Genomic DNA, 57671 nt, shown 5'->3' on the forward strand with positions numbered 1-57671 from the left:
GCGGATAATCTGGCTCACGGACGGCTCCTGTGAATGGGTGTGTGACAACCTCATTCTGGCACACCTGATGCCGTAGGGGGCCGTCCACACCATCACCCCCAGGAAGTGATTGTGGGCGCGAGGTGGTAACCACGAGTCTTCGTCAAACTGGATCCTGTGGCTATGGGTCCCGGATCAGCGCTCCGCCCTGGACAACGCTACGCGTTGCCAAGAGCTGCGCTTGTCCGGGACGACACCGATTGTGTGGTACGCCCTTCATACTAACGACCAACATGCAACGGATGGGCATGCGCGGGGTTCTTCACTACTATCCGCGCGATTTCAAAACAGAAAACTGCTGGGAGCTAACAGAATGAAATCACCCCTTTTGGCCGCCGTCGCAACCTCGGCTCTGCTGCTTGCAGCACCGGCCTCTGCGCAGGGCGTCAAGATCGGCATCCTCAATGACCAGTCCGGCGTCTACGCCGATTACGGCGGCAAATGGTCGGTCGAAGCGGCCAGGATGGCGATCGAGGACTTTGGTGGCGAGGTGCTCGGCCAGAAGATCGAGCTCGTCACCGCCGACCACCAGAACAAGCCGGATCTTGCGACTTCGATCGCGCGGCGCTGGTACGACGTCGAGAACGTCGACATGATCACGGAGCTGACGACCTCGTCTGTCGCGCTCGCGATCCACGAGCTCTCCAAGGAAAAGAAGAAGATCGACATCGTCGTAGGCGCCGCGACCTCGCGCCTCACCGGCGATGCCTGCCAGCCTTACGGCTTCCACTGGGCCTATGATACGCATGCGCTCGGTGTCGGCACCGGCGGTGCGCTGACCAAGGCCGGCGGCGACACCTGGTTCTTCCTCACCGCGGACTACGCCTTCGGCTACGCGCTGGAGAAGGACACCGCCGAGATCGTCACCGCCAATGGCGGCAAGGTGCTCGGCTCGGTGCGCGTGCCGCTCAACTCCTCGGATTTCTCCTCCTTCCTGCTGCAGGCGCAGAGCTCGAAGGCGAAGATCGTCGGCCTTGCCAATGCCGGCCTCGACACCACCAACTCGATAAAGCAGGCGTCCGAATTCGGCATCGTCGCCAGCGGCCAGAAGCTCGCCGGCCTCTTGATGACGCTCGCCGAGGTGAACGGCCTCGGCCTGCAGGCCGCGCAAGGCCTGGTGCTGACCGAAGGCTATTACTGGGATCTCAACGACAAGACCCGCCATCTCGGCGAACGCTTCCTCAAGAGCACCGGCCGGATGCCGAGCATGATCCACGCCGGCACCTATTCGTCGACGCTGAACTATCTCAAGGCCGTCAAGGCCGCCGGCACCAAGGATCCGGATGCCGTCGCCAGGAAGCTGAAGGAGCTGCCGGTCGACGACGATTTCGCGCAGGGCGGCAAGGTGCTCGAGAACGGCCGCATGGTCCACGACATGTACCTGTTCGAGGTCAAGAAGCCCTCGGAGTCGAAAAAGCCCTGGGACTATTACAAGCTGCTCGCCACCGTCCCCGGCGACAAGGCCTTCTTCACAGCCAAGGAAAGCGGGTGTCCGCTGACGAAGTGAGGGAAGAAGCACAGCGAGCACCACACCCTCACTGTCGTCCCGGACAAGCGCAGCCCTTGGCAACGCGTAGCGTTGTCGAGGGCGGAGTGCAGATCCGGGACCCATAGCCACAGGCAGACGTGGTTACAGGGACTCGGAGTTACCATCTTGCGCCACAACTTCTCTCTGTGGTTATGGGTCCCGGATCTGCGCTTACGCTTGTCCGGGACGACGGCGGAATGTGTGGTGGCAGCAGCCCGCCTCACACCAACCGCAACACCACCGCGCCCAGCGCCCCCGCCCACAGCGCGATTGCGGCGATGCCCTGGATCGCAAAGCCGGGGCCGCGCTTTGCCGCGGCCTGCGAATAGCCGATGAAATAGACGATGCGGCCGATGATCCAGACCGCACCGAGTCCCGCTGCAATCGCGTCGCTGATATAGATCGCGAACAGCCAGAGCGCAGGAAGGACAATCGGCATCCATTCCAGCGTGTTCATCTGGATACGGAAGGCGCGCTCGAAATCCGGGTGGCCCGACGTCGCCGGCACCTTGACACCGGTCTTGGTGCGCGAGCGCGATACGTTGATGCAGGTGAAGAAATAAAACGCGATCGCCAGCAGCGTGACGAGGACGGTGAGATGATACATTGCGAATTTCCCAAGAGCGTTTTCCAGCGAAGTGGATACCGGTTGGCGTAAAGAAAACGCGTCGAAACTGGAATCCAGGCGGACCGCGCTTCAATACCCGGTCAGCTCGAGATAGCCAACGCCGTCATGCGTGCCGGCAAAGCTGATCGGCCCTTCCCAATAGGAGAAGCCGGTCCCCATCCAGGCGTTCGGATTGAGCGGCTTGCACAGAATCGAGAACGAGCGCGAGGGAATCGCGATCTGCCATTCCACCGGCAGCTTGCGTCCCGCAATCTCAGCCGTTGCCTTCGGAAGCATCTGGATGTCGCTGCCCGCGATCATCTGCGTCTCGCCTGAGGCGCTGATCCAGTTACCGAACGGATAGTCCTTGCCGTCCTTCTGCCGCAGCCGGTACAGCATCAGCTTGTCGCCGGATGCAAGATGCAGCGACAGCCAGTCCCAGCCGGTCTGATCGGCGTCGAGCGGCTGGCTGCTCCATTCCCGGTCCATCCAGGCCTGGCCGATCACATCGACCGGCTTGTCGTCGATGCTGAGCGTGCCGCGCGCGCGGTAGAACGGCTGGCTGTAGTAGTACGACGCCTGTCCGCGTTCCGACTTGCGGCTGAAGCCGCGATCGCCCTGCAGCACCATCGGACGATCGGCCTCCAGCGTCAGCGCGTAGCTGAAGTCTGTGCCCGAGGCTTTCAGCGTCAGCGGCGCCAGCGTGCGATCGTCGGTGCGCTCAAAACCTTTCATCTCCCAATCGTCGATCCACGCTGCAAACGGCTTTGCCGTGACGCCGGCCTGCCCGATGCCGCCGCGTGAAAACAGCTCGTTGAAGCGGTGGGTGCCGGCGCGCGTCGCCGCGGCATGCGCCATCCAGATCTGCTGATTGGCCCAGCCTTCGCCTTGGGGGCCCGGCTGCGCCGCCTGGCGGAACAGCGTCCATTGCAGGCCGCAGGCCGCGCCGCTGCTGTCGACGAGGTTTGCCGTGAGATACCACCACTCGATGCGAAACTCCGGATGCGGCCCGTGATCGGCTGGGAAGGCGAATGTCTTTCCCGGCGTGACCCTGGCAAAGCCGTCGGCGGTCTCGCCGAGCCCGGCATAGCCCTGCGCACTCGCGCGACGCGCGAGCGCGAGTGCGGCGATGCCGCCGGCGAACGCGCGCCGCGAGATTTTGTCAGCGCTCATTGGCAAACACCTTGACGAGGTTCGCCGGCTGCATCCGCGCCAGCCGCAGCATCGGCAGCAGCGCGGCAAGCAGCGAGGCCAGCAGTGCGACCGCGACCAGCTCGATCAGCTGCAGCGGAAACACATGGAACGGCAGCCGCCAGCCGAACGCTTTCACGTTGACGATCGCAATCAGGCACCACGCCACCACCAGTCCGAGCGGCACGGCCAGCAGCGCCGTGAACAGCGCGACCGACAGCGTCTTGGTCAATTCGATCGCGGCAAGGCGCGGCCGCGTCAGGCCGATCGCCCACAGCGGCGCAAGCTGCGGCAGCCGGGAATTCGCCAGCGTCAGCAGGCTGGTCAGCAGCGCGATGCCGGCGACGCCGAGCGTGAACGCATTCAGGGCCGAGGTGACTGCAAAGGTGCGGTTGAAGATGCGAATCGATTCCGCCTTCACCGTCGCCTGGTCCGCGACGCTGCGGTCGTCGAGCGCAAACTGCTTCTGCAGCGCCGCGATCAAACCCGGGATCTTGTCATGGGCGACGATCAGGCCGATCCGCGTCTGCGGCGTTTGCGGAAAGTGCCGGATCAGCGCCGCGACATTGACGGCGAGCTGCCCCTTGGGGTTGCCGTAATCGGCATAGATGCCGACGATGTCGAGCTCCCAGCTCCCGCCCGGCGCCGGCACCTCGATGACGTCGCCGACGCGTACGTTGAGGCGGCGGCTCAGCTGCTCGCTGATGAAGGCGGCATTGCCGGGGACGAGCTGCGTCCATGCGCGCGGTGCAGTCTCGAGCAGTGGCCAGCGCTCGCGATAGAGCGCGTGATCGGGCAGGCCGAGCAGCTCGACCGGCTGGCCCTGAATCTGCGCCTCCGCGCGCCCGCCCGACAGGATCGCCTGCACCTCGCTGCGCTCCTTCAGCCAGTTGCGGATCGCCGTCCCTTGCGCATTGTCGGAGGCGCTGATGTAGACATCGGCCGCGAGCCGCCCGTTGAGCCAGCCGACGAAGGTGCGGCTGAACGTTTCCACCATGGTGGAGACCCCGACATTGACGGCGAGCGCGAGCAGCAGCGCCATCAGCGCGAGCGACAGCCCGGAGAGCTGTTGCCGGCTGTCGGCCCAGAACCAGCTCGCAAGCGGCCCCCGCGCGAGGCGCTGGCCCGTGAGCAGGAGGATGTCGAGGAACGCCGGCAGCATCAGCGCCGCACCGAGCATCAGCGCTGCGAGCACGCCAAAACCCGCGATCAGCGATTGACCATAGTGGAGCAGCAGCAGTGCGACCGCGAACACCATGCACGCCGCAGCGCTTTGCAGGATCAGCCAGCGGCGCTGCCGCTGCTGCCAGGCGCGAGGCTGCGCTGTGGCCAGCACCGGCATCCGGATCGCCTTGATCAGGCTGGTCGCCGCCGCAACAAGCGCGCCCGCAACGCTGATGCCGATGCCCGCGAGCCACCATTCGCCTTGCAAGCTAAGCTGTCCCGGGATCTGCGCGCCATAGAGCCCGCGCAGCGACGCCGCGACATCGGGGAGCAGCGCAGCCGCGATGAAATAGCCGCAGACGAGCCCGATCAGGCCCGCGACCAGCGCCAGTGCCACCAGCTCGACCACCAGCACCGTATTGACCAGCCGCGCCGAGGCGCCGCAGGCCCGCAACGTGCGCAGCATCGGCAGCCGCTGCTCGAAGGCAAGACCTACGGCCGAATTGACGATGAAGAGGCCGACGAAGAAGGACAGCAGGCCGAAGGCGGTGAGGTTGAGATGGAAGCTGTCGGTGAGACGCTCCAGCTCCGTCTCCGCGGTCGGCTCCACCCGCTGCAATTGCTCGCCGACGACGCTCGCGAGCGGCGCCGGCTTGCCCTTCGGCTTGCCGATCAGCAGCCGCGAGACCTGGTCCGGCTTGTTGAGCAGGCGCTGCGCCACACCGATGTCGACCACCAGCACGTCGGGCACCAGTTGCGGCTGCACGCGCAGCGGCGGCAGCTTTGCGCCGCTGCTGATCGGCGGTGCCGCGCCTTCCGTTTCCTGCAGGTCGCTCAGCGTCTCCCGCGCCACCAATGTCTGGCCTGGCGGAGCGACAAAGCTGTTCAGATCCGAGGCACCCAAGCGCGGCGCATTGCCGACATCGACCGGCAGCGTCACCGGCTCGATGCCGAGCAGCCGCACCGAATGCCCGTTGATCTGGACGCGGCCCTCCAGCACCGGCGATACCGGCCAGCCCGCGCGGCGAAGTTTTACGAACAGCTCCTGCGGGAACGTCGCTGCGTTGGGCGCGACCAGCATCGCCGTGCGCACGCCGCCAAAGGTCGCCGCGGCACGGTCATAGGCGTTGCGGGCCTGCTGGTTGATGGCCTGCACGCCGCTCCATAGCGCGGTCGCAGCGATCAGCCCGATCAGCAGCGTCGCGAACTGCATCCTGTGTCGCCGCCAATGGCTCAGGAGCACCGCGAGCACCCACAGCGCGCGTCTCATGCGATTCGTCCCGCGTGCAAGGTGAGGTGCCGGTCGAGCGTGCCGGCCAGATGCAGGCTGTGCGTCACCATCAGGAAGCCGCAGCCGGTGCGCGCCACGAGGTCGCGCGTCAGCGCCAGCACGTCCTCGGCGGTGTCTTCATCCAGATTGCCGGTCGGCTCGTCCGCGAGCAGCAGCGACGGTTTCGTCGCCAGCGCCCGGCCGATCGCAACGCGCTGCTGCTGGCCGCCCGACAACTGCTCGGGATAACGCTTCAGAAGGCCGCCGAGCCCGAGCCGCTCGACCAGCTCCTTGCTCCAGGCCGCATCGTGCCGGCCGGCGATCCGCGCCTGGAAGGCCAGATTGTCTGCCACCGACAGGCTCGGGATCAGGTTGAACTGCTGGAAAACCAGGCCGATCCGGTCGCGGCGCAACTCTGCGCGTCCCGCGTCCGACAGCTTGGTGACCTCGGTATCCCCCAGCCGGATCGAGCCGTCATCGGCGGCGTCTAACCCTGCAATCAGGTGCAGCAGCGTGCTCTTGCCGCTGCCGGATTCCCCGGTCAGCGCGACGCGCTCGCCGGCCGCGAGGTCAAGGTCGACGCCGCGCAGCACGTGGACCGGCTCGCCGGCCGAGGAGAAGGTCTTTGAGAGATTTCGGATGCTGAGCAAGATTGATGCGCCGGACGGAATTTAACTCAATGTTGCGTAGCACACCTGCTGCGGAAATGCCGGGGTTGCGTTGGCTTTCAAGCCGTTGTTAGCTCCCAGGACGGCCAAATCAAAAAGTGCCGACAATAAAGACATATGGGGAGAATGATGAGCGCTCAAGGAACGCCCGAAATGGGCAGGACGGCAGGGGACTCCAGGGGTTTGGCAAAGCCAACGCCAAAGGGCGCCTGGACCGTTACATTTCTCCTCTTTCTCTTCATGGTCGTGAATTTCGCGGACAAGATCGTCGTCGGTCTCGCCGGCGTGCCGATCATGACCGACATGAAGCTCAACGCCGAGCAATTCGGCCTGCTCGGCTCCTCGTTCTTCTTCCTGTTCTCGATCTCGGCCATCGTGGTCGGCTTCATCGTCAACAAGGTGCCGACGCGCTGGGTGCTGCTGACGCTGGCCGTGATCTGGGCGCTAGCGCAGTTCCCGATGGTCGGCACCGTCTCCTTCACTACGCTCCTGATCTGCCGCATCGTGCTGGGCGCCGGCGAAGGTCCGGCCTTCTCGGTCGCCGCGCATGCGATCTACAAATGGTTCCCCGACGAGAAGCGCACGCTGCCGACCGCGATCCTGTCGCAGGGCTCTGCCTTCGGCGTCATCCTGGCGGTGCCGGCGCTGAACTGGGTCATCGTCAACCACTCCTGGCACTATGCTTTCGGCGCGCTCGGCGTCGTCGGCCTGATCTGGGTCGCGGCCTGGCTCGCGCTCGGCAAGGAAGGCCCGCTGGAGGACACCCAGGTCCTCGCCGTCACCGAGCCGAAGATTCCGTATGTGCAGCTCCTGACCTCGCGCACCTTCCTCGGCTGCGTGATCGCGACCTTCGGCGCCTATTGGGCGCTGTCGCTCGGCCTCACCTGGTTCACGCCCTTCATCGTCAAGGGGCTCGGCTTCTCGCAGAGCCAGGCCGGCTTCATCTCGATCCTGCCCTGGGTGTTCGGCGCCACGATCGTCATCCTCACGGGGTGGATCTCGCAGGTGATGATGGCGCGCGGCTACACCACGCGCATCTCGCGCGGCGTGCTCGGCTCGGTGCCGCTGATCATCGGCGGCCTGATCCTTGCGATGATGGCGCATGTGCAGGGCGCCGGCCTGCAGATCGCTGCGCTCGTCGTCGGCTCCGGCCTGTGCGGCGCGATCTATGTGGTCTGCCCGCCGATGCTCGGCGAGTTCACCCCGGCCTCGCAGCGCGGCGCGGTCATCGCGATCTACGGCGCGCTCTACACGCTCTCGGGCATCATCGCGCCCAGCGTGATGGGCACCGTGATCCAGCGCGCCGGCAGCATGCTCGACGGCTACATGACCGGCTTCACCATCAATGCGGTGGTGATGGTCGGCTCCGGCGTCATCGGCCTGCTGCTGCTGTGGCCGAATACGGAGAAGGCCAGGCTGACGCGTGGTGCGGCTCCGCAAGGAGCGGCGCTGAAGGGCGCGGTCTCGCCGACGTAAGGGGGGCGCTGCCAGCCCCAACCACACCTGTCGTCCCGGACAAGCGCGCCAAAAAGCGCGCGCAGATCCGGGACCCATAACCACAGGGAGTGGTTTGGAGCGAAGCCGGTAACTCCGAGTCTTCGCAAAACGATTGCTGCGGCGTATGGGTCCCGGCCCCCCGTGCGCAATTGCGCACTAGGCCGGGACGACACTGAATGTGTGGACGCCCCTAGTTCACCCCCTGCGCCCCCCGAATCAGTTTCCCCGGCCTGCGCCCGGTCGCCTCGCCCTGCCGCCGCGTCACCACGCCCGACACGATCGTCGCATCATAGCCGTCGACATCCTGCAACAGCCGCCGCCCGCCGACCGGCAGGTCGTAATGCACCTTCGGCGGATGCAGGTGCAGGCGGTCGTAGTCGATCACGTTGACGTCGGCCTTGTAGCCGGGCGCGATCAGGCCGCGATCGGTGAGGCCGACCGAGAGCGCGGTCTTGCGCGACTGCGCCGCGACCACGAACGGGATCGTCAGCTTCTCGCCGCGGGTGCGGTCGCGCGTCCAGTGCGTCAGCAGATAGGTCGGGAAACTCGCATCGCAGATGATGCCGCAATGCGCGCCGCCGTCGGAGAGGCCCGGCACCGATTGCGGATCGAGCAGCATCTCGCGCGTCGCATCGAGATTGCCGTCGGAATAGTTGAGGAACGGCACGTAGAGCATGCCGCGCCCCTCGTCCGACAGCATAGCGTCATAGGCGAGCTCTTCCGGCTGGCGGCCTTGCCTGAGCGCCTGCGGCCCCAGCGCGTTCTCCGGCGGCTGCTCGTAATCGGGGGGATCGCCGAGCAGGAACATCTTGTCGTAGTTGGGCCGGAAGAACAGCGGATCGTCGGTCGCCGTCGCCGTCTCGCTGAGAATCGCCTTGCGCACGTCGGCTTGGCGCAGCCGCGCCAGCCGCTCCCCAAGCGGCAGATGTGCGATCGCCTTGTAGCTCGGATGGGTCTGGAACGGATTGCGCGACAGCTCGAGCCCGAGCAAGAGGCCGACGGGCCGTGCCGCAATCTGCGCGGTGATGGAAAGGCCGCGCCTGGCGGCCGCGTTGATCTCGTCCAGCGTCTGGCGCCAGCGGTTTGGCGATTTGTCGTTCTGCGTGATCGAGAACGAGATCGGGCACTTTGTGCTGTCGGCGACCCGCAGCATCATCGGCAGGTCTTCGTGGATCGTCGAGAGGTCGAGCACGAATTGCAGCACGCTGCGCCCCTGCCGATGCATCGCGCCGGCAATCGCGGTGAGCTCGTCCTCGCCGGCCTTCAGGGTCGGCGTGAAATCGCCGGTCGAGGTGCGGTGGTTGAGCGTGCGCGAGGTCGAGAAGCCGAGCGCGCCGGACCGCACGGCCTCGCCCGCGAGCTTCGCCATCGCCGCATTGTCTTCCGCCGTCGAGGGATCGCGGCGCGCGCCGCGCTCGCCCATGACGTACACCCGGAGCGCCGCATGCGGCAGCTGCGCGCCGACATCGATGTCGAAATCGCGTTTGGAGAGCCAGTCCATGTAATCCGGAAAGCTCTCCCACGCCCAGGGAATGCCGGCGCTCAGCACCGGCTCGGGAATGTCCTCGACGCCCTCCATCAGCTGGATCAGGCGGGTGTGGTCGGAAGGCTTGCACGGCGCAAAGCCGACACCGCAATTGCCCATGATCGCGGTGGTGACGCCGTTCTGCGAGGACGGCGTGATGTCCTGGCTCCAGGTCACCTGGCCGTCGTAATGGGTGTGCACGTCGACGAAGCCCGGCGTCACCAGTTTTCCGCGCGCGTCGATTTCTTCGCTGCCCTTGGCCGAGATCTTGCCGACCTCGCTGATTCTGCCGCCGGTGATTGCGACGTCGGCCTCGAACAGCTCGCCGCCGCTTCCATCCGCGACGGTGCCGCCGCGGATCACGAGATCAGGATTGCTCATGTGCTTCTTCCCGTTTTGTTGTTCTTACCCGTTTTGTTTTGCCTGTCGTCCCGGACAAGCGCGCCAAAAGCGCGCGCAGATCCGGGACCCATAACCACAGAGAGATGTTTGGCGAAGACTCGGAGTGATCAGCTTCGCACCACAACTCCTCCCTGTGGTTATGGGTCCTGGCCCCCGTGCGCAATTGCGCACTAGGCCAGGACGACAATTGAATCCTTGGCTACGCCTTGGCCGGCTTCCGTTCCGTGAACGGCGACAGCACCACCGTCGCCAGCATGAAGATCACGGACGCCCCGAACACCCAATGCGGCGCGCTCTGGTCCATGATCCAGCCGAACAGCAGCGGTGAGACGATGCCGCCGAGATTGAAGCCGGTGGAGACGATGCCGAAGGCGCGCCCCGCAGCGCCCGCAGGCGCGGCATTGCGCACCAGCATGTCGCGCGACGGCGCGATCACGCCGGAGAGGAAGCCCGCGATCGCCATCGTGGCAGTCAGAGCCCAGCCCGGCAGCGTCACCAGCGCGATCAGCAGCACGATGGCCGCATTCGCGGCAAAGCAGGCCGCGGCGACATAGCCGTGGCGCGCGGTGTGGTCGGCGAGGAAGCCGCCGGCGAGCACGCCCGCAGCGCTGGCGCCGAGGAACGCGGTGAGCGCGACATTGGCGATCGAATAGGAGGTGCCGTAGCCGCTCATCAGCGCCACCACGCCGAAATTGTTGATGCCGGCGACCGACAGGCTGAGCAGCATGAACAGTGCGGTCAGCGTGATCAGCGCCGGGGTGATGACGGCCTGTTTCGGTGCGCTCTCGTTGCCCGGTTTCTTCTTGTGTGCGCCGGCCTCGGGAATGCCCATGGCCACCAGCAGCAGCGCCACCAGGATGGCGATCGCGCCTGACGCGATCAGCGCGCCGACGCCGCCCCACATCGTGACGAGCGCGGCGACGATCGCCGGCGTCACGGCGCCGCCGAGATAACCGGCAAAAGTGTGGACCGAGAAGGCGCGGCCCATCCGCGCCTCGTCCATGTGCTCCGCCAGGATCGCGTAATCGGCGGGGTGATAGACGCTGTTGGCGAGCCCGAGCAGCACGGCGCAGGCGATCAGCGCGGCATAGCTCAGGTGCAGGCCGAGCAGGATCAGCGCGCAGCCCCCGAGCGTCAGCCCGATCAGCAGGATTTTGCGCGCGCCAAAATGGTCGACGAGATAGCCGATGGGCGCCTGCGTGAGGCCCGAAACGACGGCGAGCGTGGTCAGCGCGAAACCGAGCTCGACATAGCCGACGCCGAGCCTGTCCTTCAGGAACGGGAACAGCATCGGCAGGACCAGCAGATGGAAATGGCTAACCCAGTGCGCGATCGAGATACCCGTCAGCGTGCGCAGCGCACTGTCTGCCTTGCCTTGCTGCGGTGCGGCGAGAACGTCGACCATTGCAGTTCCGTTTCACTCCCGATGGACGGGCAAACTATCGGGGAGGGCGGTTATTTGTCCATGAACGTAGGCGCATGGCAGGTAGCGCGGGCGGGGACGTGATGGGCGCTGCGATGCCTCCACATCGTCGTCCCGGCCCCCCGTGCGCAATTGCGCACCAGGCCGGGACGACAGCGGAATTTGAAGCGCTCGCCGTCTCTACAACGGCTCGTCGTCCGGCCCATATCGATCACGCTTCGGCGTCGCGATGTCGCCGTCCTCGTAATCGTCGTCGTCGATGTCGCGCGGCGGCGGTGGTTTCTTCGCCTTGTCGTCCGCCGATTTGGGCGGTTCGCTCGGCTTGGCAGTCTTGTTGGCAGTTTTGGCCATGGCTGGTCCCGGATGGTGATGCTGCATCCGAATCTACCCGCCAAATATGTGCGGGGCCTGATTTATCTCAAGGGGCGACGAGACCGTCAGTGCACGACCGGCCCGCCCGCCTTCTTCCAGGCATCGATGCCGCCGGCGATATGGGCGGTGTTGAGAAGGCCCGCTTGCTTCGCAGCTGCAACCGCCATCGCCGAGCGCTCGCCGAAGGCACAGAAGAACACCACGCGGCGCCCCGTGGCGGCCACGACCTCGCGCAGCATGCCGCCGGGCTTGAGGCTCTCCTCGACGGAGGGATAGGGCGTGTGCAGCGCGCCTTCGAGCATGCCGTGCTTCATCCGCTCATTGGTCTCGCGCAGATCCACCAGCAGGATGTCGGGCCGACCGAGGGAGCGGATCGCCTCGATCGCGCTCAGCGCGCGGCCCTCTTTCTCCAGCTCTTCCTGATGCAGGCCGACATGCATGTTGGCGGGCACCGCGACGTCCATCATCTTCGGATTGGGCAGCTTCAGATTGCCCATCAGCTCGATATATTCGTCGACCGAGCGCACCTGGAGCCGCGGGTTGTAGCGCTTCTCCTCGCCGATGGTGGAGACGGTGTCGCCCTTGTAGTCATGCGCGGGGAACACCATCGTCTCGTCCGGCAGCTTCAAGAGGCGGTTGAAGATCGAATCGTATTGCGCGCGCGCCGAGCCGTTCTGGAAATCGGTGCGGCCGGTGCCGCGGATCAGCAGCGTGTCGCCGGTGAAGACGCGGTCGCCCATCAAATAGGAATAGGAATCGTCGGTGTGGCCCGGCGTGTACATCACGTCGAGCGACAGGCCCTCGATCGTCACCTTGTCGCCGTCCGCGACCCGCATCGCCACCACGTCGGCCTTTGTCTGGTCGCCCATCACGGTCATGCAATGGGTGCGGTCGCGCAGCTCGCCGAGGCCGGTGACGTGGTCGGCATGCAGATGCGTATCGACCGCCTTGACCAGCTTGAGGTCGAGCTCGCGCAGCAATTGGCAATAGCGGTCGACCTTCTCCAGCACGGGATCGAGGATCAGCGCCTCGCCGCCGGGGCGGCTGGCGAGGACGTAGCTGTAGGTACCCGAAACACTGTCGAAGAGCTGGCGGAAGATCATGGCAGGACCCGGCTTGGAACTGACCTCTAAGATTCTACTACGGTACGGGTCGGAAAGAGAAGCAATTCACTGTGTAGAAGGTAAAATTTGGAAGATTTTTATTTCGGGTGAGGGCGCCCCACCCCCTCTGTCATCGCCCGCGAAGGCGGGCGATCCAGTATTCCAGAGACAGCGAGGTGTACAGAGAAGCCGCGGCGTACTGGATTCCCCGCCTGCGCGGGGAATGACACCGAGTGTGGCGCGGCGGAGTGCCGCAACTCGGGACAGCGCCCCTACGGCCGCACCACCGTGTACCCATTCTCCGCCAGGAACAGGATCTGCCCGACTCCGACCTGCACAGGTGTCGCGCCCGAAATGAACTCCGGCCGCTTGCCGGTCTCGCGCTCGAGCGTGTCGATCGTGTTGAGGCAGATGTCGAAGCGCACGCCCTGGGCGATCAGGCTCTCGACCTGCTTGCGGCGCTCGCTGCCTGACAGCAGCAGGTCGATGCCGGGACCGAAGGCCACCACCTCGATCGCGACCTTGTCGGGGTCGTATGCCCTCAGCAAATTGTTGGCGACGCTCAGCACCAGCGCCTGCTTCTTCGCATCGCCGTCGGAGAGCTGCAGCACGATCCTGTGCTCGGCGAACGGCTTGTCCTGGAGCGGCACCTGCTGCGCCAACGTCTGTGGCATCGTGGCCCAGGCGAGCAGCGCCAGCAGCATCGCGCGAAACGCCTGCAACCGCATCATCCCTATCCCGCAATGCCCGGGTTGCCGTCGACGCCTTTCAGCGCGATGCCGGTGCCGAGCCGCTCCTGGAGCATCCGGCCCGACCGCAGATATCTTCCGACGACGTCCCACGCCGGTGCGCCCTGCTGGCCGTTGACCGAGGCCCAGCCCGCGACCTTGTATCGATGGCTGGCGCTGATTGCCTTGCCGTTATTGAGCGTCAGCTCGGAGATGCGGCTGCCGATCGCATCCGCCGGCGTGCAGGTGTAGCTGAGCCCGCCCGCGCGCACCATGTCGCCGCCCTGCTGGTAGTAGGGATCGGGGTTGAAGAGATTGTCGCAGACGTCCTCTAGCACGTTCTTGATCTCTGCGCCGGTCATCTCCTGCACATAGGTCTCGGGATAGGTGATCGCGGTTTCCGCGAGCAGATCCTCCATGGTCAGCGCCTGGCCCGACAGCGCGGTGACGCCCCAGCGGAAGCCCGGCGAGAGCGCGATCTCGGCATCGAGCTCGGTGCGCAGCGCGGTGCAGATCAGTTCGTCCATGGGCCCGGTGAAATTGCCGCGGCGATAGAGCAGGCGATCGGGTGTTGCGATCTTCTCCGACCAGTCGGCGACATGCGGCGCACGGACCCGCCCGATCAGCTCGGCCATCGCCGGATCGGGCTTCAGGAGCTCCGAATAGACCGGCAACAGGCGATATCTGACGTCGCTGACCTTGCCCTTGTCGAGCGCGAGATCGAGCACGCCCAAAAATTTGCCGTTGGAGCCGGCATTGGTGACGAGCGTGGTGCCGCCCGCGTTCTTCACTGGGATAGGCTGCGGCACGGCATCATGGGTGTGGCCGCCGAGGATGACATCGATGCCGGTGACGCGGCTGGCGAGCTTGAGGTCGACATCCATGCCGTTGTGCGACAGCAGGATGACGGCATCGACCTTGTCGGTGCCGCGCAATGCATCGACATGCTTCTGCAGCTCCTCCTCGCGGATGCCGAAGGTCCAGTCCGGCGTGAAGCGCTTGGGATGCGCGATCGGCACGTAGGGGAAGGCCTGGCCGACGATCGCGACGCGATGACCGCCGAGCTCCTTGATGAACGAGGGCTTGAACACGCGCCCGGTTGCGGGATCGAAGGCGCGGGCGTCGTTGAACGCGGCTTCCTCGGTCAGGAACACGTTCTGGGCCAGAAACTCGCCCTTGAAGCGCTCGAGATTGTCGCGCAGCACCTGCTCGCCATAGGTGAATTCCCAATGCCCGGTCATCGCCTCGATGCCGAGCAGATTGGCGACCTCGACCATATCGCGGCCCTGCATGACGTTGGCGAGCCCGGTGCCCTGCCAGAGATCGCCGCCGTCGACGAGCACGGAATCTTTCTCGCCGACATCGGCGCGCAGGCGGTCGACCAGGGTCTTCAGATGGGCAAAGCCGCCGAGCTTGCCGAAGCGACCGGCGGACTTCTCGAACTCGAAGCAGGTGAAGGCATAGGCATCGGCACTGTCGGGCCGGATGCCGAACCGCTCCAAAAAGGCGCGTCCGACCAGATGCGGCGGGCGTCCCGCCATCTCGCCGATGCCGATATTGACGCTCGGCTCGCGGAAATAGACCGGATTGAGCTGCGCATGCGCGTCGGTGATGTGCAGGATCCGCGCATTGCCGAACCGTTCCAGCTCGTAGATGCTCGCGGTGTCGGTGCCGCGTGCAAGCCGGGGCAGGCTGAGCGATGCGGCGGCAAGGCCTGCGGCCTTCAGGAAATCGCGGCGGCGGATGGCCATCTCGAATCTCGAATTCTCCGCGCCCCTTCAACGACGGTCCGACAGTTCCAACAGGTCCAGTCTAGCGGATTTCCATCGCCTTCCAGGCTTCTTTTTCGGACGTCGCCTGGAAGATCGACGCCTTCGCCAGCGCTTCGGCCTCCTTGGCTGCGGCCAGCGCGCGGTCGAAATCGCCACCGTCGGCGGCTTTCTTCGCAGCCGCCAGCGCCGACACGGTCACGGTCCACTGGTTGCGCATGCCGGCTGCCTCCTTGGAGGCGGCTTCGGCAGCGGCATAGGCCGCCTTGTAGTCCGCCTCATTGGCCGCGCGCGCGGATGGCGCAAGGCTGAGAGCGAGCAGCATGGCGAGGGGAAGTGACCGCTTCATGGCCGCGCTCCCGGGCCCGAGATCGGCAGGCCGTTGGCGACATAGGAGAGGAAATATTCGACGTCGCGATATTCATCCGCCTGCGGCTCCAGCGGAACCGCGCGGGTCTGGCTGTTGCAGGTGACGAAGCGGCGGCTGGTCGTGCCCATGCCGCTCCATTCGGAGCGGTAGATCGGCATCGCGTTCAGAATGCCGAGCGCCGGCGCCAGGATCTCGGCGCGGATGCGCTCGCCCGGGCTCTGCACATGGCAGCTCGCGCAGGAGAAGTTCATCTGGCCGCGTCGCGTGTAGAAATAGCGCTTGCCGTTCTCGAACGCCGCGAGCGCGCGCGGATCATCGGGGATCTTGATGTCCATCGGCTTGCCGCGCGAGGTGTAGGCCATATAGGCGGTCAGCGAAGCCATCTCGTCCTTGACGTAGGAATAGGGCGCTTCGCCATTGGCCTCGCGGCAGCGGTTGAGCGCGAGCTCCAGCGTGACGACCTTGCCTTCCTTCGTGTCAAAGTAAGGATAGTTCTGGCGGATGCCGATGCCGCCGTTCGGGAAACAGTCGGCGTAGGTCTTGCCGTTCTTGAACGGGGTCGCAAACATCTCCTTGCCGGCATCGAGCGCGAACTCGTAAGGCGGGAATTCCTCCTTCTCCTGCCACTGCCGCTTCATGTCCTCGTTCATGGAATAAGGACCGTTGACGAAATCCTCGTGCTTCACGTTCGGGAATTTCTGGAAGAAGAAGTTCTGGAACGCCTTGGCGTCAGTAACAGGATCGACCTTGTCGGCCGCGATCACGCGCGGAGAGGTCAGGGTGAACGCGATCAGCGCGGCGCTGAGCGAGCCAAGCAGGAGGTGGATGCGGGCCTTCATCACGCGATCTTCGCGGTGGTCGTGTCGGAGCCACCCTTGTTGTCGGTCCAGGAGATCTTGAGCTCGTCGCCCTTCTTGGCGCCCTTGAAGCTGAACTTGACATAGGGGTCCTTGGAGACCGCGGTGCCCCAATCGGCGATGAACACGTCCTTGCCGTTACATTCGAACTTCAGCTGCTGGATGAAGTGCGCGGGGATCACTTCGCCCTTGGAATCCTTGACGAGGCCGGTATCCATGGGGTGCTGGATCAGCGCCTGCACCTCGGTGATGTCGCCGTTGGATGTTGCGCGCACGCGAATGCTGGATGCCATGTCGAACTGCCTCGCTTAACCGCCGCAACCGCCGACGGTGACCTTGACCTCTTTGGTCGCGCTGTAGAGCTTGCCGTCGGCTTCCACGATCGCGGTCACATTGGTGGTCTTGGCCATCTTCAGCCGGTTGGCGATGCTCGGCAACGTACCGTCAGGAATTTTGTAGGACGCGGCCAGCGCGAACGGGTTCTCGGCGACGAAGAACGAGATCGAGGTCACCTTGTCGAGCGTCGTCGTCACCGAGATCGGCACCACGCCGCCATTCTCGGCGATCTCCGGTGCATCCAGCTTGACCTTGTCGGACGGCTCGACGGTCTTGCCGTAAAGCGCCTTGATCGCGTCGGCCTCGTTCTTCAGCTTGAACGCCTCGTCGGGATATTTGTCGTTCGCCGCCGCGAGCGCAGAAATGGCACCGAACGGCAGATTGCCGAGGCCGAGCAGCGCGACGGAGGCCGCGCCCTGAAGAATCAGGCGCCGCGTCGGATGAGGGCCGGTCGTCGTGGTCATCTCAAATCTCCTGGGCGGCCGCCCGTTACAGAGTCTGAAGGAAATCAACGATCGCGCTGATCTCCTGTTCGGTCAAAATCCGGTTCCGGCCGAACGGCGGCATCATGGTCTGGGGATTGCGCTTGGTCTCGTCGAAGATGATCGCCACCAGCTCGTTGCGATCAGGGTATTTTGACTTGATGTCCTTCAGTTCCGGTCCGATCGTTCCCGGCAGATCGCCGCCTTTGATCACATGGCAGGTCAGGCAATTGCCCTTGCCGCGGTCGAAGGCGAGCTTCTGGCCCTCGGCGACAGTGGATTGTGCCCGTGCCGGGCTGGCGAGGCCGGCGGCGATGGCCAGCAGGAGGAACAGGGCGGGCGTCCGGAAAAGGGCGGTCAAGGCGTCATTCCGAGGCGTTATGGCGATGGTCTCGATCGCGGAAATAGCAGCGTTCAAAAGCACAAAGGGCTGCCCCTGACAATCAAGACTATGCACGCGGCAAAATGGAGTTAATATCTTCCGCATTGCAACTGAAGAGATTATCTGTTCGGTCGATTTGGCCCCAAGAGTCCCAAGAGTTAAGGGCAATGGGCACGGGCCGCCTGTTTCCAGGGCGTTTGGACGCTCATCCTGTTTTCATCGCGTTCTCGTTTTTTCAAGGGGACCTCACTTGGCGGAATATGTCGTCGAATTTGGCAGGGACGGCGGACGGGTCGAGCCTGACGGGCGGCTCGATGCGCCGGCCTTCCATCGCAATCACGAGCCGATCTGGGCGGCGCTGGAGAAGCATCTGGCTGGGCTGACCGGCAACGTGGTCGAGGTCGGTAGCGGAACCGGCCAGCACGTGGTTTATTTCGCCCGGCATACCCCCGGCCTGATCTGGTGGCCGAGCGATCTCAACCAGCGGCACGTGAAGAGCATCGAGGCCTGGCGCGTCCATTCGGGCCTGCCAAACATCCGCTCGCCGTTGCGGATCGATCTCACCGATCCCGACTGGTGCCCGGAGATGAAAAGCGGGCAGGGGCCGACCAGCCTTGCCGCCGTGTTCTGCGCCAATGTCATCCACATCGCGCCGTGGACCGTGGCCGAAGGCCTGTTCGCCGGCGCCGGGCGATATCTGCGCGCCGATGGCAAGCTGTTCCTCTATGGCCCGTTCAAGCGCGACGGCAAGCACACCGCGCTCAGCAATGCCGTGTTCGACACGTCGTTGCGCGAAGGCAATCCCGACTGGGGCGTCCGCGACGTCGTCGATGTCGAGAAGCTGGCGAAGGCGGTCGGCCTCGGCCTCGTCGACACGATCGAGATGCCCGCGAACAATCTGACGCTGGTGTTTGCGCGCTAAGCCAAGACGGTGGTGCGCTCCCTCTCCGCCTGCGCAGGGCAATCGCATTCTGAGAGTGGTTGCCCGCTACGCATCCTTCGAGACGCCCGCTTTTTGCGGGCCCTCAGGATGAGGGCGGAGCGCGTGGCACCCGTTCCGGCGGACGCCGCTGCCGTTTAGCCTCATCCTGAGGGGCCGCGAAGCGGCCGTCTCGAAGGACGAGGCGCGCGCTCAGGCGCTGCTACGCCTCGCCGTCCTTCCAGCCGATCTTGTCCTTCAAGAAGCGGAAGCCGAGCACCTCAAAACCGGCGCGCTCCTTGTTGTCCTTGCCGTAGCCATGGCCACCTGCGGGCGGCTCGTAGAACCAGGCCTCATAGCCCATCGCCTGGAGCTTTGCCGCCATCTTGCGGGCGTGGCCGGGGTGGACGCGGTCGTCGCGCCGCGTCGTCGCGATCAGGATCGGCGGATAGGCCTGACCGGCTTTCACGTTGTGATAGGCGGAGTAGGTCTTCAGCCACTCCCACTCTTCCACCTTGTCAGGATCGCCATATTCCGCGATCCAGCTCGCGCCCGCGAGCAGCTTTGTGTAGCGGCGCATGTCGATCAGCGGGATGGTGCAGAACAGCGCGCCGAAACGTTCGGGATAGCGCACCAGCATGTTGGTGATGAGGATGCCGCCGTTCGATCCGCCTTGTGCGGCGATGCGCTTGGCGCTCGTCACGCCGCGGCGGACGAGGTCGGCGGCGACGGCCGCGAAATCGTCGTGCGAGAGCTTCTTGCCGGCAAGCCGGCCGGCATCGTGCCAGCGCGTGCCGAACTCGCCGCCGCCGCGCAAATTCGCCTGCACCGTGGTGCCGCCGCGCTCCAGCCAGAGCTTGCCGAGCGAGGGATTGTAATACGGCTTCACCGAAGCTCCGAAGCCGCCATAGGCGCTCATATAGACCGGCGCATCGCCGGTCTCCTTTGCGGGGCCGGTCTGCACATAGGGAATGCGCTCGCCGTCAACAGAGATCGCCTCGTGCTGCGTCACCACGAGGCCGTTGGCGGTGAACGTCTTCGGCGCCTGCTTCAGCACGGTCGGGCTTGCGACGCCGCGCTCGATCAGCAGCAGCGAAGGCGGCGTGAGCGGGTCCTGCACATTGGCGAGCAGGTCGCCATTGCTTTCGGACGGATGGCGATCGAGCGGCCAGACGTCGACGACGCCGATCTGCGGCAGGCCGGAAAGCGTCTCGCGGCTCCAGCCGGTGGCGGATGGCGTACAGATCTCGAATTGCGGTTTGAGCTCGTCGAGGATCGACAGCACCAGCTTTCCTGCGGCCCAGAACAGGCCTTGCAGCGCGCGCCGCGGCGCTGGCTCGAACAAGACCGCAAAATCGCGGCTGCCGGCGAGGAAGGCGGAGAGCGACATGCCGAGCACGGTGTCGGTGGCATAGGTCCGGCCTTCGACCTGCCAGTCCTTGCGCAGCTTCATCGCGAACCAGTCGCCATGCGCCTGCATCCAGATGCCGGTCGGAAGGTCGAGCTTCGTCGTCGTGCCGGCCGCATCGCGCAGCCAGATGGCGTGATTGAAGAAGTCGATCTGGTCGACGATCCAGACCCGCGGCTCAGATCCGGTGTCGTCGCTCATGCCGTAGATCATCATGTGATCGGCGGTGGTCTCGATGATCGCCTCTGCGTGGTCGACAGGCTGGCCGCGCCGCCACAGGCGAACCGTTCGCGCATAGCCCGAGCTCGTCGCCATGCCCTCGCCATGGGCGCTCGACAGCAGCAGCGTGTCGGCATCGAGCCAGTCGACGCCGCCCTTGGCCTCCGGCAGCGTAAAGCCGTCCGCAACGAAGCTCCTGGTGTCGAGGTCGAACTCGCGCAGGGTGACGGCGTCGCTGCCGCCGCGTGACAGGCTCAGAATGGTGCGCGAGCTGCCCGGCATCGTGGCGATCTGGCTCAGCAGCCAGTCCTCGCCTTCCTTTGCCGCGAGCTGGTCGATGTCCAGCATGGTCTCCCACGCCGGATCGGGTTTGCGAAACTCCGCGAGTGTGGTCCGCCGCCACAGGCCGCGCGGGTTGGCGGCGTCTTTCCAGAGATTATGCAGGTCGGTGCCGCGGCGGCTGATATAGGGAATGTTGTCGGGACGATCGTAGATTCCAGCGAGAATGTCGCGGTCGCGTTCGAACACTGCCCCGCCGAACGCCTGGAGCGTCAGGCTGTTCTGCCGCTCCACGAAATCGAGCGCCTGCCTGCCCTCGATCTCCTCCAGCCACAGCCAGGGATCGTCGTCGGGAGCGCTGAGCGTGGGCCGGTCGTCGACGGACATGAACGAAACTCCCAAGAAATGGCGGCGGATAGGATTTGATCGAGCGCAAGCCGTCAAGGGCGCGCTCCGCTATCATCGCAGCAATTGCGTCAGAGGCATGGCCTGCGTCCGTTTGCGCCGGTTGTCCGTCCTTCCGCGCCCCTCCATAGTGCCGGGAATCAACAGGCCCCTTGAAAGCCTAAAAAGCCCCTTGGGGCGGAAGTGCCGATGCTGGACGTAACTGCTGTCAATGAGATCGCCGACGATGCCCGCGTGCGTGCCAATGTGGTGCGCCTTGCCGCCGCGCAGGCGCTGACCGGCGCCAATTCGGCTGTCATTTTCGCCACCGGAGCGATCGTCGGTGCCACGCTCGCGCCGGATATGTCGTTCGCGACCGTGCCGATCTCGATGTATGTGGTGGGGCTCGCTGCCGGCACGCTGCCGACCGGCGCGATCTCGCGCCGCTTCGGCCGCCGCGCGGCCTTCATCACCGGCACGGGTCTCGGTACGCTCACCGGCTTGCTCGGCTCGTTCGCGATCCTGCACGGCTCGTTCGCGCTGTTTTGTCTGGCGACCTTCCTCGGCGGCCTCTACGGCGCGGTGGCGCAGTCCTATCGTTTCGCCGCCGCCGATGGCGCCAGCGCAGCCTACCGGCCCAAGGCGGTGTCCTGGGTGATGGCCGGCGGCGTGTTCGCAGGCGTGCTCGGTCCGCAGCTCGTGCAATGGACCATGGATGTCTGGCAGCCTTATCTGTTTGCCTTCAGCTTCCTGGTGCAGGCCGCAGTCGCGCTGGTCGCGATGGGCATCGTCGCCGGCGTCGACATGCCGAGGCCCGCGCCGGCCGATCTGCATGGCGGCCGGCCGCTGCTCACCATCGTGACCCAGCCGCGCTTCATCGCAGCGGCGCTGTGCGGCGTCATCGCCTATCCCATGATGAACCTGGTGATGACCTCGGCGCCGCTTGCCATGAAGCTGTGCGGCCTGTCCGTGTCGGATTCCAATTTCGGCCTGCAATGGCACATCGTCGCCATGTATGGGCCGAGCTTCTTCACGGGCACGCTGATCGCCCGCTTCGGCGCCCCGAAGATCGTCGCCGCCGGATTGCTGCTGGAAGCCGGCGCCGCCACCATCGGTCTGTCCGGCCTCACGGCGATGCACTTCTGGGCCACGCTGATGGTGCTCGGCGTCGGCTGGAATTTCTCCTTCATCGGCGCCTCCGCGCTGGTGCTGGAGACGCACCGCCCGCAGGAGCGCAACAAGGTACAGGCCTTCAATGATTTCCTGGTGTTCGGCATGATGGCGATCGGCTCGTTCTCTTCGGGCCAGCTGCTCGCCAATTACGGCTGGTCCGCGGTGAACATGGTGGTGTATCCGCCGGTCGTGCTCGGCCTTGCCGTGCTGTCCCTGGTCTCCTGGGCCCGCCGTCGCAAGGCTCGGCTCGAGGCGGCCATGGGCGAGTTCCCGGACGGGATCTGAATTGGCGGGAGGCTGTCAGCAGCATTGATGCTTCGATCCAGCTCGAAGTGATTTTCGAGGCTGGCGTTGTTACATGATGCCCGTCATCAACAGACGGGCGTGACGCACACGGCGCTCGCGGGGGAACCAAGGAAAGCGCGAATGCTCGACAATCCCCGCCATACGGTCGCAAACGAAGAATCCTCGCTCCGCTACGAAGGCTGGCGCATCGTCGCGGTCTGCTTCCTGCTCGCGACCTTCGGCTGGGGGCTCGGCTTCTACGGCCAGAGCGTCTATGTCGCCGAACTGCAGCGCGCGCGGGGCTGGCCGGCCTCGCTGATCTCCTCCGGCACGACGTTCTTCTACCTGTTCGGTGCGCTGCTGGTCGTCTTCGTCGGCGAAGCCGTGCGAAAGTATGGTCCGCGCCTCAGCCTGATCGCCGGCACGCTGGCGATGGCGACTGCTGCGGTCGCGATCGGCGCGGTGCGCGAGCCCTGGCAGCTCTATCTCGCCGACGCCGTGCTCGCCTTCGGCTGGGCCGGCACCAGTCTCGCCATGATCACCAACACGATCAGCCTGTGGTTCGATCAGAGGCGCGGTATGGCGATCAGCCTCGCGCTAAATGGCGCGAGCTTCGGCGGCATCGTCGGCGTGCCGCTGCTGGTGACGCTGATCGGCCAGGTCGGTTTCGCCAGTGCGATGTACGCCGCCGCCGGTGCCATGCTGGTGCTGCTCGTGCCGGTGATCCTGCTTCTCGTCGGCCGCCCGCCCGATCTTCACGGCTGGCATGCGGCGGCGAAGGCAAAACCGCAATCGTCGACAGAGATCCGCGCCTGGGCGCTGCGCGACGTCGGCTTCCTCACGGTGACGATCGCATTCTCGCTGGTGCTGTTCGCCCAGGTCGGCTTCATCGTGCACCTGATCTCGTTCCTCGATCCCGTGATCGGTCGCGAGCGCGCCGCGGTGGCGGTCGCGGTGTTGACCGCGATGGCGGTGGTCGGCCGCGTGCTGTTCTCGCTGGTGATCGACCGCCTCAACCAGCGGCTGGCCTCCGCGATCTCGTTCCTCAGTCAGGCTGCCGCGCTTCTGGTCGTCATCAACCTGCACAACGACTATGTGCTGATCGCTGCCTGCGCCGTGTTCGGCTTCTCGGTCGGCAATCTCATCACGCTGCCGTCGCTGATCGTGCAGCAGGAGTTCGACAGTGCCTCGTTTGGCGTGCTGATCAGCCTCAACACCGCGATCAACCAGGTGACCTACGCGTTCGGCCCCGGCGTCGTCGGGGCCTTGCGCGATTGGTCCGGCGGCTACACGCTGCCGTTCTATCTCTGCATCGCGCTGGAGGTGATGGCGGCAGTGTTGATCATGGTGCGGGGGAAGCCGCAGGCGAAGCTCTCGTAGGGTGGGCAAAGGCGCAAAGCGCCGTGCCCACCAGATTTTTCGGCGTGCCTCGCGAGATTTGGTGGGCACGCTACGCTTTGCCCACGGCATCCCGCCTGACGCTATCGCGACGGCGCCTCAACATACTCCGTCATTGCGAGCGCAGCGAAGCAATCCAGACTGCCTCCGCGGAAAGATTCTGGATTGCTTCGCTGCGCTCGCAATGACGGGGAGAGAGCGGAGCTCACTCCTCCCGCTGCCTCAGCAGCGCCTCAACATCCAGCCGCTTCGTGAACATCGCCAGCTTGCCGTCCGGCCCGAACGGCCATTGTTCGCGCGGCTTGTCCCAATACAGCTCCACGCCGTTCTCATCGGGATCGCGTAAGTACAGCGCCTCGCTCACGCCGTGATCGCTCGCGCCGTCCAGCGCAATGCCGGCCGAGAGCACCCGGTGCAGCGCATCCGCCAGCGCGGGCCGCGTCGGATAGAGGATCGCGGTGTGGAACAGCCCGGTCGTGCCCGGTGGTGGTGGTGAGCCGCCCTTGCTCTCCCAGGTGTTGAGCCCGATGTGGTGATGATAGCCGCCGGCCGAGATGAAGGCCGCGCCCGAGCCCATCCGCTGCATCAGCTCGAAGCCGAGCACGCCGCAATAGAAGCCGAGCGCGCGATCGAGATCGGCGACCTTGAGGTGGACGTGGCCGATCCTGGTGCCGGCGGCGACGGCTTGGCTTTGCGACATGGGAATGCTCCGTTGAAAACGTCCACATGGGGTGGGCGCCGGGACAGCGCTATGGGCCGATCCCGAAACCCATCGTTTCCGAACGGGAAACTAAGTCAGCTCCGACACCTCGCCCTCGGGCAGGCCGAACTCGAACGTGTTCAGCGTCATCGACACCAGCGTGTAATAGCCGCACAGCCCGATCACCTCGACGACGCCGCGTTCGCTGAGCAGCTTCACCGCCTCCTCATAGAGCCCCTTCTCGACGCCGTGTCCCTCATGCAGCGACTTCGCGACGTCGTAGATCATCTTCCCCTTGGGATCGTCGAACTCAGGTGTACGCCGGTCGCGGATCGCGTCGATGATCTCAGGCTTCATGCCGCCGGCGAGCGCCAGGCGCTTGTGCGCATACCATTCGTAATGCGCGGTCCAGTGCCGCGCCGTCACCAGGATCGCGATCTCCGAGAGCTTTGCGGGAAATATCGTGTCGAAGCGCAGCACCTCGCCGAGCCGCGTCGCATGGCGCGCCATCTCCGGGCTGCTCAGCCAGGCCATCATCGGCGCCGGCGGCTTGCCGCGCTTGCCGGCAATCGACTCGTCATAGGTCTGCCGCTGGCTCTCGTTCATTTCGCCAGGCGAAAGAAGTTTCAGGCGCATTGTCGTTTCCTCTTTGTCTTCAAGCACCGTCGTGACAGCGACTATAACCGAATGCGGCTCGCGGAAGTGGTTGAATTCCGCAGGAGCTTGGCCCAGAGTCGCCGCCAACAAGTCGATTTTGATTGATGGAAACGACCAATGACTGACTCTAGAACCAGCGATCTTGAAACCGCCGATCTCGAAACATTCCGCAACGAGACACGCGCCTGGCTGGAAGCCAACTGCCCGCTGGAGATGCGCAAGCCCGCAACGTCGGATGCCGACGTGTTCTGGGGCGGGCGCAACGCAAAATTCTCCTCCGAGCCGCAGCGCATCTGGTTCGAGCGCATGCGCGACAAGGGCTGGACCGTGCCGGATTGGCCGAAGGAGTATGGCGGCGGGGGCCTCAGCGCCGCCGAGCACAAGGTGCTGCGCGCGGAGATGGCGAAGATCGGCGCGCGTCCGCCGCTGTCGAGCTTCGGCATCTGGATGCTCGGGCCCGCGCTCTTGAAATACGGCAACGACGCCCAGAAGAAGGAGCACCTGCCGAAGATCGCCGCGGGCGAGATCCGCTGGTGCCAGGGCTATTCCGAGCCGAACGCCGGCTCCGATCTCGCTTCGCTGCAGACCCGCGCCGAGAGCGACGGTGACGATTTCGTCATCACCGGCCAGAAGATCTGGACGTCCTACGCCAATTACGCCGACTGGATCTTCTGCCTCGTCCGCACCGATCCCGCCGCCAAGAAGCACGACGGCATCAGCTTCATCCTGTTCGACATGACATCGAAGGGCGTCTCGACCAAGCCGATCCTGCTGATCTCCGGCTACTCGCCGTTCTGCGAGACCTTCTTCGACGGCGTGCGCGTGCCGAAGTCGCATGTGGTCGGCACCGTCAACCGCGGCTGGGACGTCGCAAAGTATCTGCTGCAGCACGAGCGCGCGATGATCTCAGGCATGGGCGAACGCGGCGTCGGCCGTCCGCTCGGCCAGATCGCGGCAGATTCCGTCGGCTCCGATGCGCTGGGGCGGCTCGATGATGCGATGCTGCGCGGTCAGATCGCAAGCTTCGACGTGGACGAGGCCGCGCTTGCGGCCTGCGCCGAGCGTGCGGTCGATCTCGCCAAGGCGGGGCAGGCGCATCCGGCGTTCTCGTCGGCGATGAAATATTACGGCACCGAGCTCAACAAGCGCCGCTACGAGATCCTGATGTCGGCCGGCGGCGTCGATGCGCTGGAATGGGAGAGCGAGCGCTCGAAGCAAGGAGCGCGCCCGCGCGCCTGGCTGCGCACCAAGGCCAATTCGATCGAGGGCGGCACGTCCGAGGTGATGCTCGGCATCGTCGCCAAGCGCATCCTGGATCTGCCGGGAGCGTGAGCCACGCACTCACCACCCGTCATTCCGGGGCGCGCGTAGCGCGAGCCCGGAATCCATCTCACCGCGGAAATGCCGCCTGATGGATTCCGGGCCTGACCCTTCGGGTCATCCCGGAATGACGAACCAAGATAGATTTCGAATCGGAAAGACACACATGGCCCTCGTCCTCACCGAAGAACAATCGATGCTCCGCGACAGCGCGCGCGGGCTGATCAGCGACAAGGCGCCGGTGTCGCACCTGCGCCATCTGCGCGACTCCAAGGATCCCACCGGCTTCTCCAAGGAGTTTTGGCAGTCCTTCGCCGAGATGGGCTTTGCCGGCCTCTTGGTGCCGGAAGAGTTCGGCGGCAGCGGCCTCGGCTATGTCGAGGCCGGCGTCGTCATGGAGGAGATCGGCCGCACCTTGATGCCGTCGCCGTTCCTCGCCACCAGCGTGGTCGCGGCCTCGGCGCTGAACCGTGGCGGCAATGCCGCGCAGAAGTCGGAATATCTGCCGAAGATCGCGAGCGGCTCGCTGCTTGCGACGCTCGCGATCGACGAGGGCGCAAAACATCGCCCGCTGCAGACCAGCCTGCAGGCCTTACGCGCCGGCAACGGCTTCAAGCTTTCCGGTGCCAAGGCACTGGTGGTCGACGGCCACGTCGCCGACCTCTTCATCGTCGCCGCGCGCACCGCGGGCTCGGCCGGCGAGCGTGACGGCTTGACCCTGTTCCTGGTGAACCCCAAGGCCAAGGGCGTTGCGATCGAGCGCACCATCATGGTCGATGCGCACAATGCGGCGCGGATCGAATTCGCAAATGTCGAGGTTACCGCCGACAGCGTGCTCGGCGAGGTCGATCAGGCAGCAAGCCTGCTCGATGGTGTGCTCGATATCGGCGGCGGCGCCGTGGCTGCCGAGATGGTCGGCCTCAGCGACGAGGTGTTTGGCCGCACCGTCGAGTATCTCAAGAGCAGAAAGCAGTTCGGCAAGCTGATCGGCGAATTCCAGGCGCTGCAGCACCGCGCCGCCGAGCTCTATGTCGACATCGAGATCACGCGCGCCGCGGTGATGAAGGCTCTGCAGGCGCTGGATGCCGACGTCGTCAAGGCGGCCTCAGCCGTGGCCGTGGCGAAAGCCCGCGCCGGCACCACCGCCACGCGCGCGGTGCAGGAAGGCGTGCAGATGCATGGCGGCATGGGTATGACCGACCAGTTCGACATCGGCTTCTTCATGAAGCGCGCAAGGGTGTGCGAGGAGCTGTTCGGCGACGCCAACTACCACACCGAGCAGCTGGCGCGGGCGCGGGGGTATTGACCTCGGGCTGAAGGGAGTCGCACGCCTCACACACGGTGTCATCGCCCGCGAAGGCGGGCGATCCAGTACGCCGCGGCCCCTCCGTATACGACTGACGTCTCGGAATACTGGATCGCCCGGTCAAGCGGGCGATGACAGTGGAGAGTGTGGAGAGATCGTAGCCCGGATGAGCGAAGCGACATCCGGGAATACCGCGGGCGGTGGTCCCGCATATCGCTTCGCTCATGCGGGCTACGGCATCGAGTGAGTCGAAACCGCCTGCCCCAAGCTCGTCATTGCGAGGAGCTCTTGCGACGAAGCAATCCAGTCTGTTCACCGCGGAAAGACTCTGGATTGCTTCGCTTCGCTCGCAATGACGGCGGAGAGACCTGTTACCTCATCGGCGGCGCGTACTGCACGCCGCCGGCATTCCACAGCTGGTTCATGCCGCGCGGGATCTTCAGCTTGGACTTCTCGCCGATGTTGCGCTCGTACATCTCGCCGTAATTGCCGACTTGGCGGATGATGCGTACGACCCAGTCCTTGGTGAGGCCCAGCTGCTCGCCGTAATTGCCCTCGGTGCCGACGAGGCGCATCACTTCCGGCTTCTTCGACTTCAGGGCCTCGTCGATGTTCTCCGAGGAGACGCCGAGCTCTTCGGCGTTGATCATGGCGTAGAGCGTCCACTTCACGATCATCATCCAGTCGTCGTCGCGCTGGCGCACGACGGGGGCGAGCGGCTCCTTGGAGATCATGTCCGGCAGTATCATGTGATCGCCGGGCTTCGACAGGTTCAGTCTGAGCGCATAGAGCTGCGAGACGTCGGCGGAGAGCGTGTCGCACTTGCCGGTGTCGTAGGCCTTCACCACGTCGTCGAGCTTGTCGAACTTCACCTCTTCGTACTTCATGTTGTTGGCGCGGAAGTAGTCGGAGACGTTGAGCAGCGTCGTGGTGCCGGCCTGCACGCAGACCTTGCTGCCGGTCAGGTCCAGCGAGGTCTCCTTGTTGCGCGCGCGCGGCAGCATGAAGCCTGCGCCGTCGTAATAGGCGACTGCCGGGAAATAGAGATCGTAGTCGAGCTCGCGCGCCATGCTCCAGGTCGAGTTGCGGGAGAGGATGTCGACCTTCCGGCTCTGCAATTCCTTGAAGCGCTCGCTGGCGTCCAGCGGAACGAACTTCGCCTTGCTCGGGTCGTTGAAGATCGCAGCCGCTACAGCGCGGCAGAAATCGACGTCGAAGCCGGTCCAGTTGCCCTTGTCGTCGGGGATCGAGAAGCCCGGCAGGCCCTTGTTGACGCCGCACAGCACTTCGCCGCGGCGAACCGTGCGCTTCAGCGTGCGGGTGTCGTAGAACTCGTAGATGACGGCGAGAACGCCGACCAGCACGGCGACCGCGAGCCCGATCAGCAGGCCGCCTCGAAAACTGCGCATGATGTCTCTCTCTCGAAAAAATCGGGAAAAGGAGTTTGGAGGAGGGGGCAGAGCATGATCGGTGCGATCATGCTCGAACCATAGCCCTTAGAGTTCGGGCTTCTGACGGATGACGACTTTGGTCCCGACAGGGACGCGATCGTAGAGATCGGCGACGTCGTTGTTGACGAGACGGAAGCAGCCCGAGGACACCTTGGTGCCGATCGTGTCGGGCCGGTTGGTGCCGTGGATGCGGTAGACGGTAGTGCCCAGATACATCGCGCGGGCCCCCAGCGGGTTGCCGGGGCCGCCGGCCATGAAGCGCGGCAGATAGGGCTGGCGCTGGATCATCTCCGCCGGAGGCGTCCAGTCCGGCCACTCCTTCTTGTTGGTGATGGTCACCAGCCCCTGCCATTGAAAACCGTCGCGGCCGACGCCGATACCGTAGCGGATCGCGCGCCCGCCGGGCTGGACCAGATAGAGGTGCCGTTCGGCGGTCGAGACGATGATCGTGCCCGGCGCTTCCGTGGTGCGGAAGTACACGACCTGCTTCTGCCATTCCGGATCAAGCTCGTAGGCATCGTCGGCGATCAGGCCCGGCTCGTCGCCGCGGTCCGGCTGCTGGGCGGAGGCGTATGAGGTGGTCAGAACCAAGCTCAGGGCCGTGATCAACGCCCCCGTCAGGCGACGATAGTCCGTCATTTCAAGCTCTCCCCGCTGCCACAGCGCAAATCATTCAAAGCCATCAAATCTCAGGGGCATGTTCATGGCAAGTTGATGGCGCGCGCGGCTGATATGTCACGAGAATGCTTTGGTTTTTTGACGGGCCCTTCGCAATGCCACAAACGGGGGATGGCGCGAAAAGCTTAGATCGGTACCGCGGTGGTAGTGGGCTCCCTCCCCCGCCTGCGGGGAGGGCGATCGCGCAGGACTCCTGGCGGCGGCCTGAGCGCGCCCGATCCTTCGAGACGCGCGCAACGGCGCGCGCCTCAGGATGAGGCTAAGACGCATCGGTGCCCGTCGAAATTGGCGCCGCGCCCTCCGTCCTCATCCTGAGGGCCCGCCGCAGGCGGGCGTCTCGAAGGATGGCCGCAGGCGACGTTGTCAGCTCTCTTTCAAGTGCGCCCGCAGCGCTGCAAGCGGGAGAGCTAGATCTTGTTGCTCTCCGGCGCGATCCCGAGCCGCCGCACGATCTCGGTGCCCACCGCGCGGGCCTCGATCCGCGAACCGACTCGGGGGCTGCGAAACCGCTTTCCCGAGCGAAGGCGGATCGTGACGATGCAGTGCTCGTCCTCCGACCGGCCGCGGCGGTCGACGGTGATCGTCTTCACCTCGTGTCCCCTGATGCTGTCCGTGCGCGGCGTGCCGTCGCCCCACAGCCGCTCGACGCGGATATCGCCCTGCCGGATGACCCAGAACGCGCCGGTCGCGAGGTTGGCGTATCTGTAGACCGCGAACGCCGCGAGCGCGCCCAGCGGCAGCAGCAGGATATCGACATGGCTGGGCGGCCATCCGCGCCAGAGCTTGTAGGCGTAGGGCACGGCGGACAACGCCACGGCGATCAACGCGACGATGCGGATGTCCCGCGCGGAAAACGCCTCGAGAGGCTCGCCGAGATGCATCTCGGAGTTGCTGGCATCGAGCGGATTGCTGGGGGCCTCGACATTGGGAACGTCGAACTGCTTGGCGACCCGCGCCACGGTGTCGTGAACATGCGTGACGTCGGAGATCGGTGGCGACGTCAGGCGCTCGCCCGAGACAAGCGTGAAGACGAGTTGAAAGCGGGCCTTCACCCTCTTGCTGCCGGGAACTTGCAGTCCGCTGATCTCGTCCTTCGCGACGATCCGCGTCTGCAGTTTCCCGAACGGCCGCTGATGGCCGATCAGGATCTCATCAGGCGTGATGATCCACACCACCGCCGGCGCCATCATGATGCCGACGACGAACCCGGCTCCCACCAGCAGCGCCACCACCGAGATGACGATCTCCAGGGTGTCGTGCGTGAACAGGCCCGGCGTGAAGCAGAGCGCAACGGCGGCCGCGGAGCCGGCCACGACCAGCCGCTGTGCGATCGAGGAACCTTCACGAAGGCGGATGTCGGTGCTAGTGGTCGCGTCGTCCATTGCGGGCGGCTGATTGCGTCGCCCGCGAAACTCCACGGACGGGTCCGTGGAGTCAAGCAACAAGGGTGTTAGGCGAAACCAGCCGCGTGGTGCTCGCCAGGTACTATAGCCAGGTACTAGCTGCTCACGTTCAGCAGCTTGGCCACCGTGCGGTCGATCTCGTCGTAGCGGCCTTCGCCGGCGTGCTGGAACACGATCTTGCCGGTCTGGTCGATGATGTATTGCGCCGGCCAATACTGGTTGCTGTAGGCGTTCCAGGTCCTGGAATCATTGTCCTGCGCCACCGGATAGGTGATGCCGTGCCGCTTCAGCGCGGCCTGCACGTTCGAGGCCGAGCGCTCGAACGGGAATTCCGGCGTGTGCACGCCGACCACGACGAGACCCCGGTCCTTGTACTTCGCATAGAGGTCGGTGACGTGCGGCAGCGTGTTGACGCAGTTGACGCAGCCATAGGTCCAGAAGTCGACCAGCACGACCTTGCCGCGCAGGTCGGAAAGGCTGAGCGGCTTCGAGTTGAACCAGTTGGTGATGCCGGTGAAATCAGGCGCGGTCTGCTGGCTTGCGGCGGCGACGGTGATCGGCGTGGCGCGCGCAGCCTCGTCGCAGATGCCGGGGATGACGGCGCCGGTGACAGTGATGCCGATCAGTGCAGCAGACATTGCGAGCAGTTTGAGAGTCATGGAAGCGTCCTCCGGTGAAGTTTTGGGATGATCACAGGCCGATCTGGCCGGTGGGATAGAATCCGGTGAGCCACGCCACGATCAGCGTGTCGTATTGGAAATAGGCGGCGACGGCGAAGGCGATCACGACGACGCCAAAGCCCTGCTGGAGCCGCGGTGAGATGCGCGCGAGGCTGCGCACGCGCGTGGTTGCGGCCTGTCCGCCATAGGCGATCGCGAGCATCGGGATCGCCGCACCAATGGCGTAGGCGACCAGCAGCGTGCCGGCCCAGGCCAGGTTCTTCGAGGTCGCCACCAGCGTCAGGATCGAGCCGAGCACGGGCCCTGCGCAGGGCGTCCAGACCAGGCCCAGCGTGGTGCCGAGCACGAGCCCGCCAAGCGCGCCCTCGCGTTGCACGCCGCTCGAGCTGCCGAGGTCGAGCCAGCCATTGAGCCGGATCGACAGCCACTCGAACGGCGCCGGCCACAGCATCAACAGGCCGAAGCCGAGCAGCAGGATCGACGCCGCCTCGCGCAGCACGTTTGGATCGAAATTGAACAGATGTGTGAGCGCGCCGAGCAGCAGCGCGGCCGCGGAGAAGGAGACGACGAAGCCGAGCGCGATCATCGCGGGACGCAAGTGCCCCGCGCGCCCGATCGAGGCGCCAAGCAGGATCGGCAGCATCGGCAGCGTGCAGGGCGCGGCGATGGTGAGGATGCCGGCGAGGACGGCGAAGAGCAGTTCGAGCATGGCGCACTCGTGATGGAGGTCACGAGGGCAGTTCGGAACGAATGCGTCAGGCGTTACGCGACGTCACACGTTCGTGACTTGCCGCGAGGCCGGTGCGTTCCCTCCCCACAAGGTCGGGCTATCGCAGATGGCGTGTTGGTGGCGGCCTGAGCAAGCGCCTCGTCCTTCGAGACGACCGCTTCCAGCGGTCTCCTCAGGATGAGGCTAGGCAGCGTTGGTCCCGTTGAAATTGCTGCCGCGCACTCCGCCCTCATCCTGAGGGCCCGCCATCGGCGGGCGTCTCGAAGGATGCGTTGCGGGCGAGCTCAGGCGCGGCCACCAAACATGAGTAGAGTGGGGCCCCTAACGCCAAATAGAAAACGACCCGGACGGGGGCATCGTCCGGGTCGCTGGAGGTCTTGGGAGGTTTAACGAAACCGTATGGGAGCTTTATAGGGAGGAAGTTTTTCCGCCTGATGTTGTCGTTTGTTTCAATTGTTTCGTGGGCGGTAACGCTTCCGTGTCCGGGGAGAGGGTCGCAAGTTCAGTCCTATCCCCTTGAAATCATTGTCCTTACGCGGCGAAACGGTCGACGCCGGCGCCCTTAAGCAAATCGGCCAGTTGCTTGCGGGCATAGAACATCCTCGTCTTCACCGTGCTTTGGGGGATGCCGATGATCTGCCCGACCTCCTCCACCGACTTCTCGTGGTAGTAGATGAGGTTGATGATCTCGCGGTGCGCGGGCGACAATTTTGCCACGCAGGCGCGCAGGATGGCGCTGGTGTCGCTGCGGTCGAGCGAGGTCTCCGGCGTGTCGCAATCGTCGGGAATCTGGCGCACGTCTTCCTGGTCGATGTCCTCGAAGCGGCGCTGGCGCATCGCGGTCAGCGCCTTGAAGCGAGCGATCGAGAGCAGCCAGGTCGAGACCTGCGAACGGCCCTGGAATTGGCCGGCGGTGCGCCACACGTCGAGGAACACCTGGCTGACCAGGTCTTCCGCCGTGGTGGCGTCGCGCACGATGCGCAGGATGAAACGGTAGACCCGCACATTGTGCCGGCAATAGAGGATGTGCATGGCGGTCCGGTTGCCGTCGGCAATGCTCTCGAGGAGCATGTCGTCCGAAGTCGCCTGAGCGGCGATGATGCTCTGGCTGGCCTGGGCGTTGATGGCGATGACGTTCGGCATGGACTTGGCTCCCCGTAGCGCCGCAACCGAGCGGCGTTTCCTTGGACCAAAGTGTTAATCAGCCACCGTTTCGGGACGTCTGCGCGAAAAGCGGAAAATGGTTTCGTGCGCTGCCAAATTGTTTCGTCAGTTTGGGCGCGACGAAACATTCGGGGCAAAAAGTCGTGGAATTTCAATGTACGGAAAATACGGGGGTGGGGATCTGGGGCCGCGCGGAGGCGCCGGGAACGTATTTCGGTGGATTGCGTTTGGTGGCGCGGCACCCAGCGCCGTGGTCGCGGGGGGCGAAGCGGCGGTTCAGGGCGTTTGATCGAGTCAAAGGGCATCTTGCGGGCGGGGTCTGCGGCCTGAAATGCCTGATGGAGAGTGGCGCCGATGCCACTTGCTCCGTCATTGCGAGCGCAGCGAAGCAATCCAGAGTCTTTCCGCGGAGGGATTCTGGATTGCTTCGCTGCGCTCGCAATGACGATGCGGAGGCGGCGGTGCCGCCCTTACGCCTTATCGCCCCCCGGCGAGAACAGATAGCCGCCGCCGCGGATGGTGCGAATCACGGCGGGCTTTGCCGGATCGGGCTCGATCTTGCGGCGGATGCGCATGATGCGGAGGTCGACCGCGCGGTCGAAGGCTTCGGCGTCGCGCGCATTGGCGAGCTCCAGCAGACGCTCGCGCGAGAGCACGCGCTTCGGGTTGGCCGCGAACACTTTCAAGAGCCCGAACTCGGATGCGGTCAGCGGATGCTCGTTGCCCTCGTCGTCGCGCAGTGCCTGGGCTTCGAGATCGAGCCATTTGGTACCGAAGCGCACCAGCTGATCCTTGCCCGATTTCGCAGCCGCCGCCTCTGCCGCCGCGGCCTTTGCCGGCGTGCTCCGCCGCAGCACCGAGCGGATGCGCGCCATCAGCTCGCGCAGCTCGCAGGGTTTGGCCACGTAATCGTCCGCGCCGAGCTCGAGGCCGACGACGCGGTCGATCGGGCTCGCGGTCGCCGTCAGCATGATGACGGGCACGTTGTTGCGGCTCTTGAGGTCGCGGATGATCGAGAGCCCGTCTTCCTCGGGCATGTTGAGGTCGAGCACGACGAGATCGGGCACGCCGCCCTCGATCGCGGCGCGCAAGCTCTTGCCGCCGTCGCACAGCGTCACGGTGAAGCCGTGCATCTTGAGGTAATCGCCGACCATCTCCCGGGCTGGAGCTTCGTCGTCGACGATCATGATGTGCTGGCTTTGGGTCATGGTCTCTAGATCGGCATCTCGGTCGCAGGGAGGACGATGGTGAAGGTCGAGCCCTTGCCGGGGCCGTCGCTGTCGGCGGTCACCTCGCCGCCGTGCATGTCGATGATACGCTTCACGATGGATAACCCAAGCCCCGTCGAGCTCTCGCCGGCGGTCGGTTTGGCGGACAGCCGCTGGAACCGGCCGAACAGGCGGCCGAGATCCTCCGGCGACAGGCCGGCGCCCTCGTCGCTGACGCGGACGATGGTGTCGCTGCCCTCGTGGATGACGGCGACGCCGATCCTGCCGCCGATCGGCGAGTACTTGATGGCGTTGCTGATGAGATTGTCGATCGCCTCGCGGATGCGGTCGGTGTCGCACATGGTGACGATGTTGGGCGGCGCGGTGACGCTGATCGCCTGCTGCTTGTTGACGGCGAGCGGCTGGTTGGCCTCGGCGACCTCCTTGACCAGCGCCGCGACGTCGACCGGCTCGCGGCGGATGGTGATGTCGAAGGCATCCGCCATCGCGTCCGAGATCAGATGGTCGACCATCGTGGTCAGGCGCTTGGTGGCGTCGCGGATGTGATCGACCTGGGCGACCACGCCGCTTGCCGAGGCGCCGGTCGAGATCAGCTCCTTCAGCATCTCGGTGCGCCCGAGGATGACGCCGAGCGGATTCTTCAGATCGTGTGCGACCGTGCCCAAAATCTCGTTCTTGAAGCCGTTGGCCCGCTGCAGCCGCAGCCATTGCGCCGACAGCCGGCGGTTGGCCTGCATCAGCGCGCGGGTGCGCTGGGCGACGCGGTCTTCCAGCTGGGTGTTGGCGTCCTGCAGCTGCTGGTAGAGGATGACGTTGTCGAACGCGATCGAGAGCCTGGAGGAGAAGATCTCGACCAGCGAGCGGTCGGTCTCGGACAGCTCGCGCTCGGCCTGCAGCAGCACCACCACCTCGCGGCCGCTTCCGGTGCGCAAGTAAATCACGCTGCGATGGTCGGCGAACTCGTTCTTGCGGCGCTGGAACGCGGCTTCGACCATCTCGCGCAGCTCGGGGTCGAGCGCCTTCGACGACGTGGTGCCGATGAAGCGGCTGTAGCAGCCGCTGCCGGCGAGCACCGAAAGCTCGGGGTCGACGCCGCCATTGTCGCGCAGGACCAGTATGCCGGCGCAGTCGACGTTGAGCAGCGAGGCGAGCTGGGTCAGCACGCCCTCGGCGAGGCGCTGCATCGACTTGAAGTCGTACAGCGTGGACGCAGCATCGATGATGATCTCGAGCCCGCGCCGCGTCTGCACCATGCGCTCGAGCTGCTGATAGGAGCGCAGCGCCGCGGTCAGTGAGGTGAACAGCTTGTCGGCGGTGAGCTCGGTCTTGGCCTTGTAGTCGTTGATGTCGTACTGCACGATCACGCGCCGCTCGGGCGCCTGGCCGGGCTGGCCGGTGCGCAGGATGATGCGCACGGTCTCGTTCTTGATCTCGTTGCGGATGAACTCGACCAGCTCGAGGCCGGCCACATCAGTCTCCATGATGACGTCGAGCAGCACCGCGGCGATGTCGCTGTGCGCGGCCATCAGCTTGCGGCCTTCCGCCGCGGAATACGCGGAGAGGATCTCCAGGCTCTGGCCGTTGAGGCTGTAGTCGGACAGCGCGAAACGGGTGCCGTCATGTACGGCCGGATCGTCGTCGATGACGGCGATCTTCCACTTCCGTGCGTTCTGGTCCTCCGACGCGGTACCGGTGTCGTCGATCAGGTGGAGGACATCGTCCTGTTCGGCCATTGAGAAGTCCCGTCAGTCTCTGTGCTTTGCGCGCCGCCCTTGGCGACCCGGGGCATGATAATGCGAAAAGTGGTGCCTTGTCCCAGCTTGGATTCCAGCATCATCCGCCCGCCGAGCTGCTGGGTGACAAGGTTATAGACGATATGCAGCCCGAGTCCCGTGCCACCTTCATTGCGCCGGGTGGTAAAGAATGGGTCAAAGGCCTGGCGCTGCACGTCCGGGGTCATGCCGGCCCCGTCGTCGGTGAAGATGATCTCGATGTCGTCGGCCCCGCGCGGCCGCGCCGAGATCGTGATGGTGCCGGCGCGCCCGTCGGCGAAGGCATGGTTGGCGGCGTTGAGGAACAGGTTGGTCAGGATCTGGCCGTAGGAGCCGGGATAGCCGTCCAGCAGCAGTCCCTCGGGCACGTCGACCCCGAGCGTGATCGGCGAGCGCTTCAGCACGGGCCTGAGACTTGCGATGATCTGGTCGGTGGCTTCGCTGAGCGAGAACTGCCGCCGCTCGGCGTGCGAGCGGTCGACCGCGACCTGCTTGAACGACTGGATCAGCTCGCCGGCGCGGGTGAGGTTGCCGACGAGCTGCTGCGAGGCGTCGCGCGAGGACTGCACGAACTCCTCCAGCTGCGAGCGGCGCAAGCCCCCGTCGCCCTTGAGCTGGGCCTCGAAGATCTCGGTGCGCCGGGCAAAGCTGGAGGCAACGGTGAGGCTGATGCCGATGGGGTTGTTGACCTCGTGGGCAACGCCGGCGACGAGACCGCCGAGCGCGGCCAGCCGCTCGGCATCGATCAGATTCTGCTGTGCGGTATTGAGCTCGAGCAGCGCGCTCTCGGCCTTCTCCTTCGCGGCGCGCAGCTCGTCCTCGGTCTGCCGCTTGGCGATGGCGTTCTCGCGGAACACTTCCACCGCGCGCGCCATGGCGCCGACCTCGTCGCGTGCCTTGGTGCCCTGCACCTCGCGGTCGAGGTTGCCGAGCGTGATCACGCGCATCGCGGTCATGATCTGCTGCAGCGGCAGGCGGATCGACAGCGCGATCAAGACGCCCGCGGTGAGGATGATGCCGAGGAAGATCACCGCAATGGAAAGCACGCGGCGGGAGATATCGGCCAGCGTGCGGTCGAAGGTCTCCTGCGCCTTCTGCTCGCGCTGGCGCATCTTGGTGGAGAGATCGTCGATGGCGCCGATCGCCTCGGCCTGACTGGCGTCGATGCTGTTGCGCAAGAGCTCGGTGCGGCTCGTCAGTTGCTCCGAGAGCTTTGCAAAACCCTCGCGTAAGGACGCGGTGCGGGCCGCGAGCCGTTGCAGCGCCATCTTCTGGAGATCGTTGTCGGCGAGATCGATCATGACCGGAATGGTCTTCTCGATCGTCTCGGTGTGGCGGCGCGCATCGTCGGCGGCGCCCGATGACTGCGACAGATAGTAGGAATTGGCCGCGACCAGCATCGCGGTGAAGGCCTCGCGGGATTTTCCGAGCGATGGCCAGATCAGCGCGTCGCGATGGCCGGTGGCGCCCTCGATGATGGAATAGAGGCCCGCCATATCCCTGGCCGGGCCCTGCACCTGCTCCTCGTAGGTCTTGGCGATCGTCGCCTGCACGCTGCGCAGTTCGCCAAAGCCGTTGAGGAAGCGCTCGGTGGTGCGCTCCAGCTCCTCGACCGAGCCCGACAGCATCGGGTCCTTGGCGGCGCGGTTGCTCAGCGTGCCCAGCACTGCCTCGCGCAGCAAGAGGATCTCGGCGAACAGGTCCGGGCTTGGCTGGTTGATGTAGCGGTGGATCAGATTATGCAGCCGCCCGGTCTCGCTCTCGAGCAGCGCCAGGATGCGGTCGGACTCGCGCACCTGGCGCACGTCGTCCCAGGCCGAGCCCAGCACCTGCGAGCCGTTCCAGATCAGCGCCACCAGCACCACCACGACGGCGGAGTTCAGGCCTGCGATCGACAGGATGCGCCAGCGGATCGGCACGGCCCGGAGCGCGCCGACGAGTCGCGCGCGCAGCCGCCCGATCGGGCCGGGCGGCCTGTCTGCGTGCTCGCTGTTTCCAAGCGCAGGCAACTGGCCTCACTCCACCTTGCGAATGCGTTCGATCAAAGTCGCCGCGGCGGGGTCCTGGGCGGCCTTGGTGTAGATCGCGGCCATGGCGTCCTCGAACGGCTTGCGGTCGATATCCCTGACGATGCTGACGCCGGCCGCCCGCGCCTTGAGCTGGGACTGCTCCTCGAGGTCGCGCCACTTCTCGCGCATGAACCGGCTGGAGCGCTGCGCGGCCTCCCTGAAGATGGTCTGGTCCTCCGCCGAGAGGCTCTGCCAGGCCTTCAGCGAGATCACCAGCACCTCGGGGCTCATCGTGTGCTCGGTCAGCGTGTAGTGCCCGGCATGCTTGTAATGGTCGGTCGTCACGAAAGATGGCCAGTTGTTTTCGGCGCCGTCGATCAGGTGATTGGTAAGCCCGGTGAGCACCTGCCCGTAGGGCATCTCGACCGGTTCTGCGCCAAGCGAGCGGATCATCTGGCTCATCAACTCCGATTGCTGCACCCGGATCCGCAGGCCCTGGAGGTCTTTGATGCTCCTGATAGGGCGGACACCGTTGTAGATCGACCGCGCCCCGGAATCGTAGAAGCAGAGCCCGACGAACCCGTAGGGCTCGAAGCTGTTCAGGATCTCGCCGCCGATCGGCCCGTCCAGCACCTTCTGCATGTGCTCGATGGACCGGAACAGGAACGGCATGGCGAGCACGTTCATGGCCGGAACGAAATTGCCGATTAGGGCGACATTGGTCCGGTTGAGGTCGATTGCGCCGGCCCGAGTCTGCTCGATGGTCTCCTTTTCCTCGCCGAGCTGGCGGGAGTGGAACACCTTGATCTCGTGCCGGCCACCGGTGCGTTCAGCGATCAGCGCGCCCATGTAGCGCAGCGCCTGGACGGTGGGATAGTCCTCGGTCTGGGTGTCGGCGGCGCGAAATTCGCGCGCGACGGCGCCCGTCGCGCAGATGGCAAGCAGAAGCGCGACGAAGATCACCCCGGTCCGCGAGAGTTCGGCACGGTTCAACACTGGCACACTCAACCCCTCAGAGATGGAGTCTATGGCGGGACCAAAAGGTTCAATGCAATCTAAAGCGTTTTCAAGCGAAGTGGATACCGGTTCGCGTAAAGAAAACGCGTCAAATTAGGAACCTGGAGCCCCGTTCCGATCGGAACGGGGCTCTAGCAGATGGTTAAGGGAAGGCCATCCCGCGCCCGGCCCGCGGGCCGATTGTGCGGCGCGGCTGGACCTCATTCCGGTTGAAACCGCCAATGCCCCGCCTTAAGCAGGGACAGTCGCCTTTGTCGTGCGAGACGGGAAGAGCCATCGTGACGTCAGCATCGCGCCTTTTGCAGCTCGTCGCCGTCCTCGCGGCTCTCTCGCTGGCCGCGCCAGCGCGCGCCGCCACCGACATCGCGCTGTGGCACGCCATGTCCGGCGAGCTCGGCCGGCAACTGGACAAGCTCGCCGCCGACTTCAACGCCTCGCAGCCGGATTACCGCATCCACCCGACTTACAAGGGCAGCTACACCGAGACGGTGACGGCGGCGATCTTCGCCTTCCGCTCGCGCAGCCAGCCCGCGATCGTCCAGGTCAACGAGGTCGCCACCGCCACCATGACCGCGGCCAAGGGCGCGATCTATCCGGTGTTCAGCCTGATGCGGGACCAGGGCGAGCCGTTCTCGCTCAACGACTACCTGCCCGCCGTCTCCGGCTACTACACCGATGCGACCGGCAATCTGCTGTCGTTCCCGTTCAATTCCTCGACGCCGATCCTGTACTACAACAAGACCATGTTCCGCGACGCCGGCCTCGATCCGGAGACGCCGCCGAAGACCTGGCCCGAGCTCGGGCTGGCTGCCAAGCGCCTGCGCGACCGCGGCGCGGCGTGCGGCTTCACCACGTCCTGGCCGTCCTGGATCCATGTCGAGAATTTTTCCGCCTTCCACAACCTGCCGCTCGCGACCCGCACCAACGGCTTTGCCGGGCTGGATGCGGAATTGACCATCAACAATCCGTCTCTCGTGCATCACATCGCAGCGCTCAGCGAGTGGCAGAAGACCAGGCTGTTCGACTACAGCGGCCGCGGACAAGCGGCCGAGCCGCGTTTCCAGAACGGCGAATGCGGCATCTTCATCGGCTCCTCGGCGACGCGTGCCGACATCAAGGCGAATTCGAAATTCGAGATCGGCTACGGCATGATGCCGTACTGGCCCGACGTGAAGGACGCGCCGCAGAACTCGATCATCGGCGGCGCCACCTTGTGGGTGCTGCGCGACCGGCCGCGCGAGGAATACAAGGGCGTGGCGCGGTTCTTCGCCTATCTGTCGCAGCCCGGCGTGCAGGCCGCCTGGCACCAGAACACCGGATATCTGCCGGTCACGCGCGCCGCCTTCGAGCTGACGCGGGCGCAAGGCTTCTACCAGCGCAATCCGGGCTCGGCGATCTCGTTCGAGGAGATCACGCTGCATCCGCCGACGGAGAACTCGAAGGGCATCCGGCTCGGCTCCTTCGTCCTGATCCGCGGCGTGATCGAGGACGAGCTGGAGCAGGCCTTTGCCGGCCAGAAGAGCGCGCAGAAAGCGCTCGATTCCGCCGTCGAGCGCGGCAACAAGCTGCTCCGCCAGTTCGAGCGCGCCAGCCCGGAGCGGTAGATCAGGCGCTCGGGCGACCTTCACGTCGCCGGCGAAACTATCCGGACATCACGCAACCCGGAAGTGTGTGCAAGCTCACACGCAACGGCGCCTGCGCCTGCAATAATCCCGCATGCGTGACGACGGGCCGGCGCCGATGCCTGCCGGTCGCCGGCAGCAATCATCTTTAAGATCATTTCATCTGTCCATTTTCGGAAATAGTGCAATGGAGATCATCGATGCCCTGCACGTGTTGCATCATCCCGAACGACGTTCTGACCAGGCTGTCCCAGGACAAGAAATTGTCCGCCCCGCTGCGCAAGCAAATGGTCGACACGGTCCAGATCAGCCATGAACTGCGCGAATTGCGGAACCAGGCCGCGAGATTGACCAGCGTAACCGCCGCGCGTGCCGCAGGGCTCGTCACGCTGGCGGCAGTGCCGTCCGTCACGGTCTACGACTGCAAGCACACCCAGACGCTGCCGGGAACGCCGGTGCCGAAGCCGAAGACGTCCTCGGATGCGTCGGTCAAGCGCACCTTCAACCAGACCACCAAGGTCGCAAAATTCTACCAGCAGGTCTTTAACCGCAATTCGATCGACGACCACGGCATGACCATGATGTCGTCGGTCCATTTCGGCGAGAAGTACAACAACGCGATGTGGAACGGCTCGCAGATGATCTATGGCGACGGCGACGGCAGCATCTTCGTCGACTTCACCAGAGGCAACGACGTCATCGGCCACGAACTGACCCATGGCGTCACCCAGCACAGCCTGCAGCTCGCCTATAGCGGCGATGCCGGCGGCCTCAACGAGAGCATCTCCGACTGTTTCGGCTCGATGTTCCGGCAGTGGGAGGCCAAGCAGGACGTCAAGAAGGCTGACTGGCTGATCGGGCGCGACATCATGGGGCCGGGCGCCAAGAAGAAGGGGTTCACGTGCCTGCGCGACATGGCCAATCCTGCAGCCAAGCACTGCCTGGCGCCGCAACCGACCAAATATTCGCAAGTGACGCCGGGCATGGACCCGCATTACGCCAGCGGCCCGCCGAACCTCGCCTTCTACACGGCCTGCACCACGCTCGGCGGATACAGCTGGGCCAAAATCGGCCAGGTGTGGTACCATTCGCTCACCGGTTTCGGGCCGATGCCGAACATGACGATGAAGGCGTTCGCGGCGCGGACCCGGCAGGGTGCCCACACCTTGTATCCCGGCGATGCCGCGGTCTTCACCGCCGTCGACGCGGGATGGAAGCAGGTCGGGCTGTAATCGGGCCGCACCGCGTTACGAAAGGAAGCAGGCGTGGATCGCTTGAAGATCGAGCGCGTCGGAGGGTTCGCCGGATTCGGCGGCCCTCACCTCAAGAGCCGCGGTGAAGTGGTGCTGTCGGATCTGTCGGCCGCCGATCAGAAGACGCTGGAGCAGCTGTTTGCCGATCCGAGCAAGATCCCTGCTGCACGTCGGGGCGAGGCCGACGCATTCAGCTACCGGATCACGCGCGGCGCGCAGACGATCGAAGTCCCCGAGCATGCGGTCCCCCCGGCCATCAAGAGCAGCGTCAAGGATGTCCTGGAATAGGAGCGGGTTGGCGCTGTGATGGAGGGGACGCTGCCGCCGGACTCCGCGGGCGTTTGGGGCACGTCCGCGTCGAGGAGCCTCGATGCCTACCGCGCCTTGCGCGCCGACCGGTCGCGATGGCTGCCGGTCGCGCTCGACATCGCGCGCGGCCACGGTCTCGATGTCAGCGCGCCGCACATCTTCGCAACCGGCACCAATCTCGTGGTCGGCCTCGGCGAGCGCCTGATCCTGAAGATCTTCCCGCCACTGCTCCGCGCACAATTCGTCTCCGAGCGCGGCTCGCTGACACAGCTCGCCGGCCGGCTGTCCCTGCCGATCCCCGAGATCGTCGCGGAAGGAATGCGCGACGGCTGGCCTTATCTCGTCATCACGCGCCTCGCCGGCACGCTCGGCTCGGAGGCCTGGCCGTACCTGGCGGAAGACCAGAAGGAGCGCGTGCTGCGCCAGGTCGGCGAGACCATCGCTTCTGTGCAGCGCGCGCCGCTGGGTCCGCTCGCGCACATCGAGCCGCGCTGGGACGACTTCATGCGCGTCCAGATGCTGGGCTGCCGCGCGCGGCATGAACGTCTCGGCCTTTCGCCAAAATTCCTTGCAGGCCTCGACGATCTCCTGCGCGATGCCGCCGCGCTGATCCCGATGGACGCGCCGCCGGTGATCCTGACCGGGGAATATATCCCTGAGAATTTCCTGCTCGGCTGCGACGACGGCACATGGTCGCTCAAAGGTCTGTTCGACTTCGGCGACGTCCGCGCAGGCTGGCGCGACTACGACCTGCTCGGCCCCAGCGCCTTCATGGCCGCCGGCCGGCCGGGCAGGGTGCGCAGCCTGCTCGAAGGTTTTGGCTATGCGAAGCCGGACTATGCTCTCAAGCGCCGCCTGATGGCCCTGATGCTGCTGCACCACGCCAGCGACCTCAACGCGCACATCTGCATCGAGGGCTGGCAGGAGCAGGCGGATGATCTGGTTGAACTGCAGGAGTTGATCTGGCCCGGCTGAACGCTCCACTCCTCCCGTCATTCCGGGGCGCCGCGAAGCGGCGAGCCCGGAATCCATTGCTCTGCGCGTGTTGCCGCCCGATGGATTCCGGGCTCGATGCTGCGCATCGCCCCGGAATGACAAAGCCGGGGGCGCCGCTGCGGCCCGGGCGCCAGGATTCGTCCGCCTCCTCGATGGGCTCTGATATTTTTGAGCCTAATTTTTATGCGATTGCCCTTCTTTGTATGCAATTCGGTTCGCCGCAGAAGGCGATAGAAATGGAAGAATAGTGTGTAATATCAGTCATTTATCCTAAATTTAGTATCCCGTTAAGCCTTGGCACGAACCTTGCGAATCCAGTTCCAACCAGAAACTTTTGTGTTGGAGCGATTTCATGAAGCGCCGCGATTTCCTCAAGTCCGTTTCCGGATTGGCCGCTGGCGCGGCGCTTCCGGCCATGCCGTCGGTGATCTCCTCGGCCAAGGCCGATGCGCGCTCGGAGACGCTGCTGATCGTCTCGGAAGGCGGCCCCAACAATCTCGACATCCACGGCGTCGGCACCAACGTGCCCGGCTATGAGGTGTCCTGGAATTGCTACGACCGGCTGATCAGCCACGAGATGAAGAGCGGTCCCGGCGGCGTGCCCTATTACGACCGCGACAAGTTCAAGGGCGAGCTCGCCGACGACATGAAGATCGACGACATGTCGGTCACCTTCAAGCTGAAGAAGAACGCCAAATTCCACGACGGCACGCCGGTCACGGCGAAGGACGTGAAATGGTCGCTGGATCGCGCGGTGAGCGTCGGCGGCTTCCCCACCTTCCAGATGAGCGCGGGCTCGCTCACCAAGCCCGAGCAGTTCGTCGTGATCGACGACTACACCGTGCGCGTCGACTTCCTGAAGAAGGACAGGCTGACGGTTCCCGATCTCGCTGTGATCGTGCCCTGCATCGTCAACTCGGAACTGGTGAAGAAGAATTCCAGCGAGAAAGATCCCTGGGGCCTCGAGTTTACAAAACAGCAGACCGCGGGCTCAGGCGCCTACAAGGTGACGAAGTGGACCGCCGGCACCGAAGTGATCATGGAGCGCAACGAGGATTGGGTCGGCGGTCCCCTGCCCAAGATCAAGCGCGTGATCTGGCGCATGGTGCCGCAGGCCGGCAACCGCCGCGCGCTGCTCGAGCGCGGTGATGCCGACATCTCCTATGAGCTGCCGTTCAAGGATTTCCAGGAGATGAAGGCGAACGGCAAGCTCAACGTGGTGTCGCTGCCGTTCTCCAACGGCATCCAGTATATCGGCATGAACGTCACCAAGCCGCCGTTCGACAACGTCAAGGTGCGGCAGGCCATCGCCTATGCGCTGCCGTACCAGAAGATCATGGACGCCGTGCTGTTCGGCCTCGGCAATCCCATGTTCGGCGCGCCCGCGGACAAGGCCACCGAGGTCGCCTGGCCGCAGCCGCACAAATACAACACAGACATCGAGAAGGCGAAGGCGCTGCTGACTGAAGCCGGCTACGCCAACGGCTTCGAGACCACGATCTCGTTCGATCTCAACTTCGCCGGCGTCAACGAGCCGCTCTGCGTGCTGGTGCAGGAGAGCCTCGCCCAGCTCGGCATCAAGACCACCATCAACAAGGTGCCCGGCGCCAACTGGCGCACCGAACTCAACAAGAAGGAGATGCCGCTGTTCACCAACGTGTTCTCGGGCTGGCTCGATTACCCCGAGTACTTCTTCTACTGGTGCTATCACGGCAACAATTCCGTCTTCAACACCATGAGCTACAAGTCGGCGGAGATGGACAAGTTCATCGACGGCGCACGCACCGCCGCCGCCACCGGCGACGCCGCGACCTACGACAAGGATGTGAAAGGTTTCGTCGATCTCGCCTTCGCCGACGTCCCGCGCATCCCGCTCTACCAGCCCTTCGTCAACGTCGCGATGCAGAAGAACATCAGCGGCTACCAATACTGGTTCCACCGCCGCCTCGACTATCGCGCGATGGCGAAGGGGTGAGGGGTCATGCTGATCGTCCGCGACGCAAGCCGCTTCCCTGCGGCCGATCCTTCGAGACGCCCGCTTTGCGGGCTCCTCAGGATGAGGGCGGAGTACGCGGCAGCAACCTGGACGACGCCGATGCTGCTTAGCCTCATCCTGAGGAGACCGCGTAGCGGTCGTCTCGAAGGACGAGGCGCGCGCGCAGACCGCCGCCAGGAAGGGGGAGGGAACGCAGCGGCGCAAGCCGCGCAAGTCTGCTCCCAATTGCCAAGCAGAAGGAAAGCGCTCCCATGCTGACCATGATCGGCAAGCGCCTGATGTTTGCGATTCCCTCGCTGATCGGCGTCGTCATCGTCACCTTCCTGCTGACGCGTGCGCTGCCGGGTGATCCCGCCGCCTACTTCGCCGGCCCCGCCGCAACGAAGGAAGCGGTCGAGCAGATCCGGAAAAAACTCGGTTTCGACAAGCCTCTGGTCGAGCAGTTCTTCCGCTACGCCAACGATCTCGCCCATGGCGATTTCGGCAACTCGCTCACCACGGGACAGCCGGTCGCGACCGAGATCCGCAACCGCCTGCCGGCCTCCGCCGAGCTGACGCTGCTCGGACTCTTCGTGTCCATCGCGATCGCCATTCCGCTCGGCGTGCTGGCGGCGACACGGCCGGGATCATGGATCGATCATCTCTGTCGGGTCACGACCACGGCCGGCGTGTCGCTGCCGGTGTTCTTCACCGGCCTCGTGCTGGTCTATGTCTTCTATTTCCGGCTCGGCTGGTCGCCGGCGCCGCTCGGCCGTCTCGACGTGTTCTACAGCGCGCCGCCGACGGTGACGGGCTTCTATCTGATCGACACGCTGATCGCGCGCGATGTCGAAGCGTTCCGCTCGGCGCTGAGCCAGCTGATCCTGCCCGCGACGACGCTTGCGATCTTCTCGCTGGCGCCGATCGCGCGCATGACGCGCGCCTCGATGCTGGCGGTGCTCGCATCCGAATTCGTCCGCACCGCGCGCGCCAGCGGCCTGTCGCCGGCGACCGTCATCGTCACCTACGCCTTCCGCAACGCGATGCTCCCTGTCATCACCACGCTCAGCATGGTGTTCTCGTTCCTGCTCGGTGCCAACGTGCTGGTGGAAAAAGTGTTCGCCTGGCCCGGCATCGGCTCCTACGCGGTGGAAGCGCTGATCTCATCGGACTTCGCGCCTGTGCAGGGTTTCGTGCTGACCATGGCGGTGATGTACGTGCTGCTCAATCTCGTGATCGACATCCTCTATGGCGTGATCGATCCGCGGGTGCGGTTGGAAGGGTAGGGGGACACAATGAGCTCCGTTGCGCCTGCTGTTGAACCTGTCGGTCCCGCGCGCACGTCGGGACTATCAGCGGTCCTCGAACAGACCCGCTATGTCCTCGGCGAGAACAAGGTCACGGGCTTCGCCTTCGTACTCCTGATCGTGATCCTCATCGCCGCGATCTTCGGCCCCTATGTGGTACCCTACGATCCGCTCGCCTCGGACACCGCGGCCGCGCTGAAACCGCCGTCGGCGGCGCACTGGTTCGGCACCGACCAGCTCGGCCGCGACATCTTCAGCCGCGTCGTCGTGGCGACCCGGCTCGACACCTTCATCGCGGTCGCCTCCGTCGTACTGGTGTTCCTGATGGGCGGCCTTGCCGGCATCGCCGCGGGCTATTTCGGCGGCTGGACCGATCGCATCGTCGGCCGCATAGCCGACACCATCATGGCCTTCCCGCTGTTCGTGCTCGCGATGGGCATCGTCGCCGCCCTCGGCAACACCGTGCAGAACATCATTCTGGCGACCGCCATCGTCAACTTCCCCCTCTATGCGCGCGTCGCGCGCGCCGAAGCCAATGTCCGCCGCAACGCCGGCTTCGTGCAGGCCGCGCGTCTCTCAGGCAACGGCGAATTCCGCATCCTGCTGGTGCACATCCTGCCGAACATCATGCCGATCATGATCGTGCAGATGTCGCTGACCATGGGCTACGCCATCCTCAATGCCGCGGGCCTCTCCTTCATCGGCCTCGGCGTCCGTCCTCCGACCGCGGAATGGGGCATCATGGTCGCCGAAGGCGCGGGCTTCATGGTCTCGGGCGAATGGTGGATCGCGCTCTTCCCGGGCCTTGCCCTGATGATCGCCGTGTTCTGCTTCAACCTCCTCGGCGACGGCCTGCGCGACATCGTCGACCCCCAGCGGAGGACGTGATGGCAAACGTCGGGAAGAAATTATCCAATGATTTCAGAGTGGCTTCTACTGTGCATGGGGTTGTTTTCGAATGTTTGAGCGACGGGAGCCGTCCATGACCGCCCAGCCCCTGCTCGACGTCCAGGACCTCACCGTCGAATTCACCACCCGCCGCGGCATCGTCAAGGCGGTGCAGCACGTCAACATCTCCGTCGCCAAGGGCGAGACGCTGGCCATCGTCGGCGAGTCCGGCTCCGGCAAGTCGGTGACGTCCTACGCGGTGATGCGCATCCTCGACCGCGCCGGCAAGATCGCCGAAGGCTCGGTGATGTTCTCCGGCATCGACGTCAAGGCCGCGACCGAAGACCAGATGCGCGATTTGCGCGGCCGCGAAGTCTCGATGATCTTCCAGAACCCGCGCGCGGCGCTGAACCCGATCCGGAAAGTGGGCGACCAGATCGAGGACGTCTTGCGCACGCATGTGCAGCAGGCCCAGGTCGCCGATCACGGCGAGAAGGCGATCGAGGCGCTGGAGCAGGTCAAGATCGCCCGCCCGCGCGAGCGCTATCACGCCTATCCGTTCGAGCTGTCGGGCGGCATGTGCCAGCGCGTCGTCATCGCGCTCGCGCTCGCCTGCAATCCGCAGCTCTTGATCGCGGACGAGCCGACCACCGGCCTCGACGTCACCACGCAGAAAGCGGTGATGGACCTGATCGTCGAGCTGACCAAGCGCCGCGCGATGTCGACCATCCTGATCACCCACGATCTCGGCCTTGCGGCGGCCTATTGCGACCGCGTCGTGGTGATGGAGAAGGGCCGCGTGGTCGAGACCGCAACAGCGGCTGACATCTTCGCCAACCCGCAGCACCCCTACACCAAGAAGCTGATGCGCGCGACGCCGCGGCTCGGGGTGAGCTTGCGGGATCTGCTGCCGGAAGAGGAGGGCACTTCCTTCGCCTCTCCCCGCGTGCGGGGAGAGGCCGACACGCGCAGCGTGGCGGGTGAGGGGGACTCTCCCAGCACCGTGCTCGCGGAGGCAGCCCCTCACCCCAACCCTCTCCCCGTGAAGAACGGGGAGAGGGAGCAGAGCAGCGCAAGCGGGGAGAGCAAGCCCCTCCTCCGTATCGAGAAGCTCGTCAAGGAATACCCCCGCCAGGGCGCAACCGCCGTGCTCGGAAAGCTGTTCAGCCGCAAGCCGCCGGTCGAGCCGGACGTGTTCCGCGCCGTCGACGGCATCAGCTTCTCGATCGGCCATGGCGAGAGCGTCGGCCTCGTCGGCGAATCCGGCTGCGGCAAATCGACCACGTCGATGATGGTGATGCGTCTGCTGGATCAGACCTCGGGCTTGATCCAGTTCGACGGCGAGGACATCTCAGGCATCGCGCCATCGGCCTTCGCCCGGCTGCCGCAGCGCAGCCGCATCCAGATGGTGTTCCAGGATCCGACCGACAGCCTCAACCCGCGTTTCACCGCCGCGCGCGCCATCGCCGACCCGATCATGCAATTGGGCGACATCAGGGGGCGCGATGCACTCCGTGCCCGCTGCGAGGAACTGGCCACCATGGTCGGCCTGCCGCACAATCTGCTCGACCGCTTCCCGCACCAATTGTCCGGCGGCCAGAAGGCCCGCGTCGGCATCGCCCGCGCCATCGCCCTGCATCCGAAGCTGGTCATCCTGGACGAGCCGACCGCGGCGCTCGACGTCTCGGTGCAGGCCGTGGTCCTCAACCTGCTCCAGGACCTCAAGGCGCGGCTAGGTATGAGCTACCTGTTCGTCTCGCATGATTTGAATGTAGTGCGCTTGTTGTGCGATCGTGTCATTGTCATGCGGACCGGTCGAATCGTCGAGGAAGGCTCTTCCGAGCAGGTCTTGAGCGATCCGCAGGACGACTACACCAAGGAGCTGCTGACGGCGATCCCGCATCCGCTGTTGCCGGTACACTGAGAGTGCATTGATTGTTTGGGAGTGTGATGGCCGAGCCGCTGGACGACTATATCGACGCCGTATCGAAAGCGCTGGCGCTGCCGGTCGAGGAAGCCTGGAGGCCGGCGGTCCGCGCCAACCTCGAAGTCTCGCTGCGCCTTGCCCGCCTCGTCGACGAATTCGCGCTGCCGGATGAGACCGAGCCGGCACCGATCTTCACTGCCTGACGCCGCCATGACCGCCAAGCCAGAGATGAATGCGGCCGACATTGCGAAAGCGGTGGCCGGCGGCCAATTGTCCGCGCTCGCTGCTACTGAGGCCGCGCTCGCGCGCATCAAGCAGCATGACACCGTCCTCAACGCCTTCACCGACGTCACTGCCGATCGCGCCCGCGTGAAAGCGCGCGCGATCGATGCGGACATCGCCGCGGGCAGGAAAGTCGGTCCGCTCGCCGGCGTGCCCTTCGCGGTGAAGAACCTGTTCGACGTCGCGGGCCTTGCCACGCGTGCCGGCTCGAAGATCAACCGCGACCTCGCTCCCGCGAAGCGCGACGCCACGCTGATCGAACGGATGGAAGCCGCCGGCGCCGTCCTCGTCGGCGCGCTCAACATGGGCGAATACGCCTACGACTTCACCGGCGAGAACATCCATGACGGTCCCTCTCGCAATCCGCATGACACCACGCGCATGAGCGGCGGCTCGTCGGGCGGCTCGGGCAGCGCCGTCGGCGGCGCGCTGGTGCCAATCGCGCTCGGCTCGGACACCAATGGCTCGATCCGTGTGCCGTCGTCCTTCTGCGGCATCTTTGGCCTGAAGCCGACCTATGGCCGGCTCTCTCGTGCGCGCTCGTTCCCGTTTGTGGCGAGCCTCGATCATCTCGGCCCGTTCGCGCGCTCTGTCACCGATCTCGCGCTCGCCTATGACGTGATGCAGGGGCCGGACGCGGACGACGGCGCCTGCACCACGCGCGGGGTCGAGCCCGTCACGCCGTTGCTAGCCGATTCCATCTCGGGCCTGCGCGTCGCGATCGCCGGCGGGCACTTCCAGAAGAACGTGTTTCCGGAAGCGGTCGAAGCCGTCGGCCGCGTTGCCAAGGCGCTTGGCGCGACGCAAGTGGTCGACGTGCCCGAAGCCTCGCGCGCCCGCGCGGCAGCTTACGTCATCACCACCACCGAAGGCGCCTCGCTGCATCTCGACCGCCTGCGCAAGCGCCCGAACGATTTCGATCCCGCGGTGCGCGACCGGCTGATCGCTGGCGCGATGGTGCCGGCAGCGCTGGTCGACCGCGCGCAGAAATTCCGCCGCTGGTATCGCGCCCAGCTCGCCGGGATCTTCAGGTCAGTCGACGTGCTGATCGCGCCGGCGACGCCCTGCACCGCGCCAAAACTCGGCCAGGTGAATTTCAATCTCGACGGCATCGAGTTGCCGGTGCGCGCCAATATCGGCATCCACACCCAGCCGATCTCGTTCATCGGCCTGCCGGTGGTCGCGGTGCCGGTCCCTCTGGAGCCGCTGCCGATCGGCGTGCAGATCATCGCCGCGCCCTGGCGCGAGGACGTCGCGCTCCGCGTCGCCTACGCCCTGGAACAGATGGGTGTCGTATCCGCGCCCGCGCCGAGAGGATTCTGAAATGGAGATCGATCTCCCCGAGGTGATCGCGGAAGTCAAAACCGCGTTCGAGCGCTATGAGCAGGCCCTCGTCAGCAACGACGTCGCCGTGCTCGGCGAGCTGTTCCGCAACGATCCCCGCACCCTGCGCTACGGCATCGGCGAGAACCTCTATGGCTACGAGGCGATCTCCGGCTTTCGCGCCGGCCGCTCGCCGGTCGGACTGAACCGCCGCACTGCCAAGACTGTCATCAGCAGCTATGGCCGCGACACGGCCGTGGCCTCCACCTTGTTCTATCGCGACACGGCGCCCGGCAAGGTCGGCCGGCAGATGCAGACGTGGATTCGCTTCCCGGAGGGCTGGCGCGTCGTCGCGGCTCATGTCAGCATCATCGACGAGCCGAAAGAGACCTGATCGAATGACGCTTGACGATCTTCCGCCCGGGACACTGCCGGCCGAGCCGGTGGTGCCCCGCGTCGACCGGGCACTGCCGTCGGTGCAGAAGGTCACGCGCGCCGAGGAGCTGCGTCTTCAGCTTGCCGACGAGATCGTGCGCGGGACCCTGGCGCCGGGCTCGCCGCTGGACGAGACCGACATCGCGCGGCGCTTCAACGTGTCGCGCACCCCGGTGCGCGAGGCGCTGCGCCAGCTGGTGGCGAGCGGCCTGGTCGAGGCGCGGCCTCATCGCGGCGCGGTGGTGGCGCAGCCCTCGATCGAGCGGCTGAAGAGCATGTTCGAGGCGATGGCCGAGCTTGAGGCGCTGTGCGCCGGCCTTGCCGCCGAGCGCATGTCCCCCGCCGAGCGCCATGCGCTCGAGGCCGTCCACGAAGAGCTGCGGCTGCTGAGTTACGCCGGCAATCCCGAGCGCTTCCACGAGGTCAACGAGCGCTTCCACAACACGATCTATGCGGGCTCGCAGAACGGCTACATCGCCGAGATCACACTGGCGACGCGCGTGCGCGTGCAGCCGTTCCGCCGCGCCCAGTTCCGCAACCTCGGCCGCCTCGCCAAGTCGCAAGCCGAGCACGACCGCGTCGTCGTCGCCATCATGCGCGGCGACAAGCAGGGCGCCGCCGCCGCCATGCGCGCGCATATCGAATTGGTGCGCGGGGAGTACGAGATCTACGCGGTGTCGGTGTAGGGCCGCGCGTTCGGTGTCGTAGAGTGGGCAAAGGCGCAAAGCGCCGTGCCCACGTTCTATCAATGATGGCGACAGATGGTGGGCACGCTCCGCTTTACCCACCCTACGGCACTTTGTTTGATTCGCAGACTTGCCCTACGCCGTTGCCGCTTCCGCCATATACGCGCGCCAGCCGCCATACGCGGTGATATCCCGCGCCTCGCCCAGCACCTCCGGCTCGACGAGAAATCCCTTCACGCTGCGCCCATCGGCAAGCCGGATTGTGCCGATCGCCATCGGCGCAGGAATCGCGTTGACGAACTCGCCGAACGCCGCCGCCGACAGCGACCAGATCTCCAGCTCGATCGCAGAACCCTTGCCGGCTTCGACGCGCAGCAGGCCCGGCTTCGGCGGCGTGGTCGGAAGCGCGTAGAGTTTATAGTCGGGCGCGGTCGTCGTCGCCTCGATCAGCTTTCCGCTCAGCGCCTTCAACTCGCCGTTCAGCGCCATGCCGGAGAGATGTGCGCCGACGACCGCGATCGGAATCTCGTCGACGCCGCTTGCAGGCAGCGGCGCGAGTGGTGCTTGCGGCACGCCCTTCGCGCCAAGGGTCAGCTTCGTATCGGCATGAAACACGCGGCCGATGCTCGCAAGCGGCGCGTCACGTCCTGCGGGCGCGAGCAGCGTGATGCCGAACGGAATGCCGTCGCCGCGAATCGAAGCCGGCACGGCGAGGCCGCAGAGATCGAGCAGGTTGACGAAGTTGGTGTAGGTGCCGAGGCGGCTGTTGAGCTCGATCGGATTGGCAAGCACCTGCGCGGTCGTATAGGCGGTCGGGGCGGTCGGCAGCACCAGCGCGTCGATGTTGGCGAACGTTCGCTCGGCGATCTTGCGCAGGCCCTGCAGGCGATAGAGTGCCGAGAAGGTTTCCGCCGCGGTCAGCCGCGTGCCGGCGGCGGTGATCTCGCGCGTAACGGGGTGGATCGCATCAGGCGCGGACGCCAGCAGATCCTTGATCACGAGATAGCGCTCGGCGACCCAGGGCCCTTCATAGAGCAGCCGCGCCGTCTCGTAGAACGGCTCGAGATCGAACTCGACCAGCGTCGCACCGAGCGTGGTCCAGCGCTTCAGCGCATCGGCGTAAGCACCTTCCGCTTTCTTGTCGCCGAAGAAGATCAGCTGTCCGTTGCGCGGCACCCCGAGGCGCAGATTCGCAGGGAATGGCGTAAGCGCTCCAAGCGGCCGGTCGCGCGAGAACGGATCGGCCTGGTCGGGGCCGACCATCACGGATAACGCGAGCGCGGCGTCGTCGACCGTCAAGGCGAACACCGAGATGCAGTCGAGCGTGCGGCAGGCCGGCACGAGGCCCGCGGTCGAGATCATGCCGAGGCTCGGCTTCAGCCCGACGATGTTGTTCAGCATCGCCGGCACACGGCCTGAGCCAGCCGTGTCCGTACCGAGCGACAGCGGCACGAGTCCAGCGCCGACGGCGGTGGCCGAGCCCGAGCTCGACCCGCCGGGAATCAGATCCTCGCGGATCGAGTTGCGGGGGATGCCATAGGGCGAGCGCACACCGACGAGGCCGGTTGCGAACTGGTCGAGATTGGTCTTGCCGATGATGATGGCGCCCGCCGCGCGCAGCCGCTCCACCGCGGTCGAGTCGTGTGTCGGCGTATAGGTGAAGGCCGGGCAGGCCGCCGTGGTCGGAAAGCCCAGCGCGTCGATATTGTCCTTCACCGCGACCGGGATGCCGTAGAGCGGCAGGCTGGCCGCATCCTTCGTGGCGAGCTTGTCGGCTTCCGCAATCGCGTCCCTCTCGTCGCGCAGGCTGATGAAGACGGCCGGGTCGTTGTAATCGCGGATGCGCTGATAGGTCCGCGCGATCGTCTGCGCCGGCGTCATCGTGCCCGCGCGATGCGCGGCCACAATCGCGGCGATCGTTTCAGGCTGCTCAGCCCCCATGGCGTCCAAACTCCGGCAACAGGTCTCACCCGGATTGAAGCAAGCGATGTGCCATTGTGTACAGAATCCGGGCAGGGCGCGCGTGCCGGATATCATCGAGGGATCCGTAGGTTGGGGGATATTTCGGCGACCGGGCGGGTTACGCCCGCTGACGGGCATCTGCCCAAATCATAGGCATCTGGATCAGGTGAAGCCCGCGAGGATCCGAAGCAGCTGCTCCCGGTTCTCCTTGCCGATCTTTTCTTCGACATGCCGCTCGTGCTCGGCGGCGAGACGCTTGAACTTCGCCAGCGCGGTGGCGCCCTGCGCGGTGAGGTGCAGCGCGTGCGAGCGCCGGTCCGCTTTCGACTTGACCCGCTTCACGAGCCTGCGCTGCTCGAGACTGTCGAGCAGGTGCACCAGGCGGGCGCGCTCGATGCCGAGGCGCTTTGCCACGGCCATCTGCGACAGGCCGGGATTGGCGCCGACCACCGTCAGCACCGAATATTGCGTCGGCCTGATGTCGACATCGCCGAGCGTCCTGATGAAGTCCTGGAAAATCCAGATCTGGAAGCGTCGCACCGCGTAGCCGGCGTGTCCGACCAGTGCATCGAGGCCGATCTCGTCGGCGTCGTTGCGTCGCACTGCGCCGTTGCCGGATCGTTTACGCGGGGACGTCAGGGCGGCGGTGGCTGTCACATCGTGTCTCCTGCAGGACCATTCTTGTAGCGCCTCGGCGGCCCAAGCGAAAGATTGTTGTTGACGACAACAATTCGCGTGCCCAACATTATGACCAAAGCAGTCCGGAACGAGGCTGCGGACGACCCGGGCTTCCGGGCGAGGAGGAAACACATGACAGCCGCCACACGCGGTGACACGTCAGATCTGTTCGCAGTGCCCAAGACCGTTGCCGAGCATCGCGCCGATGGCAGCATCGTGCTGCGCTCGCCGGAACCCTTGCGCGAGAGCGCGCGCTGCATCGGGGACTGGCTGGAGCAATGGGCGCGGCAATCGCCCGATAAGCTCTTCCTCGCTGAGCGCAGCAATCCTGAAACGCCGTGGACCACGGTCACCTACGCGCAGGCGCTGCGGCAGGTGCGCGGGGCGGCGTCGTGGATCCTCGCGCAGGGCCTCAGCGCGGAGCGCCCGCTCGCGATCCTCTCCGACAACAGCATCGATCACGCGCTGCTCGCGCTTGCCGCCCAGCATGTTGGCGTGCCCTCGGCGGCGATTTCGCCGGCCTATTCGCTGATGTCGAAAGATTTTGACAAGCTCAAGAGCATGATCGCTTTGCTCGAGCCGGGCGCGATCTACGTGTCCACGTTGAAGCCATTTGCGGCCGCGCTGGCCGCGATCAAGCCGCTGCACAACGCGCAGATCATCAGCGGCAATGCCGATGACACCGACGCGCTCGCCTTCCGCGCCGTCGCGGCAACGCCGGAAAGCCCCGACATCGCAAAGGCCTTCGCTGCGCTCACGCCTGACACGATCGCAAAATTCCTGTTCACGTCCGGCTCGACCGGCACGCCCAAAGCCGTCATCAACACCCAGCGCATGCTGACCTCGAGCCAGCAGGCCAAGGCGCAGACCTGGACTTTCCTTCAGGCTGGCCGCGGCGATCTCGTCATCCTCGACTGGCTGCCCTGGAGCCACACGTTCGGCGCCAATCACAATTTCAATCTCGTGCTGCGCAATGGCGGCTCGCTCTATGTCGACGGCGGCAAGCCCGTGCCCGGCCTGTTCGCGACGTCACTCGCCAATCTGAAAAGCGTGATGCCGACGGTCTATTTCAACGTGCCGCGCGGCTTCGACATGCTGATCGCGGCGCTGCGCGGCGACGAGGAGATGCGTCGCCGCTTCTTCAGCGAGGTGAAGTTCGCTTTCTATGCCGGCGCGGCGCTGCCGCAGAATCTCTGGGACGCGCTCGAGCAGCTCTCCGTCGAGACCGTCGGCCGTGCGCTGCCGATGGTCTCGGCCTGGGGATCGACCGAAACCTCGCCGCTCGCGGCCGACTGCCATTTCCTTGCCGAACGCTCCGGCAATATTGGCGTGCCGATTCCCGGCACCGAGCTGAAGCTCGTCAAGTCAGGCGACAAACTCGAGGTGCGTGTGCGCGGCCCCAATGTCACGCCGGGCTATTGGAAGGCGCCCGAGCTGACGAAGCAGGCGTTTGATGAAGAGGGGTTTTATCTCATCGGCGATGCGGTGAAGCTTGCTGATAGCGCGCGGCCGGAGCGCGGCCTGTTCTTCGACGGCCGCGTCGCGGAGGACTTCAAGCTCAATTCCGGCACCTGGGTCAGTGTCGGCACGCTGCGCGTTGCCGGCATCGCCGCGCTGGCGCCGCTCGCGCAGGATATCGTCGTGGCAGGTCACGGCGGCGACGAGGTGCGCTTCCTGGTATTCCCGAACATCGCGGCCTGCCGCGCCCATGCCGGCTTGCCCGAGACGGCGGCTGTGAGTGATGTGTTGGCGCATGCCAAGATCCGCAGCGCGATCGCGCAGGGTCTCGCAAAGCTGAAGCAGCAGAGCGCAAACTCCTCCGGCCACGCCACGCGCGCGCTGCTGCTGGCCGAGCCGCCATCGGTGGACGGCGGCGAGATCACCGACAAGGGTTACATCAACCAGCGCGCCGTGCTGACGCGGCGCGCGGAGGCGGTGGCGCGGCTGAACGACGATGCGTCGGGGGAGTGGATCGGGGTGTAGCGACCGAGTTAGCGAAGCCACATTCCGCTGTCATTCCGGGGCGCGCCTTTTGGCGCGAGCCCGGAATCCATTTTACCGCAGGGGGTGTTGCGTGATGGATTCCGGGTTCGCGCTGCGCGCGCCCCGGAATGACGAGCGGATACGCCAGCCA

At 65.3% G+C, this 57671-nt stretch carries 50 protein-coding genes; 20 read left to right on the forward strand and 30 right to left on the reverse strand.

The window, feature by feature from the left end:
- The first annotated feature begins 352 nt into the window (after positions 1-352).
- The gene (locus GGD63_RS32225; protein WP_183248068.1) at positions 353-1546 is read left to right on the forward strand and encodes an ABC transporter substrate-binding protein; all 1194 of its coding nucleotides are present in this window, start codon (positions 353-355) and stop codon (positions 1544-1546) included.
- Between the two features lie 241 nt (positions 1547-1787).
- Here GGD63_RS32225 and GGD63_RS32230 read toward each other — a convergent pair whose 3' ends face one another.
- From GGD63_RS32230 to GGD63_RS32245, 4 genes are all read right to left on the reverse strand, one after another.
- Positions 1788-2174, reverse strand: coding sequence for an MAPEG family protein (locus GGD63_RS32230; RefSeq protein WP_183248070.1), 387 nt, complete (start codon positions 2172-2174; stop codon positions 1788-1790).
- 90 nt (positions 2175-2264) lie between these two features.
- Positions 2265-3347, reverse strand: coding sequence for a lipocalin-like domain-containing protein (locus GGD63_RS32235; RefSeq protein ID WP_183248072.1), 1083 nt, complete (start codon positions 3345-3347; stop codon positions 2265-2267).
- On the reverse strand, positions 3337-5799 hold the full coding sequence (locus GGD63_RS32240; protein WP_183248074.1) for an ABC transporter permease: 2463 nt from the start codon (positions 5797-5799) through the stop codon (positions 3337-3339). The genes GGD63_RS32235 and GGD63_RS32240 overlap by 11 nt, the downstream gene beginning before the upstream one ends.
- Complete coding sequence (locus GGD63_RS32245; RefSeq protein ID WP_183248076.1) at positions 5796-6449, reverse strand: ABC transporter ATP-binding protein; 654 nt, start codon at positions 6447-6449, stop codon at positions 5796-5798. Before GGD63_RS32245 ends, GGD63_RS32240 begins: the two co-directional genes overlap by 4 nt.
- 147 nt (positions 6450-6596) lie before the next feature.
- On the opposite strand from GGD63_RS32245, the gene GGD63_RS32250 reads away from it, so the two are divergent.
- The gene (locus tag GGD63_RS32250) at positions 6597-7943 is read left to right on the forward strand and encodes an MFS transporter (RefSeq protein ID WP_183248079.1); all 1347 of its coding nucleotides are present in this window, start codon (positions 6597-6599) and stop codon (positions 7941-7943) included.
- Positions 7944-8154: 211 nt separating this feature from the next.
- On the opposite strand, the gene GGD63_RS32255 is transcribed toward GGD63_RS32250, so the two are convergent.
- From GGD63_RS32255 to soxX, 11 genes are all read right to left on the reverse strand, one after another.
- The gene (locus GGD63_RS32255) at positions 8155-9870 is read right to left on the reverse strand and encodes an amidohydrolase family protein (RefSeq protein ID WP_183248081.1); all 1716 of its coding nucleotides are present in this window, start codon (positions 9868-9870) and stop codon (positions 8155-8157) included.
- Positions 9871-10090: 220 nt separating this feature from the next.
- Positions 10091-11296, reverse strand: coding sequence for an MFS transporter (locus GGD63_RS32260; RefSeq protein ID WP_183248083.1), 1206 nt, complete (start codon positions 11294-11296; stop codon positions 10091-10093).
- A gap of 198 nt (positions 11297-11494) precedes the next feature.
- Entirely contained in the window at positions 11495-11665 is a 171-nt protein-coding gene (locus GGD63_RS32265; RefSeq protein WP_183248085.1) for a hypothetical protein, read from the reverse strand.
- An 86-nt stretch (positions 11666-11751) separates the two neighbouring features.
- Complete coding sequence (locus tag GGD63_RS32270) at positions 11752-12789, reverse strand: MBL fold metallo-hydrolase (protein ID WP_183248087.1); 1038 nt, start codon at positions 12787-12789, stop codon at positions 11752-11754.
- A gap of 272 nt (positions 12790-13061) precedes the next feature.
- Complete coding sequence (locus tag GGD63_RS32275) at positions 13062-13520, reverse strand: hypothetical protein (RefSeq protein ID WP_183248089.1); 459 nt, start codon at positions 13518-13520, stop codon at positions 13062-13064.
- 2 nt (positions 13521-13522) lie between these two features.
- A complete protein-coding gene (gene soxB, locus GGD63_RS32280) occupies positions 13523-15268 on the reverse strand; it encodes a thiosulfohydrolase SoxB (RefSeq protein WP_183248091.1) in 1746 nt (581 codons plus the stop codon).
- Between the two features lie 61 nt (positions 15269-15329).
- Positions 15330-15635: a hypothetical protein gene (locus GGD63_RS32285; RefSeq protein WP_183248093.1), complete on the reverse strand. Its 306-nt coding sequence runs from the start codon at positions 15633-15635 to the stop codon at positions 15330-15332.
- Positions 15632-16495 (reverse strand): sulfur oxidation c-type cytochrome SoxA, encoded by an 864-nt coding sequence (gene soxA, locus GGD63_RS32290; protein WP_183248095.1) that lies wholly within the window; start codon positions 16493-16495, stop codon positions 15632-15634. The genes GGD63_RS32285 and soxA overlap by 4 nt, the downstream gene beginning before the upstream one ends.
- Complete coding sequence (gene soxZ, locus GGD63_RS32295; RefSeq protein WP_183248097.1) at positions 16495-16806, reverse strand: thiosulfate oxidation carrier complex protein SoxZ; 312 nt, start codon at positions 16804-16806, stop codon at positions 16495-16497. Before soxZ ends, soxA begins: the two co-directional genes overlap by 1 nt.
- 15 nt (positions 16807-16821) lie before the next feature.
- A complete protein-coding gene (gene soxY, locus GGD63_RS32300; RefSeq protein ID WP_183248099.1) occupies positions 16822-17313 on the reverse strand; it encodes a thiosulfate oxidation carrier protein SoxY in 492 nt (163 codons plus the stop codon).
- A 25-nt stretch (positions 17314-17338) separates the two neighbouring features.
- The gene (gene soxX, locus GGD63_RS32305; RefSeq protein ID WP_183248236.1) at positions 17339-17692 is read right to left on the reverse strand and encodes a sulfur oxidation c-type cytochrome SoxX; all 354 of its coding nucleotides are present in this window, start codon (positions 17690-17692) and stop codon (positions 17339-17341) included.
- A gap of 271 nt (positions 17693-17963) precedes the next feature.
- Here soxX and GGD63_RS32310 point away from each other — a divergent pair, with 271 nt between their 5' ends.
- On the forward strand, positions 17964-18635 hold the full coding sequence (locus GGD63_RS32310; protein WP_183248101.1) for a DUF938 domain-containing protein: 672 nt from the start codon (positions 17964-17966) through the stop codon (positions 18633-18635).
- 220 nt (positions 18636-18855) lie between these two features.
- Here the strand turns inward: GGD63_RS32310 and GGD63_RS32315 are convergent, their stop codons facing one another.
- On the reverse strand, positions 18856-20925 hold the full coding sequence (locus tag GGD63_RS32315) for a prolyl oligopeptidase family protein (RefSeq protein ID WP_183248103.1): 2070 nt from the start codon (positions 20923-20925) through the stop codon (positions 18856-18858).
- 207 nt (positions 20926-21132) lie between these two features.
- Between GGD63_RS32315 and GGD63_RS32320 the strand changes: the two genes are divergently transcribed.
- Positions 21133-22380, forward strand: a complete 1248-nt coding sequence (locus GGD63_RS32320) for an MFS transporter (RefSeq protein ID WP_183248105.1) — start codon at positions 21133-21135, stop codon at positions 22378-22380.
- Positions 22381-22521: 141 nt separating this feature from the next.
- Positions 22522-23760 carry an MFS transporter gene (locus GGD63_RS32325; RefSeq protein ID WP_183248107.1) on the forward strand — a complete coding sequence of 413 codons (1239 nt, stop codon included), beginning with the start codon at positions 22522-22524 and terminating at the stop codon, positions 23758-23760.
- Positions 23761-23983: 223 nt separating this feature from the next.
- Here the strand turns inward: GGD63_RS32325 and GGD63_RS32330 are convergent, their stop codons facing one another.
- Together GGD63_RS32330 and GGD63_RS32335 are read right to left on the reverse strand one after the other, a co-directional pair.
- A complete protein-coding gene (locus tag GGD63_RS32330; protein ID WP_183248109.1) occupies positions 23984-24478 on the reverse strand; it encodes a VOC family protein in 495 nt (164 codons plus the stop codon).
- A gap of 90 nt (positions 24479-24568) precedes the next feature.
- Positions 24569-25114, reverse strand: a complete 546-nt coding sequence (locus GGD63_RS32335; protein WP_183248111.1) for a carboxymuconolactone decarboxylase family protein — start codon at positions 25112-25114, stop codon at positions 24569-24571.
- A gap of 138 nt (positions 25115-25252) precedes the next feature.
- Between GGD63_RS32335 and GGD63_RS32340 the strand changes: the two genes are divergently transcribed.
- Both GGD63_RS32340 and GGD63_RS32345 read left to right on the forward strand, forming a co-directional pair.
- Positions 25253-26467, forward strand: a complete 1215-nt coding sequence (locus GGD63_RS32340) for an acyl-CoA dehydrogenase family protein (protein ID WP_183248113.1) — start codon at positions 25253-25255, stop codon at positions 26465-26467.
- A 154-nt stretch (positions 26468-26621) separates the two neighbouring features.
- Positions 26622-27761, forward strand: a complete 1140-nt coding sequence (locus tag GGD63_RS32345; protein ID WP_183248114.1) for an acyl-CoA dehydrogenase family protein — start codon at positions 26622-26624, stop codon at positions 27759-27761.
- A 371-nt stretch (positions 27762-28132) separates the two neighbouring features.
- Here the strand turns inward: GGD63_RS32345 and GGD63_RS32350 are convergent, their stop codons facing one another.
- From GGD63_RS32350 to GGD63_RS32395, 10 genes are all read right to left on the reverse strand, one after another.
- Positions 28133-29170 (reverse strand): amino acid ABC transporter substrate-binding protein, encoded by a 1038-nt coding sequence (locus tag GGD63_RS32350; RefSeq protein ID WP_183248116.1) that lies wholly within the window; start codon positions 29168-29170, stop codon positions 28133-28135.
- Between the two features lie 87 nt (positions 29171-29257).
- A complete protein-coding gene (locus GGD63_RS32355; RefSeq protein WP_183248118.1) occupies positions 29258-29851 on the reverse strand; it encodes a L,D-transpeptidase in 594 nt (197 codons plus the stop codon).
- Positions 29852-30297: 446 nt separating this feature from the next.
- Entirely contained in the window at positions 30298-31272 is a 975-nt protein-coding gene (locus tag GGD63_RS32360; protein WP_183248120.1) for a hypothetical protein, read from the reverse strand.
- Positions 31273-31388: 116 nt separating this feature from the next.
- A complete protein-coding gene (locus tag GGD63_RS32365) occupies positions 31389-31952 on the reverse strand; it encodes a thioredoxin family protein (RefSeq protein WP_183248129.1) in 564 nt (187 codons plus the stop codon).
- Between the two features lie 31 nt (positions 31953-31983).
- On the reverse strand, positions 31984-32682 hold the full coding sequence (locus tag GGD63_RS32370; RefSeq protein ID WP_183248131.1) for a cytochrome c biogenesis CcdA family protein: 699 nt from the start codon (positions 32680-32682) through the stop codon (positions 31984-31986).
- A gap of 552 nt (positions 32683-33234) precedes the next feature.
- Positions 33235-33846, reverse strand: a complete 612-nt coding sequence (locus GGD63_RS32375) for a sigma-70 family RNA polymerase sigma factor (protein ID WP_080133591.1) — start codon at positions 33844-33846, stop codon at positions 33235-33237.
- 491 nt (positions 33847-34337) lie between these two features.
- Positions 34338-35075, reverse strand: coding sequence for a response regulator (locus tag GGD63_RS32380; protein ID WP_183248133.1), 738 nt, complete (start codon positions 35073-35075; stop codon positions 34338-34340).
- A 5-nt stretch (positions 35076-35080) separates the two neighbouring features.
- Positions 35081-36829, reverse strand: coding sequence for a DUF3369 domain-containing protein (locus tag GGD63_RS32385; protein WP_183248135.1), 1749 nt, complete (start codon positions 36827-36829; stop codon positions 35081-35083).
- Positions 36799-38829, reverse strand: coding sequence for an ATP-binding protein (locus tag GGD63_RS32390; protein WP_183248238.1), 2031 nt, complete (start codon positions 38827-38829; stop codon positions 36799-36801). The genes GGD63_RS32385 and GGD63_RS32390 overlap by 31 nt, the downstream gene beginning before the upstream one ends.
- Before the next feature lie 54 nt (positions 38830-38883).
- Positions 38884-39879 (reverse strand): TRAP transporter substrate-binding protein, encoded by a 996-nt coding sequence (locus GGD63_RS32395; protein WP_183248137.1) that lies wholly within the window; start codon positions 39877-39879, stop codon positions 38884-38886.
- 236 nt (positions 39880-40115) lie between these two features.
- Here GGD63_RS32395 and ugpB point away from each other — a divergent pair, with 236 nt between their 5' ends.
- The 12 genes from ugpB (at position 40116) to GGD63_RS32455 (ending at position 52897) form a co-directional block, all read left to right on the forward strand.
- The gene (ugpB, locus tag GGD63_RS32400; RefSeq protein WP_183248138.1) at positions 40116-41498 is read left to right on the forward strand and encodes a sn-glycerol-3-phosphate ABC transporter substrate-binding protein UgpB; all 1383 of its coding nucleotides are present in this window, start codon (positions 40116-40118) and stop codon (positions 41496-41498) included.
- A 218-nt stretch (positions 41499-41716) separates the two neighbouring features.
- On the forward strand, positions 41717-42748 hold the full coding sequence (locus GGD63_RS32405; protein ID WP_183248140.1) for a M4 family metallopeptidase: 1032 nt from the start codon (positions 41717-41719) through the stop codon (positions 42746-42748).
- 33 nt (positions 42749-42781) lie between these two features.
- Positions 42782-43057 carry a protealysin inhibitor emfourin gene (locus GGD63_RS32410; RefSeq protein ID WP_183248142.1) on the forward strand — a complete coding sequence of 92 codons (276 nt, stop codon included), beginning with the start codon at positions 42782-42784 and terminating at the stop codon, positions 43055-43057.
- Positions 43058-43075: 18 nt separating this feature from the next.
- Complete coding sequence (locus GGD63_RS32415; RefSeq protein WP_246785757.1) at positions 43076-44053, forward strand: phosphotransferase; 978 nt, start codon at positions 43076-43078, stop codon at positions 44051-44053.
- Positions 44054-44426: 373 nt separating this feature from the next.
- Entirely contained in the window at positions 44427-46049 is a 1623-nt protein-coding gene (locus GGD63_RS32420) for an ABC transporter substrate-binding protein (protein WP_183248144.1), read from the forward strand.
- 272 nt (positions 46050-46321) lie between these two features.
- Positions 46322-47335, forward strand: coding sequence for an ABC transporter permease (locus tag GGD63_RS32425; RefSeq protein ID WP_183248146.1), 1014 nt, complete (start codon positions 46322-46324; stop codon positions 47333-47335).
- A 9-nt stretch (positions 47336-47344) separates the two neighbouring features.
- On the forward strand, positions 47345-48244 hold the full coding sequence (locus tag GGD63_RS32430) for an ABC transporter permease (protein WP_183248148.1): 900 nt from the start codon (positions 47345-47347) through the stop codon (positions 48242-48244).
- 94 nt (positions 48245-48338) lie between these two features.
- Positions 48339-50168: an ABC transporter ATP-binding protein gene (locus GGD63_RS32435; RefSeq protein ID WP_183248150.1), complete on the forward strand. Its 1830-nt coding sequence runs from the start codon at positions 48339-48341 to the stop codon at positions 50166-50168.
- 26 nt (positions 50169-50194) lie between these two features.
- On the forward strand, positions 50195-50374 hold the full coding sequence (locus GGD63_RS32440) for a DUF4089 domain-containing protein (RefSeq protein WP_018316853.1): 180 nt from the start codon (positions 50195-50197) through the stop codon (positions 50372-50374).
- A 7-nt stretch (positions 50375-50381) separates the two neighbouring features.
- Entirely contained in the window at positions 50382-51776 is a 1395-nt protein-coding gene (locus GGD63_RS32445; protein WP_183248152.1) for an AtzE family amidohydrolase, read from the forward strand.
- A gap of 1 nt (position 51777) precedes the next feature.
- On the forward strand, positions 51778-52170 hold the full coding sequence (hpxZ, locus tag GGD63_RS32450; protein WP_183248153.1) for an oxalurate catabolism protein HpxZ: 393 nt from the start codon (positions 51778-51780) through the stop codon (positions 52168-52170).
- Between the two features lie 4 nt (positions 52171-52174).
- Complete coding sequence (locus tag GGD63_RS32455) at positions 52175-52897, forward strand: GntR family transcriptional regulator (protein ID WP_183248154.1); 723 nt, start codon at positions 52175-52177, stop codon at positions 52895-52897.
- Between the two features lie 135 nt (positions 52898-53032).
- On the opposite strand, the gene atzF is transcribed toward GGD63_RS32455, so the two are convergent.
- Both atzF and GGD63_RS32465 read right to left on the reverse strand, forming a co-directional pair.
- Positions 53033-54838 (reverse strand): allophanate hydrolase, encoded by a 1806-nt coding sequence (atzF, locus tag GGD63_RS32460; protein WP_183248157.1) that lies wholly within the window; start codon positions 54836-54838, stop codon positions 53033-53035.
- Between the two features lie 183 nt (positions 54839-55021).
- Positions 55022-55516 carry a MarR family winged helix-turn-helix transcriptional regulator gene (locus GGD63_RS32465; RefSeq protein WP_183248159.1) on the reverse strand — a complete coding sequence of 165 codons (495 nt, stop codon included), beginning with the start codon at positions 55514-55516 and terminating at the stop codon, positions 55022-55024.
- Between the two features lie 153 nt (positions 55517-55669).
- On the opposite strand from GGD63_RS32465, the gene GGD63_RS32470 reads away from it, so the two are divergent.
- Positions 55670-57520 (forward strand): feruloyl-CoA synthase, encoded by a 1851-nt coding sequence (locus GGD63_RS32470; protein ID WP_183248161.1) that lies wholly within the window; start codon positions 55670-55672, stop codon positions 57518-57520.
- Positions 57521-57671: the final 151 nt, after the last annotated feature.

This window comes from Bradyrhizobium sp. cir1, from assembly GCF_014198245.1.
Lineage (GTDB): Bacteria > Pseudomonadota > Alphaproteobacteria > Rhizobiales > Xanthobacteraceae > Bradyrhizobium.

Coding starts and splice junctions, on each gene's coding strand:
- GGD63_RS32440 (WP_018316853.1), top strand. CDS start 50,195: ATGGCCGAGCCGCTGGACGACTATATCGACGCCGTATCGAAAGCGCTG.
- GGD63_RS32240 (WP_183248074.1), bottom strand. CDS start 5,799: ATGAGACGCGCGCTGTGGGTGCTCGCGGTGCTCCTGAGCCATTGGCGG.
- soxB (WP_183248091.1), bottom strand. CDS start 15,268: ATGGCCATCCGCCGCCGCGATTTCCTGAAGGCCGCAGGCCTTGCCGCC.
- GGD63_RS32260 (WP_183248083.1), bottom strand. CDS start 11,296: ATGGTCGACGTTCTCGCCGCACCGCAGCAAGGCAAGGCAGACAGTGCG.
- GGD63_RS32350 (WP_183248116.1), bottom strand. CDS start 29,170: ATGCGCAGTTTTCGAGGCGGCCTGCTGATCGGGCTCGCGGTCGCCGTG.
- soxY (WP_183248099.1), bottom strand. CDS start 17,313: ATGACCACGACGACCGGCCCTCATCCGACGCGGCGCCTGATTCTTCAG.
- GGD63_RS32365 (WP_183248129.1), bottom strand. CDS start 31,952: ATGACTCTCAAACTGCTCGCAATGTCTGCTGCACTGATCGGCATCACT.
- GGD63_RS32385 (WP_183248135.1), bottom strand. CDS start 36,829: ATGGCCGAACAGGACGATGTCCTCCACCTGATCGACGACACCGGTACC.
- GGD63_RS32275 (WP_183248089.1), bottom strand. CDS start 13,520: ATGATGCGGTTGCAGGCGTTTCGCGCGATGCTGCTGGCGCTGCTCGCC.
- hpxZ (WP_183248153.1), top strand. CDS start 51,778: ATGGAGATCGATCTCCCCGAGGTGATCGCGGAAGTCAAAACCGCGTTC.
- GGD63_RS32330 (WP_183248109.1), bottom strand. CDS start 24,478: ATGTCGCAAAGCCAAGCCGTCGCCGCCGGCACCAGGATCGGCCACGTC.
- GGD63_RS32265 (WP_183248085.1), bottom strand. CDS start 11,665: ATGGCCAAAACTGCCAACAAGACTGCCAAGCCGAGCGAACCGCCCAAA.
- GGD63_RS32470 (WP_183248161.1), top strand. CDS start 55,670: ATGACAGCCGCCACACGCGGTGACACGTCAGATCTGTTCGCAGTGCCC.
- GGD63_RS32340 (WP_183248113.1), top strand. CDS start 25,253: ATGACTGACTCTAGAACCAGCGATCTTGAAACCGCCGATCTCGAAACA.
- GGD63_RS32455 (WP_183248154.1), top strand. CDS start 52,175: ATGACGCTTGACGATCTTCCGCCCGGGACACTGCCGGCCGAGCCGGTG.
- GGD63_RS32320 (WP_183248105.1), top strand. CDS start 21,133: ATGCTGGACGTAACTGCTGTCAATGAGATCGCCGACGATGCCCGCGTG.
- GGD63_RS32380 (WP_183248133.1), bottom strand. CDS start 35,075: ATGACCCAAAGCCAGCACATCATGATCGTCGACGACGAAGCTCCAGCC.
- GGD63_RS32315 (WP_183248103.1), bottom strand. CDS start 20,925: ATGTCCGTCGACGACCGGCCCACGCTCAGCGCTCCCGACGACGATCCC.
- GGD63_RS32430 (WP_183248148.1), top strand. CDS start 47,345: ATGAGCTCCGTTGCGCCTGCTGTTGAACCTGTCGGTCCCGCGCGCACG.
- GGD63_RS32250 (WP_183248079.1), top strand. CDS start 6,597: ATGAGCGCTCAAGGAACGCCCGAAATGGGCAGGACGGCAGGGGACTCC.
- GGD63_RS32235 (WP_183248072.1), bottom strand. CDS start 3,347: ATGAGCGCTGACAAAATCTCGCGGCGCGCGTTCGCCGGCGGCATCGCC.
- GGD63_RS32420 (WP_183248144.1), top strand. CDS start 44,427: ATGAAGCGCCGCGATTTCCTCAAGTCCGTTTCCGGATTGGCCGCTGGC.
- GGD63_RS32375 (WP_080133591.1), bottom strand. CDS start 33,846: ATGCCGAACGTCATCGCCATCAACGCCCAGGCCAGCCAGAGCATCATC.
- GGD63_RS32335 (WP_183248111.1), bottom strand. CDS start 25,114: ATGCGCCTGAAACTTCTTTCGCCTGGCGAAATGAACGAGAGCCAGCGG.
- GGD63_RS32445 (WP_183248152.1), top strand. CDS start 50,382: ATGACCGCCAAGCCAGAGATGAATGCGGCCGACATTGCGAAAGCGGTG.
- GGD63_RS32345 (WP_183248114.1), top strand. CDS start 26,622: ATGGCCCTCGTCCTCACCGAAGAACAATCGATGCTCCGCGACAGCGCG.
- GGD63_RS32360 (WP_183248120.1), bottom strand. CDS start 31,272: ATGGACGACGCGACCACTAGCACCGACATCCGCCTTCGTGAAGGTTCC.
- GGD63_RS32230 (WP_183248070.1), bottom strand. CDS start 2,174: ATGTATCATCTCACCGTCCTCGTCACGCTGCTGGCGATCGCGTTTTAT.
- ugpB (WP_183248138.1), top strand. CDS start 40,116: ATGCCCCGCCTTAAGCAGGGACAGTCGCCTTTGTCGTGCGAGACGGGA.
- GGD63_RS32355 (WP_183248118.1), bottom strand. CDS start 29,851: ATGACGGACTATCGTCGCCTGACGGGGGCGTTGATCACGGCCCTGAGC.
- GGD63_RS32405 (WP_183248140.1), top strand. CDS start 41,717: ATGCCCTGCACGTGTTGCATCATCCCGAACGACGTTCTGACCAGGCTG.
- GGD63_RS32325 (WP_183248107.1), top strand. CDS start 22,522: ATGCTCGACAATCCCCGCCATACGGTCGCAAACGAAGAATCCTCGCTC.
- GGD63_RS32415 (WP_246785757.1), top strand. CDS start 43,076: ATGGAGGGGACGCTGCCGCCGGACTCCGCGGGCGTTTGGGGCACGTCC.
- GGD63_RS32425 (WP_183248146.1), top strand. CDS start 46,322: ATGCTGACCATGATCGGCAAGCGCCTGATGTTTGCGATTCCCTCGCTG.
- GGD63_RS32435 (WP_183248150.1), top strand. CDS start 48,339: ATGACCGCCCAGCCCCTGCTCGACGTCCAGGACCTCACCGTCGAATTC.
- GGD63_RS32225 (WP_183248068.1), top strand. CDS start 353: ATGAAATCACCCCTTTTGGCCGCCGTCGCAACCTCGGCTCTGCTGCTT.
- GGD63_RS32285 (WP_183248093.1), bottom strand. CDS start 15,635: ATGAAGCGGTCACTTCCCCTCGCCATGCTGCTCGCTCTCAGCCTTGCG.
- GGD63_RS32255 (WP_183248081.1), bottom strand. CDS start 9,870: ATGAGCAATCCTGATCTCGTGATCCGCGGCGGCACCGTCGCGGATGGA.
- soxZ (WP_183248097.1), bottom strand. CDS start 16,806: ATGGCATCCAGCATTCGCGTGCGCGCAACATCCAACGGCGACATCACC.
- GGD63_RS32270 (WP_183248087.1), bottom strand. CDS start 12,789: ATGATCTTCCGCCAGCTCTTCGACAGTGTTTCGGGTACCTACAGCTAC.
- atzF (WP_183248157.1), bottom strand. CDS start 54,838: ATGGGGGCTGAGCAGCCTGAAACGATCGCCGCGATTGTGGCCGCGCAT.
- GGD63_RS32370 (WP_183248131.1), bottom strand. CDS start 32,682: ATGCTCGAACTGCTCTTCGCCGTCCTCGCCGGCATCCTCACCATCGCC.
- soxA (WP_183248095.1), bottom strand. CDS start 16,495: ATGAAGGCCCGCATCCACCTCCTGCTTGGCTCGCTCAGCGCCGCGCTG.